Genomic DNA, 57671 nt, shown 5'->3' with positions numbered 1-57671 from the left:
TGGCGCGTCTGACCTGAAACGCGACTTGTGCCTGGTCAGGTGACACCGAGACTGTCAGCTGTCCCGGGAAGACAGCGGTTGAGCCGATATCGCGCAACTCGACCAAATCCTCCGCCCGGAACGCTTTCGTCGGCTTGGTAATGGCTTGTGAGGGCGGGGCGGGCGTGATGTCACATGGTCTTTCCGCGACGCTCGGTGAGACCGAGGCCGTGGCGAGACCAATGCTCGCGAGTGCAAATGACAGCATTACCAGCGCTTCGTGAGCTTTAGACTGACCACCCGTCCAACAACCGGATAATTTGTCGCATCATAGGGAGGCGCTGCGGCTGATGAATTTCGGATCGTCGCGGGCTTCGTGTTGAACAAATCCGTGACGGCGAGAGTCACTCCCACGCCGGAGAGAGGGCCTTGATCGTCGCCGGAATGAAGCTGTCCAATCAGGTCGAAGCTCGTGAAGGATCCGACGCGGACGAAAGGCTGAAAGCGGTCGTCGAGAGTGCCCCCTATATAATTGGCAGTTCCTGTCACGCTCAGTTGATCGTGGATCCAGGACGCGCTGATACTCCCACGCCAGTGCGGTGGGTCGAAAATTGTTCCGGCCCTTTGAAGCGCCGGTTGCCCCGCGCTCAGCTTTCGATCGCTCTCCAGATATGTGGCGTTGCCGGTCAGTTCCAGCCGGTCTTGTGGGCCGATGTTGCCACTGTAGCCGATGGCTAGGTCCACGCCCTTGATGTGCTGGCTTGCTGCATTCTGGAGCCGGTTGTCAGCGATCGCACCGACCGCGGCCGGATTGAAGGGTTGGCCTGTTTGGTTCGTCAGACCAAGCGGCAGATTTGCTATTGCCTGGTTTACCTGCGTCGCCGCCGGCGAATAAAGGATCAGAGCATTGTAGATTGGGTTTCCAAACACGCCATCGCCATCGCCCAGCGGTTCGACGACCCTGTCGCGATAATGGGTTTCGAAATAGGAGGCTTCGATCCGCAAGCCTTCAATGAAGCTCGGTTTGTACGTTATCGTCGTGTTCCAGCTGGTCGCGCGCTCCGGGGCGAGGCCTGGAATCGCACCGCCCAGAAACAGCACGGGCACGCCACCAGGCGCCTCGGGCACGAAGAAATCCGCCGGCAAGAGATCGCCGGTGGGCGTTCGGCTCGCCTGCGCCAGCGTGGGCGCCTTGAACGACCGTCCCCACGTGGCGCTTATGTCAAGGTCGCGAACCGGAGAGTAGCGGAGGCCGATCTTGGGCGTCGCTGTTCCGCCTACATGAGCGTAATCTTCGTATCGGAGGGCGGCCGTTAGCTTCAACAGCCTAATGAGCGGCAGCTGATTATTCTCGCCGACAAGCGGCAGCGAGAGCTCACCATAGCCAAAGACTACATCCTGCTGCGAGACATAGCTGGTGGGTGTGGTCGTTATGGCGCCGCGCGTGGATCGGATATTGGTGTTGAGTGTATTGCCCCGATATCCTGCGCCGACAGCGAGCTGTACTTCGCCAGCCGGCAAGGAAAATAGCGGGCCGTCGGCGCCAATTTCTGCCGTGCGCAGATCGTTGATATAGGAAATTTGATTTCGAATGGTTTCGCGGCCCTGTGAATAGCTGCTCACGAGCGCGCCTGCATCACTTGAGCCGATGACACCCGAAAGTTGAGCCTGCCAACCACCGTCCAGGCGAAGGCGAAGGTGAGGGGCTACAGAATAGGACTGCGTCTTTCGGCGACCATAGTTGCCGCTGAACTGATAGCCAGACGTCGTGAGAAAGGCGAAGGCAGAAGTTGCTTTGCGGCGACTGAATTGCCCATCGATCTCGAAGATCAGACGGTCGGTGATGTCCTGATGGCCGGCGACGACCGCTGAGATCTGATCGAGGGGGGGATAAATGATACCAGTCGGGAATAGCTTGGCCGTTGTCTCGCGTTGGCCGGCCCTGATTGCCGTCGATTTGTTGTAATCTCCGGCAATCATGAAGCCACCGCCGGTCCACCGGTCTCCTGCCACGATCGAATATTGTTGTTGCTCGGCACCGCCGTCCGTGGCGGCGCCAAAGCGGATCGACGTCTCGACGCCCTTAAAATCTCGGCGCAGTATGATATTGGCAACGCCGCCGACGGCGTCCGAACCATAGAGCGCCGATGAGCCGTCGGCGATGACGTCGATTCGTTCGACTGCGGCCAGGGGGATGGCGGAAATATCAACGCCCTGGCCGATCGCGTCGTAGGCAACTCTGTGCCCGTTCAGGAGCGTCAGCGTTGCGTCCGCTCCGATGCCGCGCAGGTTCATTGTCGATGAGGTACTGAAATTTTCGGACCCCTCCTGGAGGCTTCCGACCACTCCAGGATTTTGACCCCCGGTGAAATTTTGGGGAATGCTGCGAGCATATGAGCCAAGATCGGTTATGCCGCGCGCCGAAATCTGGTCTCGCGACCGAGAGACGAGCGGCGATGTCGTGTCGCCGCCCCTGATGTGCGAACCGGTAACGACGATATCTTCTTGGTCCGTCGGGCGATAGTTTACCTCGCCCGACGCCTCCGATCGCCCCCGGATGAGAATGACGTCCTTTCGGAATTCGGCGGTGAGGTCGCTGCCCTCCAGCAACGTCCGGACTGCGTCGTCAGCATTGTAGGTTCCGCGGAGGCGGGGAGCATGTTTGCCCTTGACCGCCTCCGCACTGAAGATAATTTCGCGACCCGAAAGACGACTGATGGTTCTTAGTGCGGCGCCAAGATCTCCAGCCTTGACGTTATATTCCTGCCGTTCGCCATTCTGTGCGCTGGCCGGCGCGGCGATCGCCGATGCACTAATCGCCACCGCCGCAAGCAGCCGAATCCGAACCCCGTTCCGCACTAACCCCATGATTTCCCCCATGCCAATCTCGCCATTTTGGCGAGGCTTTCTGGGTGCATCGCAGCAACGCTGCAAACTACGGGGTCACTATTGCAATATTTTCTTCACATTGTTGATCGGGACCGGAGGAGAATCTCATTTTGGTGGGTGCGGTCGATTTCGAGATCGAACAGGGTTGCGAGCCGGTCGGCCGTCAGTTCAGGGTTATCGACCCGGAAACGACCCGAGACCTTGAGCGCTCCTACCGCTGGATCGGCGACGCGGATCGGGATTGCAGAACCCCGATTGGCCTCGGCGATCACCTCGGACAAGGGTGCCATGTCGAACTCTTTGGCCGCCGGAATATCTGGTAGCGAAGCGACAGCGACGGCATCGCGAACCCTCGTCGCCGAGGCTAGATCAGGGAGCCTGCTGTCCCCGAAGCTTAGTTCTTCCCCAGGCGCTAGGCGCGTGATGGCCTGCTTGCCTCTGTCCGCGTCGTCCGCCTGGCTGGGGCGCACGACATCCACCTCGCCGCGCAGCAGTCGTACCGTCACGCCGCTGTCCGGGTTGATGATGACGTCGAAGATCGTTCCCCTTGCTGTCACGCTTCCTCCACCAGCAAGGACGACGAAGGGCCTGGTTTCATGGGCGACCTCGAAACGCGCCCGCCCGCGCTCAAGGCGCAGCGCGCGCCGCTGGCTGTCGAATACCGTCGAAACAACGCTTTCGGCGTCCAGGGTGACTGTCGAGCCGTCGTCCAGCCTGAAGCTGCGGCGCACACTGCCCACCGTCGAGAGCCGTTGGCCGTCGGGCGCCGCTGCCGGATCCACCGAAGCGATCTCGGGGGTTCTACCAAACGTCCTCAAGAGGGAGTCCTGTCCGACCCAAGCACCGAGCCCAACGACCATCAGGAAACCGGCCAGCAGCGCAAATCCGCGCCAGCGCGAACGTGTCGGAGAGCCATCATTGTCATCGCTGTCGGCCGCCGCATTAGGCGATTCGGCCAGAAATTTCCCGAGGGCAAAAATCTCCCCGGCGCGATTATAGGCGCCAAGATGGACGGCCCCGAGGGCGAGCCAGGCGTCAAAATCCGCGCGATACTGTTCAGCGTCCGGGCCGCGCATGCGCGCGAACCAGAAGGAGGCCTCTTCGAGCAACTGATCCTGCCGGGGCGCATCGCCCGGTATCTCATTTTCACCCATCGGTGTTGATGCTCTTGCTGATCCGGATGATTGCCTGAGCCACGTGCCATTCCACTGTGCGGATACTAATACCAAGCCTCTCGGCGATCTGCTTATATTCCAGTTCCTCCGCGCGGTGTAGCATATAGACCTCACGCGTTTTCGGCGGGAGAGTATCGACGGCAGCGCGGTAACGCTCGCGCATCTGGTTTATCTCGGCCGCCGCATCGGGTCCAAGCGACTCTGGACCGATCGCCACATCCAATATGGCATGCGATCGTGCCCTGGCCCATCGCCGTACCCTGTCCGCGAGGAGGTGCCGGACAATTCCCTGCAGGTACGCGCCGGGGTTCTGCGACGCCGCACCCGATTTGGATTCAGCAAGACGGGTGAAGGCCTCCTGGACGATATCGTTGCGGTCGTCTTCGATCCAGATTTTGCGCTTGAGAAGCCGTTTGAGGCGCGGAGCCTCGGAGCGATAGACCGCCTCGAGCTGCTTGCGATCGATACCCTCCGGCTCGGTGCTCTGACCGCCGCCATCATCCGGCTCCGGCATTGCGTCAAGCACAGGACCACGAGGGCGCAGAGCGAAGCGCGCCGGTGAGCGTGTCAGGAAATTCAGTCACGACGGATCCGTCCAGGCGGGCCGGCCTACTTAAGTCCAATGCGCGCGCCCAACCGTCATGGATCGGCGCATTTTATGCCTGGTAGGTTTATCCTGCAGACGGCTTCCAGCCTATTTCCGCGCTGCACCCAAAATGTGCATTAACTCCATATCGGATGCAAGAGGACGACGTCACGAAATTGCCTTTGAAAGGGACGGGGCCGTTGCCACCCATGATTCATGGCGGACACTCCTTCAGTTCGGGCTTCGCAAGTATGTCGAGAAGGCCATCGAAATAGGCGTCGAGCAACGCGGTTCCCTCGGGCGATAGGTCGACATTGATCCGGCGCTGATCACGCGGATCGGGTGTCCGGACGAGCAGATTACGCTCGATCATTCGGTGGATCATCCGCAACGCAGTCCGGGCCGGCGCCTTCGATGCGCCGCAAAGGCTGGTCAACGATCTGGGCCGGCGATCCTCGCGCGCATACAGATCAAACAGCATGTTGAGAGCCGGCATCGAAAACAGGTCGCTGCCAAATCGGTTGCCGAGGAGGCAGTGCGCGCGAACTGCAAGGCTGATCATCACGCACCGGTCGAGCGTTGCCATGACGCTGGGTAGGGCGCCGCTCATGGGTCACCTCCGATCCGCCAGCCGCAGCCCGGCCGGCAATGTTCCAGCATAAAATTGCTCGATCAGCGCTTCCTGTTCCGGCCTCAGTGCATCGACAGCGCCAAGGGAGCCAGCGGCCTTCTCGTCGAGCAGTGTCGAGGGACAGCGCCCTTCGAACGTGCCGAGATTGGGCCGATGGGCCCGATAGCCCGCAAGCGCGGCGAGGCGGGCAGGGAACGCGCGCGCGACCTCGGGGGGATAAGCCAGCCACGGCAATTCATAAGGCTTGAGCCAGCCCAGGCTGTAGCTCACGATCATGCCGCGTCGCGAAATCGCCGTTCGGTTCGCGCCGCCACCATGCAGCGTGGAGCCCAGAAACAGGAGGGCGGCCCCCGGATCAAGCTCGGCCGGGATCGCTTCTACAGGATCGATGAGGATCTCGTCCTGTCGCAGATGGCTCCCCGGCCAAATGCGCGTGGCGCCATTGGCTTCGGTGTACGGCGTGAACGGCCACATCACATTGACCAGATATTCGACCCCGGGCGCCCGCACCGGCCACATATCCTGGTCCCGGTGCGGGGGCTGGACACGACCGCCGGGCAGGATTTCGATCGCCTGGGTGAGGTTGAGCTGGATGCTGTCGCAGCCGGCCCCCAGGATGCTCTCGACGATCTCCAGCACGAGCGCGTGACGAACGAACGCGTCCATGTGGGGTGATCGCCGCAGCAAACCATGAAAGCGCTTGGTCCATTCGCCGTAAAATGGTCCCGACGCATGTGGCGTCCTGGCGAAATCGTCCGCAAGATCGGTGGCGAGAACGTCGACCGCGGCAGGCGAGATCGCATCGGGGATGATGCAATAGCCATCAGCGGACAGCGCTTCCACCCATGTTGCGACGGCAATGTCCCTTGGGTCAGGGATGGGCTCCATGAGCATGGTTGCCTCCCTACGCCGCAAGCGGCGTTGCGACGCCGCCGAGTTGAAGGGTAACCGAGGCATAGGTGCCGGCTTGGCGGAGCTGCTCAATTGTCCGTCCGGAGATATGGATTTGCAACGCGCCCGTCGTGGAGTCGGCAATCATCCGGGGCTCTCCGAGCGGCTCGCAGTGCCAACCCAGCGTCAGGATCTGGGTCAGCCATCCTGAATCCGCGACGCAGACGAAGCGCGTGATGCCATGCAGCAGCGCATATTGCACTGCGGCCGTCGTAAGGCGGTTCCGAACACGCAGCCGTTCCGCCGCGCGCAGGCGCGGCGAAAGGCAGCCGCGGGTGATCTCCCAGATATCGGCTCCGGACGGAGGCGGCCCATCGCACAGATGTGGAAAGATCGAGCCCAGCAGATGCGGCCGGTCGGTCGGCAGCAGGCGGATCGATCCGAAATGCTCACCGTCCTCTGCCGCGCTGATCAGATAGACGGCATCCTCGCCGTCGAACTGATCGATCTCGAATTGCCCGTCGACGACTGGAACTTCCCATTGGCGCATATCGACGAACACGCGCTTGCGGTCCCGGTGCATATTGTCGAGTATAGCCGAGGCGCCTGGGCGGGCATGGCCCGCGAAATATTGAATCATGGAGCTTCTCCCGCTGGTTAGCGGAAGAACAGCTCAACCAAAGGCGCCTCGGTTGCGACCCGCTGATCAGGGGGTTGTCAGCGTCCAAACACTTCCGAAAAGGAGATCTGACCATCGAACAACGCCCGCGCGATCAGGAGCGGGCGTTGCGCGTTGCCATAGGCGCGGCGGACATTCTCGACATGTTCATGCGCGGTCGCCGCCGAGATTCCGAGGAGAACACCGATTTCCGGATCTCCTTTTCCGCGTGCGACCAGAACGAGCGAGTCGCGCTGGCGTTCGGTCAACTGGGGCAGCGCGTCCAGACCCTGGGGAATTCCGCGGCGCGTTCGCATGATGCGGCGCGCCGCTTCGAACGCATAAGTCCCGATCATGTTGGCGATCGGCAGTGCGTTGGGGCGAAGCCGTTCCAACGAGTCCCCGCCGAAGGAACAGGTGCCGCGATACTCTCCAGGAACATGCACAGGAATTGTATAGCCTTCGCTGAGACCATAGGGGCGGGCTGCATCGAGGATGATCTTCTGCTTCTGGGTGAGCCGGATCATCGTCGGCACATCGGACCAGAGAAAGCCCATCGCGGTCCGGGTGCTCGCCAAATGGACGGGATCGTAGACGAAATAACCTTCGCCGAGCGATCGTTCGATCCATGCGGGATGATAGTTGGTGATACGAATGGCGTCCTGTGGAGGCCCTGAGAGGTCGACATGATGCCCCATGGCGAACTGTCGAAATCCAAGATCAAAGGCACATTGTTCCAAATGGAGATGTAACTGATCCTCCATCTGCACGCTCAGGAAGCCGTTGATCATCTTCTTGAAGTTAAACTGGTCCACCATCTGCTCGCTCCAAAGTTGAGAGGCTCAGCATCTTCCTTTGGTGGCGGGCTTCTTGTAACATTTTGCGCAGAAATTGCGGCTTTCCGCCATAATCGCCATTTCGGATCGAATTGCGCGCGGCGGTCTAACGGCCGTCGTGTCGCGCTGCAGGAATGTGAGCGGGACCGGAGAAGGGAAGGGGGATCGGGCTGTTGGTCAGTCTCTAGCTCAGTGGACCCAGCCCCATGTCGAATTCAGCACGTAATCTTGAACTCGAGGCCGCGGCGTCCGAGCTCGTCAAAAGGCTTGGCGGCGTCTGGCGTCCCAATGGCGGGATGTGCTGCTGCCCTGCCCATGCCGACCGGACGCCCAGTCTGTCGGTACGCATTGGCGATCGGAGCCTGTTGTTCAAATGTTTCGCCGGTTGCTCGGGCGTCGACATCATTCGAGCGGTCCGGCGAATGAAGCTGGATGTTCCCGTGGAGCATAATGTGGGACCGCTCGCGTCGTCGCATTACGACACAGATATGGCCGAGCGTGCTCGTACGATCTGGAATCAAGCCAGCCCCATCGCTGATACGCCTGCAGCCGCCTATCTTGCTGCTCGGGGTATTGTGCATCTGTCACCGGCGTTGCGTTTCCACCCGCGCACGCCGCTTGGGCGAGGACGGTCGGTTCGCTTTCGGCCAGCATTGATAGCGGCCGTCCGCGAGCAATCGCGGATCGTGGCGGTCCAGAGAAACTTTCTCGATCGCGCCAATGCCGGACTTGCAGCCGATCTTCCCAAGCCCAAGCTGACATTGGGGCGACCGCTTGCAGGCGCCGTTCAGTTATACCGGCCGGGCAATTGCCTCGGCATCGCTGAGGGGATCGAGACCGCGGAATCCGCGGCGCTTCTGCTGGGTATCCCGGTCTGGGCGGCTCTTGGCAGTGAACGACTGGCCCGTATCGCGATCCCCGATTTCGTCGAGCGCCTCATTCTCCTGCCCGACAATGATCTCGCCGGCCGCCTGGCCGAGCGACAGGCCCAGCTCGCCTATGCGCGCGCCGGTCGCGAGATCGTGACCCATTGGCCCTGGTATCGGTTGAACGATTGGAACCGCGTGCTGCTGCGGGAGGGGAAGGAGGTGGGTGATCGGGTGCGGTTAGCGGCCTGATGGTCAGGTGGCTCCGCCATTGGAGTGAACCCCATGACGAACCCGAACATCATCTACGTGCGGGCCCTGGACTGCACCAAATCGCCTCACAATGTCCGCACCCAAAGCGATGCGGATGCGGATGCCGAACTGGAAGCCAATATCGGCGAGAGCGGCATCGTCCTTCAGAACCTGATTGGCGTCGCCGTGCCGCGCAAGAAGGGCCATTACAGCATCTTCGGTGGCGGTCGCCGGCTCGACCGTATTCACAGCCTCATCGCCAAGGGCATTTTCGGCGAGGATTTCATGGTCCCGGTCCTTCCGGTGAAGAATGCCCGCGACGCCATCGAGATGAGCATGGCCGAAAACTACTTCAATCTCGCCATGAATCCGGCTGACGAATGCCGGGGCTTCCAGGCTATCATCGAGCGCGAAAAGAAGACGCCCGTCGACGTTGCCAAGCGCTTCGGCAAAACCGAGCGTTTCGTACTCGGCAGGCTGCGCCTTGCAGGCTTGGCGGAACCGGTCTTCGAGGCGCTGCGCACAAGCGAGATCACGCTGGAAGTCGCCACGGCCTATGCCAGCACCTCCGACACCGAGCGGCAGGCGAAGGTGTTCGAGCAGATGGCAACCAGCTATCACCGGCATAATGTGAACGAGATCCGGCGGCATCTCGCCAGCGGCTCGTACAATGGCGGTGATCCCAAGGCACTGCTCGTCGGCCGCGAAGCCTATGTCGCGGCGGGCGGTCACATCGACAGCGACCTCTTCTCCAACACCATCACAGAGATCTGGCGCGACGGCGACCTGGTCGACCGTCTCGCCGCCGAGGCGCTCGCGACGGCAGCGGAAGCGATCCGCGACCGTGAAGGGTTTGCCGAAGTCCGCACGATCCCGGCAACGACCATTCCCTATTCGGAGACCTTCCAGCTCGCGCGTCTCGTCGGCGAGCCTGCCCCGCTCGCACCCGAGGCCGAGGTTCGCAAGGCGGAGATCGAAACGGAGATCGCCGAAATCGAAAGGCAAGCCGAGGAAGCCGACGGTTATACCGAGGAACAGTCCGATCGGGTCGAGGCGCTCGAGGAAGAGATCGGCGCGATCATCGATACGCAGGAGGTCATTACGGAAACGCAGAAAGCCTCGGCGATCGCCTATGTCATGATCGGCAAGGACGGCCAGCCCTGCATCTACGAGCAGCTCTATGTCGCGGTTTCGGAAGACCCCGACGAGGAGGATGAAGACGAAGACATCGGTGACGACGAGGATGCGGCCGAGCATGACGGGGAGGACGCAGAGTCACCCGCGACCGAGCGCTACAGCCAGAAGCTCAAGGACGAACTGGCGATGATGAAAACCGAGCTGCTCGCGCTTCATATCGCCAATGACCCGCACTTCGCACTTGATCTCGGCACCTTCATCATGGTCGATGATGCCTGCCGCGCGGGCTATTACGGGATGCCTAGCGAACTTCGGGCAAGGTCGCCGAGCCCGCGCGTCTCCGGCTTTACCAGCGACACTCCGGCCGCACAGGCCTGGGCGAAGCTCGACGAAGCGCTCGATCGGAGCTGGATCAACTATAGGGAGATCCATGAGCGCTATGATGCCTTCTGCGCGCTCGATGACGGCGCCCGCGCGGCCTGGCTCGGTTGGGCGGTTGCCCGGACGCTCCATGCCGTTCCCGACGGCATGACCGGCGGCAGCTTCCTCAATCATCTGGGGGCCAAGCTTCGCATCGATGTCGCGGCCTGGTGGCGTCCGACCGCGCGCAACTTCTTCGATCGCATCACCAAGCCTGCGATCCTGAAGCTGTTCGAGGCCATTGGCGGCAACGAACTGAAGAGCCGCTATGCGGCATCGCGCAAGTTCGATCTTGCCGCATCGTCCGAAAAGTTGTTCGCCGGCCAGATCATCGCCGAGGCGGAGGTCAAGGAGCGGGCGATCGCCTGGCTTCCCGGACCGATGCGGTTTGCCACGGAGGATGCGGAGGCCGACGAGACCCTGTTCGGAGATGCGCCGATGATGGCGAACGATCAGGACCTGGGCGACGCCGAGCAGATGCAGGACGACAAACCGGTCATACTGCCCGAGGCGGCCTGATCGAAACGAGGAAATCGGGGTCGCGGCATAGGCTGTGGCCCCGATTTTCCCGTGTCGCCATGTCGATAGAGATCGTCATCGGCTTGCCCCATCTGAACGAGGGTCCCATCCTCACCCGGGCGCGACGCCTGCAGCAGCCCATGCTGATATCCGCCAATGCCCTATCTTCCTGGTCCAGCCGACGCGGTTGGCGCGAATGGACCGGATGGCGGCTCGGGCAACTCGCCAATGCTTATGGCCTTGCCGCGCTCGACCTCGACAGCGCCGGATTCGTGGCAATGGCCTGCTACCGCGGCTTCCCCTGGAGCGTGGACGACTATTTTCATCTCGCCAGCGCCTTTCCGTTCCGGCGCATTGCGAGTCTCGATTATTGCACCGAAACGGAAGTCGCCGCCGATCGCGAGGAGGTTCTCGACCGCATCTCGCGGACGATCCGCGCTAACCGGGACTGCCGCGAGCGTGCCGCCGATTTGGGGTTACTCGATCGCCTGATGCCTGTGATCCAAGGACGGCGCCCGAGCGATTATGAGCGCTGTATCGACGCGCTTTGGCTGTCGATTCAGCCGGGAACGGTCATCGGCGTGGGTAGCATGTGCCGCCGCGAGATCGCCGGACCTGAAGGCCTCATTGCCGTCGTCGAGCATCTCGACCGCATTCTGCCAGCCGGTGTCACCCTTCACGCTTTCGGCGTCAAAGGGTCGGCACTGCCTTATCTTGCCCCATTTTCCGGGCGGATCGCGTCGATCGACAGCCAGGCCTATGGCATCGCAGCACGACGGGATGCCTATCGGCGCCGGATGTCCAAGTCGGACGCGCTGGTCGCCGAGCATATGGAACGATGGACGCATCAGCAGCTCGCCCGCCTCACCGAACCTCCCCGTCGCCTTCGACACCAAGCTGCCAGATCCTGTTCGAGCTTTCCCGCGAACGCTTGGGAGGCGGCCATTCGGCACGCCCGAGCGGAGATTCGCGACCTGATCGAAAGCGGAGACCTCGATCATGACGAAATCACCGATGCGTGGATCGAGCAATGGGCGGCAGACATCTACCGCGCGCCGTTCGGGGATCGGGGATCGGGGAGGGAAGGGGGAAGCGGCGGGGTGAGGGCCAGGGGCTCTCGATCATTTGCTGGAGAACCGCCCATGACCTATCCGCTCTTCGCCGCGCCTGCCGCGGTGTCCGAACCGTGCGCCAAGGCAATCTCGCTCCTCGACATCGCCAGGCTCCTCACGGGCCGTCTCGCCAAGGGGACAAGCGTCTCCCGCCAGACGCTCAAAGCCATGATGCGCGAGCGCTTCGGCGGTTCGGACGCCTGGGGCGATTGGTCGATGCGTGACGCCTATGAGGCGCTCGAGGCCGCCCAGGTGCTGCTCGCCCTCGATCCCGCGATTGGCCTTATCGACTATGACAACCCTGTCGCCGCGACCGCCGCACGCGACCGCCTTTCCCGATTGCTGCCGACCCAGAGTTATCGCAGCGAGCGCCAGGTCGACCTGCAGCAATTCTCCACGCCGTTGCATCTGGCGTGGCTCGCCGCCCATGCTGCCCGGATCACCGACGCTGATACGGTGCTTGAACCGTCGGCCGGCACCGGCATGCTCGCCGTTCATGCGCGGCAGCTTGGCGCCCAACTGATCCTCAACGAGCGCGACCCGCTGCGCGCCGATCTTCTGGCACTGACCCTCGACCAGCAGGTCAGCCGCCACGATGCCGAATTCATCCATGACATGCTCGATCCCGCCGATCGCCCCAACGTCGTGCTGATCAATCCTCCCTTCTCACGCAGCGAGGGCCGAGGCCGGGATCGTCATGCCGGCGCGCGTCATCTTCGTTCCGCCTTGTTGCGCCTTGCCGACGGCGGTCGCTGCGTCGCGATCATGTCGCCTGCCTCTGCCCGCGATGGCACGGGATCGCAGGGCTATGACGCCGTCACGTCGCTTGTCCCAGCGCGGTTCGAGATCACGATCAACGGGCAGCCCTATGCCAAGCATGGCACCGCGATCTCGATCAGGCTGGTGATCTTCGACAAGGGCTGGATCGGCGAAACCGAATGTCACGTCGTCGCCGATCTGCGCGGCGCGCTGCCGATCGTCCTCAACGTGCCGCCGCGCCTGGATGCCGGCGAACCGCCACTGCCGCCCGTGGCGGTCGAGCAGTTCGGGCCGGCCAGACCGTTACTGGCAGCCCCGGCGCGCGCCGGCAGCCTGTTTGCGCGCGTTGAGCCACTCCGGCCTATAACGCCACCTCCAGCGCCGATGATCGCCGGTGAGCCGGAACTTCTTGCCTACGAAGCGCTGGCCACGCCGCCGGCCGCCGGTGAGCAGATCGGCATCTATGTCCCCTGGCGGCTCGCCCGCATGGCTTTCACCGACGCTAATCCCCATCCTGACCAACTTGTCGAATCCGTGGCAATGTCGTCGATCCTGCCGCCGCTGCCATCCTATCGGCCGATGCTGCCGCCGCGTGCTGTGTCGGCGCTGTCGGAAGCCCAACTCGAGACCGTGATCTATGCCGGGCAGGCCTTCGCCCGCGATCTGCCCGGCCGCTTCGTGCCCAACCAGGCCGGCACCCTCCTCACGCCCGACACCGACGGCCACATCTATCGGCTCGGCTTCATGGTCGGTGACGGAACCGGGGTCGGGAAAGGCCAGCAGATCGCCGCCTGCATTCTTGATCGCTGGTGCCGCGGCCAGCGCCGCGCGATCTGGATTTCCAAGAGCAGCGCGCTGCTCGAAGACGCGCGACGCGACTGGAGCGCGCTCGGCGGCATGGCGATCGACATCCAGCCGCTTGATGCCTTCGCGTTCGGTACGCCGATCACGATGGACAGCGGCATCCTGTTCCTGACCTTCGCGACGCTCCGCTCTCAGCGCGACGACGCACAATCCCGCCTGCAACAGCTTCTCGCCTGGCTTGGCGAGGATTTCGACGGGGTCATTGCTATCGACGAGGCCCATGAACTCGCCAATGCCGCCGGCACCGACACACAATATGGCACCCAGAAAGGCTCCGAACAGGGGCTGGCAGGTGTGCGGCTGCAGAACCTGCTGCCGCGCGCCTGTATCCTCTATAACAGTGCCACCGGCGCCACCGATCCCGCCAATCTTTGTTATACGAGCCGGCTAGGTTTGTGGGGGCAGGGCTCTGCCTTCGACACCCGCGAAGCGTTCATGACGGCGATCGGCAGCGGCGGGATCGCGGCCATGGAGATTGTCGCGCGCGACCTGAAGGCGCTTGGCCTCTATACGGCACGCGCACTTACCTTCTGCGGCGTCGAATATGATCCCCTCGAACACAAGCTCACGCACGATCAGATTGCCGTCTATGATGCCTATGCCGACGCTTGGGCGGTTTTATGGCGAGCTGCGCATAAGATCGCTTATCGCGAGGAAGCGGTAATGCGGAGGAGCGCGGCGTAACCGGCGAATTCCCATGATAGTGTGCGCAGTTGCTGCGCATTATATTGGTTGCGAACCTCGGCGGTCCCTGGACCAGCTGAGGAGGCAATCATGTTGAAGTTGCATGACGAGTTGATCACCGAACTCTCGAATTCGCTCACCACACAGAATTACAATCCCGTGGTCGTGGCGAACCACCGTCTCTACGCCCGCGCGTTTCTCGATTATCTGGCCGAGTGCGATATACAGGTCGAGACTGTGACGCCGCAGCAGGTCGATCAGTATTTTGGCTATGCGGTTCAGGATTTTGAGATCCAGTACGGTCGGCCTCCCAGTGCGCGTTGGCACATGTTGCCCCGCACCGCGATCGCCAAGCTCCTCCGGCTTGCTCAAGGCAATTGGCCCCCGGACGCAGAAATGATCGGTCCCGATGACGAGCATCGACATGAAATTTGCCGCGAATACGAGGCATGGCTGCGCGAGGAGCGCGGTTTGGCAAGCGCGTCCATTGCGGCGCTGATGTGGGAGGCGCGAAACTTCCTGCGATGGCAGTTCGACCGGGCCGGTGCCGCCAGCCTCGAAACGTTGAGCATCGTGGACATCGATCTCTACATGGACATGCGCGCGCCTGGTTTACGGCGCAAATCATTGGCCGATGTCGCTGAGCGTCTCCGTTCGGTGGTTCGCCATCTGCATCGGACGGGTCGCATCCCGACCGATCTGACGCCACACATCATCGGCCCCATGCTCTATGCCTACGAAGATGTGCCGTCGACGCTGGAAAGGAGCCAAATCGCCGCGGTTCTGGCGACAACGCAGGAGGACAGATCGCCACGCGGACTACGCGATTATGCGATACTTCAGCTGCTTGCCACGTATGGGCTGCGCGAAGGTGAGATATGCCGCCTTCGGCTCGATGACGTGGACTGGCGCGCAGAATCCCTCCGGATCTGCCACACCAAGACCAACGCGTACTCGTACATGCCGCTAATGGTGACTGTTGGTGAAGCGCTGCTGGATTATCTGCGCCTTGGGCGGCCCCAGGTTGAAGTGCGGGAAATCTTCGTCCGATCCTGCGCACCCTATATCGCAATGACGAACCTGTACGGCATGATCCGCGGTCGGTTGGCCGCCGCAGGCGTAGTGCCAGCAGGAAAGCGGGGGCCGCATGTCTTCCGCCACGCACGTGCGGTCGAAATGCTGCGGGCATCGGTCCCGCAAAAGATCATCGGCGACGTGCTCGGGCATCGATCCACCGAATCCACCAATACTTATCTCAAACTGGCAACAGATGATCTCCGAGCCGTGGCACTCGAGGTGCCTGGAATGGAGGTGCTGTCATGAGCGCCTGGCACGATCCCGATCGCACCGTCGTCGACGCCTTCCTGGTAAAATCGCAGTTCCGGCCGGGAAGCGTACCGACATATCGCTGGTTCCTTTGCACCTTCGAAGATGTTGCCCGCCGGCATCCGGCGGTGGACCGGCAGATGCTCGACGCCTGGCTGAAGGAGATGCAAAAACGTTGGCGATTGTCGACGCTGCTCAATCAGGTCTGCATTGTCGACCGCTTCCTCGACCACCTCGTCGAAATCGGGCTGATCGCCGACAACCCTGTTGCTGCACTTCGCCGTCGGTACAACGTCAAGCAAAGCAAGCCGATCTGGCGGGCCTTGGCTTCCCCGAATCCCGACGAATCCTTGGCCGCGTTACGACGGCCTGCGCCCTTCGGCAGCGTGCTGGGTGACTTCATGCAAGACCATGTCATGCTGATGCGCAGCCGGGGATATCAATATGAAGCGCAGGCTCACTGGCTGCTGCGGTTCGATCGGTTCCTTCAGGCCCGTCCCGACCTCGCGGAGCAACCACTTGAGGCAATGATTGCGAGCTGGGCGGCTGCCAAGCCGACCCGCAACCACGCGGCTGAATGCCAGAAGCTGGCGCGCATCCTGACCAAGGCGCGGTTCCGCCTCGATCCGACTATCCCGCCAAAGCGCTTCAATCCCCGGCCAGAGCGGGAAGTAGCGCGGGAGCATCGGCAACCGCATATCTTCAGCCCGGCTGACGTTCGGCGTATGCTCGATACCGCACGGACTTATCCGTCGCCGGACGCTCCGCTGCGGCCGTTGACCCTCTACACCATGATCATGCTGGCCTATTGTGCCGGGCTACGGCGAAGCGAGCTGGCATGGCTCGATCTTGGTGACGTGGACCTGCAATCAAGCACGATCACGATCCGGGAAACGAAGTTCTACAAGACCAGGATCTTGCCTCTATCCGACAGTGTCGCGGTCGAACTGCGCGCGTACATCGATGCGAGGCGGCGCGCTGGCGGCCCACAGAACCCGAAATCAGGGCTGTTCTGGCATGCCCACTTAAATGACCGCTACAGGCCCGAGGCGGTTACGACAATGATTACCAACGTCATGCGCCGTGCTGGGCTCAAGCCCGCTTCGGGCCGGACCGGGCCGCGGGTCCATGACCTTCGTCACTCGATGGTGGTGAACCGCATCCTCCAGTGGTACCGGTCCGGCATTAACCCTCAGGAAAAACTGCACTTCCTCTCGACCTACATGGGGCACCGGGATCTCCACTCCACGCTGGTCTACATCACCGTCACGCAGGATCTGTTGCAGGAAGCCAGTGAACGGTTCCGCGCGCTCGGCGCCCCGTGCCTTGTCACGGAGGCGCGGCCATGAGGAAAGGCAATCCATTGCCCGCGTTGTTGCGGGCGTTCTTCCAGGAGTGGCTGGCCGAGCAGCGCAGCGCGTCAATCCACACGATCCGCTCTTATCGCGACACCTGGCGGCTGCTGCTTCGGTTCGTCGCGGAGCGAAAAGGCTGCGGGGTCGCGCGGCTGACGCTCACCGACGTCTCGGCCGGCGAGGTGCGCGCGTTCCTTCATCATACCGAGCATGGCCGCAAGACCACGATCGGCACGCGGAACTGCCGACTGGCCGCCATCCGCAGCTTCTTCAGCTTCGTGGCGGACAAGAATCCGGAATACATCGCGCAGTGCTCAGAGGTCCTGGCTGTTCCGTTGAAGCGGGAGCCCACCTCCGCGCCGTGCTACCTCGAGCCCGAGGAGGTCGAGGCCATCCTCGCCCAGCCCAACCGATCGACACTCGAAGGGCTGCGCGACCATGTACTGCTCTCGTTCCTCTATAACAGTGGCGCGCGAATCCAAGAGGCGCTTGACCTCTGTCCCGAAGCAATCCGGTTCGATGCACCGAACTTCGTGCGTCTTTACGGCAAGGGGCGCAAGGAACGCATCTGCCCGCTCTGGCCAGAAACCGTGGCATTGCTCAGGAAGCTACTGGAGCGACAGCCGCGTGCGCCCGATGAGCGGATCTTCGTCAATCGATACGGTGAACCGCTAGGGGCGTCAGGGGTGCGGTTCAAGCTCAACGCCTACGTGGAACAAGCCGCGAAATCGACGCTGACCCTCCAGTCAAAACACGTTACGCCTCACAGCTTCCGGCACGCGACCGCCGTCCACCTCGTTGCCGCCGGGGTCGATATCACCGTCATCCGCAGTTGGCTCGGGCACGTCAGTCTCGATACGACCAATCACTATGCTCAGGCCAATCTGGAGACCAAACGAAAGGCGCTGGAACAGGTTGGCGCCCCGGCGGCGAGCAACGTGCCACCTTCGTGGAAGCGAGATGCCAATCTGATGGGATGGCTCGACACCCTATAGAATAATGTGAAGGACGTGGCGAAATGTTCCGCAGCTTTGCAGGACTACGCCGCGTTCCTCCGCATTACCGCTTCCTCGCGATAAGCGCTGATCCACCAGAATCTCGACACCGTCCTCGAAGCGACGAACATCGTCGACGGCATGAACGGACGGGCGCTCAATGCCCAGGCCAAGGGCTCGGCGTTGTCCCGGTTCGAAAGTGCTAAGCAGCGGTTTTTCGGCCAGTTACTGATTGCCATGAAGCTGCCGACCGTCATTGGTGCGATCGAGGCGGATGTTGCTGAAGGGCGCCATGCCATCGTCCAGTTGGTCACCACGGCCGAGGCGATGCTGGACCGTCGTCTGGCGGGCCTCTCCGCCGACGAGCGCGCGCAACTCGATATCGAACTATCCCCGCGCGAATATATGATCGACTATCTGAAATCCGCTTTCCCCACGCGGATGATGCGCGTCTTCAAGGGCTCCGATGGCGAACCCCGTTCCGAGTTGATGGTCGATGAGGATGGCTACCCTGTCCATAGTCAGGTCGCCCTCCAGGCGCGTGACGACCTGATCGAGCGCCTATGTGCCATGCCGGCCATCCCCGCCGCGCTCGACGAACTGATCCGTCACTTCGGCACCGACGCAGTCGCCGAGGTGACTGGCCGGACGCGGCGCCTGGTGATCGACGGCAGCGGGCGACAGCAGGTCGAACGCCGGACCGCGCGCAGTAATATTGTCGAATCCGACGCCTTCATGTCCGGCCGCAAGGCGATCCTTGCCTTCTCGGATGCCGGTGGGACGGGGCGCAGCTATCACGCCGATCGCAACTGTCCGACGGCCGACCGCCGCCGCGTCCATTATCTGCTCGAACCGGGTTGGCGCGCCTCCAGCGCAATCCAGGGTCTGGGGCGATCCAACCGAACCAACCAGCTCAGCGCGCCGATCTTCCGCCCGGTGACGACAGACTGCCGGGGCGAACGGCGCTTCATCAGCACGATCGCCCGACGCCTCGACAGTCTTGGCGCGCTCACCCGGGGGCAGCGGCAGACCGGGGGCCAGAACCTTTTCGATCCGGCGGACAATCTTGAGAGCGATTATGCGAGAGATGCTTTAAGCCAATGGTATCGCTTGCTCTATCTGGGGAAACTCACCAGCGTCACACTCGACGATTTTTCGCTTATGACCGGACTCAAGCTCGTCGATCAGAATGGCGGCGGCCTGCTCGAAACTTTGCCCCCGATACAACGCTGGCTCAACCGGCTGCTGGCGCTGCGGATCGGCACCCAAAATGCGATCTTCGAGGAGTATATGGCGCTGATCCAGGCCCGCATCGATGCCGCGCGCGATGCTGGGACCCTCGATGTCGGCGTCGAGACGATCAAGGCTGAGCGGATCGTGCCGCTCGAAGAGCAGATCCTTCGCCGCGATCCGGTGACCGGCGCCGAGACCAGGCTCTGCCGTATCGAGCTTCATCATCGGCGCCGCGCGACTGCCTTTGAACGTCTCATGGAGACTTGGTCCGGGGCGAAGGAAATCGCGTTCCTGAAAAATGGCCGCTCGGGCCGGATCGCGCTACGGGTGCCTTCCTGGTCGATCCTCGACAATGACGGGCAATCCATTCAGGTCTGGGAGCTGATCCGTCCCGTCGGCTCCGAGCGCATTCGTCAGTCAGCGCTCGCAGAGAGCCATTGGCGCGAGATCGACATGGCCGGCTTTCGCACTGCTTGGGAGGCGGAATGCGCGGACATCGCCACGCGGATCGACGTCGAGACCATCAACATCGCCACGGGGCTGCTCTTGCCAGTCTGGAACCGGTTGCCCGATGACGATGTCCGTGTCTGGCGGATCTCCGATGCCCAGGGCAATTCGATGTTGGGCAGGATCGTCTCGCCCGCTGGTTTCGAGAAGCTTGCACAGGCGTTCGGCGTGACCATGGCTATCGCCCTGTCGCCGACCGAAATCGTCGCAGCGGCCCGCGGCAGCGACGGCGTCGCAATCCCCGAACTTCCGGGCGCACGCCTTCAGCGTTCCTATGTCAACGATGAGGCGCGGCTGGAGATCAAAAGCTTCCCGCCCGCTAAACGCGAATGGTTGAAGTCGCTCGGCTGCTTCACCGAGATCATCGCCTACAAGACGCGCCTGTTCGTTCCGACCAATCGTGCCGAGGATATCCTCGTGGCAATTTCCGCAAACGCCACTCCCTGAATAGCGGGCTGACAGACGCCCGACACACCCAATTTGCGATGCGCGACCGAGGCCGAGCTGTCTCGGGCTGCGGCCCGGTCGCGCATATTGGCCGCATGGAGGGAAGGGAGGGGGCTGGATGTGGTCGGCGAATAGGTCGTCGGCGCACACCGGAGACCAATCATGGCCGACCCCGATCCGATCGGCGCGCTGTTCGTCGAGAGCTTCAATCTCGATCTCGCCGAACTCCATTCCGCCGCCCGTGTCGCCCTGCCGTCGAACGGCAATCACGGCGACGTGCTCGAACTGCGGGACGATGAGGGCAATTTCCTCTCCTTCGTGCCCGCCGATGCCTCTCCCGAAATGGTGGCGATCGCTTACCGTCTCTACGGGCAGGGCCTCAACCACGGCGTTCGTGTGGGCGAGGCCGCTGCATGGGCGAAGCTGCGATACCTGATCGGTGCCGCTGCTGTCGGCGACCCTGCCTGAACAACCCCGCCGCCTCGCAGGTCTGAATGCCCGAGGCGGCTTCCCTTCACCGACTTCGCAGGAGGCCCATCATGGCCGACCGTGTTTCCGTCACTATCCGCATCGGCGGTTCGCTGCCGCGCGCCCAACTTGCCGCGTTCATCGCCGTTATCGAGGATGAAGCGCTCACCGATCCGCTCGGGGAGTATTTCTCAATGGGCCATATCACTGGTTTCGGCCCGCTCGAACTTGCGGCCGACGACGTTTCCTGGGGCCGGCTTGAGTCTCTCGAGACCTTCTGTGTCGACAATCGGCTGCCCTTCCAGCGTTGGTGCGGCAGCTATCCCGGAAGTTGGGAGGCCGAGCGCATCGTGTTCGATGGCGCGACCGACCCGCGCTCCTACACCGTCACCGATAACGACATCGTCGTGGTCACCGAGCCGGAACTTCGCTCACTCGGCACCTTCGAGGCCGTCAGCGCCTATCTACAGTCGGCCAATGTCGCTTTGCCCCCGCTGACCATCGTCGATGATGAGGAGCAGGATCATGGCTGACACCTATGTCCAGGGCTGCTTTGCCTTCTCCTGCTCACCAGCGGAGATGGCGCTGCTGGAGGAAGCCTTTCAGGCGAGCTATGGCCTTGGCGAGGGCTACAATCCCGATACGGTAAGCCCGAGCCCCGAATTCCTGGCGCTGTTTCCGGCCTCCGAGGACGACCGCTGGGCTGGTTTTCGCGACATCTTCTCCGACCGCGATTTCCCATCCTTCGGCGCGGTTTTGACGGGCAGCAACCTTGCTGATCCTTTGATGGTCGCCGCCGTCGTCACGTCGGAAATCGCCCTCGACCCCGAGGCACTCGCCAAGCTGATCCAGCGCTGCTGCTCGGCAACGCTCCTCACCGGTCCGATCGGTTTCGAATGGAGCGTCACCTGTTCGCGAATGCGCGTCGGGGAGTTCGGCGGCGGATGGTGCGCGATCTTCCACGATCGGATCGAGATTGAAAGCACCGGCGAAGCCCTCGCGGCGTCGCTTTCTGGCGGCGTCCTCTAAATTCGCCGAGCCGTAGAAGCGTAGCTTCACCCGAACCGTCAAAGGCGCTGCAAATGCTCATGACCATCGCAGCGCCAAAAACCGAAGGAGGCAATGAGATGGCCCAGTTCAAGTTCGCGGTCACCGAGACCCGCAATTTCGAGATGCAGTATCAGGTCGAGGCGGAGACACTCGAAGAGGCGCGCGAGAAAGCCGAAACCGGCGATACGACGTTCGAGGTCGAACTGGGCTGCAGCGGCGTATCCGACCGCTTTGTGGTCCAACAGCTTTAGTGGCCATGACCGGATACTCGCTCAAGCGGGCTTGCCGCTGCCCAACCAACACCCCGGGAGACCTCCGATGGATGACCCCACCCCCGCAATGTGGCGCGCGTTGCTCGACTTCCGGGCGCGCCATGGGCGCTATTGGAAGCGCGCCCTTTCGCTCAAATGGATGAACGGGAGCGACGAGTTCGAGCCTTTCTCGGCATCGCTGCGAATGGTGCGCAACCAGCTTGGGCCGACCTGGCTCCACGCCCTTCGGCCCGCTTCCCTCGACGCCGCTGCGCGTCGCCTCACCGCGCTCGATTCACAACCCGACAATTGCCGGGCCGAGCCCATGCTCAGCGGCGAGCCTTGCGCGAGCGATCAATGACGCCGGACCGGCGGAGGGAAGGGGGCCTTGGGGGATGTGCGGCGGGCGGAGGCAACGACGTTTCGCGCGCGCAGCCAGTATCAGGAGGTCCCCATGAACATGATCGCAACCGTCGATCGCCCGGTATCGGGCGCCTATAAGGTCGATATCAGCCGCGGCCGGAACGTCAGCCGCGTTTCCTCGGAATGGTTTTCGCGCCCCGAGGACGAACGCTATCTCTCCCTCACCAGCCTTTATGATCGCGTACGCGCCCGCGCCGAGGCGGCGACAACCCGGGTCGTCGAGAGCCGGGCCGTCCGCGTCGAGGCGCGCAGCGACAATCCCGAGCGCCTCTCACTCCTAGTACCCGGCAGCGACGAACCGGTTGCTCCCACCAACTGGTCGTTCGGCCAGATGTGCAGCCTGGTCGGCGCACCGGCCTCTTATCTGCGCGATCTGCCCGCAGCGCTCGCTGGCATCAATCTCCAGCACGGCCTGATCGCCCATCGCGGCGAGCAGGTGAAGCTGCTCCAGACACATGATGGCCGCACCGAGCTGCGGGCGGTCACCGGCCCGGACTATGGCCGGATCTGGGATCATGAGCTGGTCGCGGCGGTGATGAAATTCGCGGGCGACGGCGTCGGGGATACACGGTGGAAGGTTCCGGGCGTGCTCGACTGGGGCACGATGCGCTATAACCCTTATGTCGATGTCAGCCGTGACACGACCACCCTCTATGCCTCCGATCGCGACGTCTTCCTCTTCCTGGTGGATGATACCCATCCGATCGAAGCGGGTCGGCTGCCCAATGGCGACCCGGACCTCTATTTCCGCGGCTTCTATTGCTGGAACTCGGAAGTCGGCTCGAAGACGCTCGGCATCGCGACCTTCTATCTCCGGGCGGTGTGCATGAACCGGAATCTCTGGGGCGTCGAGAATTTCGAGGAGATCAATATCCGCCACTCGAAATTCGCTGCCAATCGGTTCGCGCAGCAGGCCGAGCCGGCGTTGACCCACTTCGCGGATTCCTCAGCCGTACATTTCATCAATGGTATCCGCACCGCGCGGGACCGCATCGTCGCGCGGACCGACGAAGATCGCTCAAGCTTCCTGCGCAACCGCGGCTTCTCCAAATCCGACACGGCCAAGGTCGTCGCCACCGTCCTCGACGAGGAAGGGCACCCCGCCGCGTCACTCTACGACTTCGTGCAGGGCATCACCGCCGTCGCGCGACACAAGACCCATCAGGACGACCGCCTCGATCTCGAGGGCAAGGCCCGGAAGCTGATGGAACGCGCCAACTGACCGCGTCGGCGCCGGACGCGGTCCGGCGCCGACGCTTCCAGATTCTGGAGATTTGCCATGACCGAGAATTCGGTGGCGCCGACGCGCGCCTATTGCATTGCCGTCGATTTCCTGAGCGGCGACCAATGCTTCGCCAGCGGACAATATGATATCGAGGCTGAGGATGTCGCCGAGGCCGTCCGCCTTGCCCTCATCCAAGCAGAGGACAGTATCTACCACGACCCGCGTGTTCCCGATCTGGGCCTTCACGCCCATGTCGTGCCGATCACGGACGGGGATGATCCCGATCCTCAATCGCCTTGTCCCGCGGCCGCGCAGAAGCCAGTCTGTCCGTACTGCGGAAGCGATGGGGTCGCCCGCGACGCCACCGCCAGATGGGATACGGACGAACAATGCTGGTCGATTTCGGGGCTCTTCGACAATGAGACCTGCGACGATTGCGGCGCAGAAGGCGATGACTTCGCCAATTGGGTCGCCATTACCCCTAAGCCGCCCGCCGACCGCGGCTTGTCTGTTGGCGCTCGAGCTCTTCCAGATACCGGGCCGATAGAGCCGGAAACCACGTCTGATCAGGTGCCTGCCGAGATCTTGTCCGTTCAGGCGATTGACGCGGCCGCCTATCGACTGGCGATTGCCTCACTGCCGCTCGACCGCCGCGCGATCTTCGAGCTGCACCAGCTTGACGGCCTGCCCTATACCGAAATCGCCGACCGCACCGGCACCTCCGTCGCAGACATCGAGCGAGAGATCGCAGCGGCGCTGACCCACCTGACGATGTGCTTCCAGCGCGATCCCGATCGCCCGGCGTGATGCCAACCAGATCCTTGTTCCTTCGTCCGCACGGCACGATCGGCGCGCCATCACCGCCGCCGGGCTTTCTGGTGTCAGGGTCAATGCGATCGCTGTCTCAACGATCGTGGCAGCTTACGTCATAGATATTTGGAGATCGTCCGAAACTGCTCGACGGCCGAGCCTACGTTCTTGTCTGCCTCTGCGTGGGACAGGCAGTGATCGATATGATCGTTGATCAGCGCCTTTTTCGCGTTCGCCACTGCCTTTTCGACCGCATGAAGCTGCTGGGCGATATCCACGCAAGGCCGACCCGCTTCGATCATCTCGACGATGCTGCGTAAATGTCCCCCGGCCCGGTTGAGCCGTTTCACAATCGCTGTGTGGCTGGCGTGCCTGTGATCGGTCATCAAATGGTCATCCTGTAGATCAGCGAGCGGGACACTCAGGCCCTTTACATATCCTCCCCGGGAGGTTAGCTCAAGCGCGTCCTATATCCCCCATAGGGGATAGGGTCGCAATCAATCGGAACAAACGCCACGTGCTCTCCGTCTTGGCAAACCGCACCTATCGCCATCTGTTCATGGCTCAGGTCATCGCGCTCATCGGCACGGGGCTCGCGACGGTTGCGCTCGGCCTGCTTGCCTATGACATCGCGGGCGGCAGCGCAGGCGCGGTGCTCGGGACGGCGCTCGCGATCAAGATGGTGGCCTATATCGGCGTCGCGCCGGTGGTGGGCGCCTTCGCCGACCGCCTGCCGCGTCGCGCATTTCTCGTCAGTATGGATCTCGTGCGGATGGCCGTGGCGATCTGCCTGCCGTTCGTGAGCCAGGTCTGGCAGGTCTATCTCCTGATCTTCGTGCTGCAATCCGCCTCAGCCGCGTTCACGCCGACCTTCCAGGCAACCATCCCCGATATCCTGCCAGAGGAGCGCGACTATACCCGCGCGCTGTCGCTGTCGCGGCTCGCCTATGACATGGAAAGCCTGACCAGCCCGATCCTGGCTGCCGGGCTGCTGACCGTCATCAACTTCCACTGGCTATTTTCGGGAACGGCGATCGGGTTTCTGTGCTCGGCGCTGCTCGTCGTGACGACGGTCCTGCCGCGCGCGGCGAAATCAGAACCAAGAAGTGGGGGCATCTACGCCAAGACCACGCGGGGTACGCGCATCTATCTGAAGACGCCGCGCCTGCTGGGGTTGCTGGCGCTGACCCTTGCTTCAGCTGCGGCCAGTTCGATGGTCATCGTCAACACGGTGGTCATCGTGCGCGGCAATCTCGGCCTCACGCAGCGTGATGTTGCCTTCACGCTTGCCGCTTTTGGCGCAGGCTCGATCCTTGCCGCGCTGACCCTGCCACGCATCCTCGATCGGGTCGCCGATCGTACGATCATGATTGGTGCTGCGGCAGCAATGACGATCGGTCTCGCCCTTCTGGCAGTGCTCACGGCAAGCTTTGGGGCAGCGCCCGGTTATTGGCGCATGGTCCTGATCGGCTGGTTCATACTCGGTATCGCCTATTCGATGAGCGTGACGCCATCGGGCCGATTGCTTCGACGGTCGGCTAATGCCGACGACCGTCCGGCCTTGTTCGCTGCTCAATTCGCGCTCAGCCACTGCGCCTGGCTGATCTGCTATCCCCTGGTGGGTCTGTTGGGCGCCAGCATCGGGCAGACAGCGGCCTTTGCGGCAATGGCGGTGATCGCGGCCGTCGGAACCCTGGCCGCATCGTGGCTTTGGCCCAGCGCAGATCCCGTTACGGTGAACCATGATCATGCGGATCTCGCGCCCGATCATCCCCATCTGCGCGGCGATCACGGCACGGCGCGGGAGCATGCGTTCGTCATCGACGATCTCCATCAGCGCTGGCCACGCCAATGACTTTCATCTCGACTGTCATGATCCCTGCCTTGCGGCGCGCTTGTGGACCGGCCGTGTTCGCGATACCCGTAACGACATGACGGCATCGTCGGTCAGATTGCGCGCTTCGGTGCGGGCCTGTGCCCGCATGCGCCTTTTTGCGCTCTCGGCGATTCTGGCGCTGTTCGGGATGCTGGCGCTCGCCACCTGGCATGACGCTATGCCGCACGTCCATGATGCCGCGCATGTCGTTAGCGTCGATCGGGATCATCATGATCACGCCCCGCCCGAGCAGCCGGACACACCCGACCTGATGCATCTGGCGGCTCATGCGGTGCTCCAGACAATCGACGTGCCCGCGCAGGCTGTGGTTGTTGCGCTCTTGAAGCCTGTCACCGCAATCTGGGCGCGCGAACCTGCCGAAGCGGCGCGGTCTATCGCACCTTCGTCAATTCTGCGTCCCCCGCGAGGCTGAATTCACGCGCGTAGCGCGTGCCGTCATTGCAGCCTTTTTTGGGGATAAGAATATGAGAGCCTTTATAGGCCGGCTGCCGCGTCGCGTGGTGTCCGGCATGATGGTCGCGACCTGCGTCGCGGCGCTGTGCGCACCCGCACAGGCGCAAGTGGCGCCGCCATTCGCTACACTGCTACGCCAGACCGCCGAGGCGCCCCGGCGTATCGAAAGCGAAGCTGAGGTCCGCCGGTCCGAAGGTCTTGCACGCCAGGCGCGCGCCCGACCCAATCCGACGATCGGCATTCTCACCGAGAATGTCGCGGGATCGTCTCCCTATCGCGGGGTCGATCGCGCCGAGACGACGCTGCAATATAGCCAGCCGCTTGAAATCGGCGGCAAGCGTTCGGCGAGGATCGCAGCCGGAGAGGCCGGCGTCGCCGCGTCCCGCGCCCGCGATCGTGATGCGAAGATCCGCTACGCTTATGATCTTGCACGCGCTTATGCAGCGGCGGACGTCGCAGACCAGCGGATAATGCTGGCCGAAGGCGAGGTCGAGCAAGCGCAGAACATCTTGCGCGCCGCTCGCGTGCTGGTCGATGCCGGCAAGGAAGCGCGGCTGCGCGCCCTGCAAGCAGAGGCCGCGCTGAACGCCGTCAGCGCCGATCTTGAGGGGGCGAAAGCGGATCGCATTGCGGCCTATGCCCGCCTCTCCGCACTCGCCGGCGTCGAGGAGACCTTCACCGGCTTGTCGGAATCGCTCCTGACCGTGCCGGTCGCGGCACCGGCTTATGGCCCCGTCGATCCGATGACGAGTTCGTCCTTTCTTGCCGCGCAGGCAGAGCGGGAGGCTGCCGAGCGCCGCCTGACCGCCGAACAGAAGCGGGCAATCCCCGATGTGACGGCAATCGTCGGCGTGCGGCGCCTCGATTATGAAAATGCGACCGCACTGACGGCGGGCGTCTCGATCCCGCTCAACATCTTCGATCGCAATCGTGGCAATATCGCCGCTTCGCAAGCAGAGGCACAGGCCGCCGCCGCAAGATTGGCCATGGCGCGTAACGATGCGATTGCCGAAGCCCGCGCGGCCGGGGCGCAGATTGCGGCCGCGCAGTCGCGGGTTGCCGCTGCGGAGGCATCGCAACGCACCGCGGAAGAAACCTATCGTCTCGCCCGCATCGCCTATGAGGCTGGCAAATCCCCGCTCGTCGAATTGTTGAACGCCCGCCAAGGCCTTGGCGCGGCACGCGGGATCGTCCTCGACGCCAAAGTAGCCAGTTTCGAGGCGCGCGCGCAGCTCGCCCGCCTTCAGGGCCGCACCCTTTCCGGAGATGAGATCCAATGAACCCCGACCGCAACAAGCTTTATGCCGGGGCCGCGATCGGTCTCGTCCTCGCCGCCCTTGCCGGTTTCGGTGTCGCCAGAATGACGGGTCCGTCCGCACCGACAGACGAGACGGAAGCGGCCGCCTCCACCGCTCCAACCGACACGGTCGTGATCACCCAGGACGGTATCAAGACGTCGGGGATTGGCCTTGCACAAGCGGCATCCGGTGGCGTCGCCGGCATCATCCTCGCCAGCGCCACAGTGGAGGCAACGCCTGACGCCGAAGCGGTGCTCACTGCCCGGGCAGCGGGCACCGTTACCCGGATCTTCAAGCGGATCGGTGATCCGGTCAGTGAGGGCGAAACGATCGCCCTTGTCGAGAGCCGCGATGCGTCGGCGATCGCCGCCGATCGCAGTACGGCTGCCGCAAGGGTTACGCTTGCAAGCCGGCAACTCGCGCGCGAGCGAATACTGCTTAATCAAGGGGTGTCGCCCCGGGCAGACTATGAGACCGCCGAAGCCAATCTGGCGGTCGCTCAGGCCGAAGCCCGGCAAGCGAGCGCTGCCGCCAGCGCGGCAAAGGTCTCGCGCGACGGCAGGTCGGTTGCGGTGGTCAGTTCGATCTCCGGCCGTATAACATCCGCACCCGTCAATCTCGGCGCGTTTGTGCAGGCCGAGACCGAGCTGTTCCGTGTCGCCGATCCGCGCCGCCTTCAGATCGAGGCGAGCATGCCGGCAGCGGACGCATTGCGTGTGAAGGCGGGTGACAGGGTCGAGCTGACGACCAACAACGGCCAGAAAGTGGAAGGCCAGGTCCGCTCGGCGACCGGCGTGGTCGATCCGCAGACGCGGCAAGCGACGGTGGTCGTGACGCCAAGCGGAGGCGGCGGCCTGATCGCGCCCGGCCAACTCGTCCAGGCGCGTATCTTCGCCAGCGGCGGCGATGCGGCCTCAGGCGTGAATGTGCCGCAGGATGCGGTCCAGACGCTAGGGGATCGCTCGGTGGTGTTCGTGCGAACCCGCCAGGGGTTCAAGGCGCAGACCGTGCGGGTTGGAACGCGCAGCGGCGGCATAGTCGAGATTGCCTCGGGCCTCCCTGCAAACACGGTGATCGCCACCACCAATGCCTTCCTGCTCAAGGCCGAGCTAGGCAAGGAGTCGGCGGAATGATCGCGCGCATATTAGGGCTCTCGGTCAGAGCGCGATGGGCGGTCGCCTTCCTCACCTTTCTCGTCGTCCTGTTCGGCGCCTGGCAGATCACCCTGCTGCCGATCGACGCGGTCCCGGACGTCACCAACCGCCAGGTCCAGATCAACAGTTTCGTGCCGACCCTCGGACCGGTCGACATGGAGAAGCAGGTCACCTTTCCCGTCGAGACAGCGCTTGCCGGTATTCCCGGCCTGCAGATGACCCGCTCGCTCACGCGTAACGGGTTCAGCCAGGTCACCGCGGTCTTCAAGGACAGCACCGACATCTATTTTGCCCGGCAGCAGGTGACCGAACGGGTCGCTCAGGCCAAGGACAGCCTGCCTGCTGGCGTTCAACCCCAACTCGCGCCGCTCACGACGGGTCTGGGCGAGATCTTCATGTTCAGCGTCGCATTCGAACATCCCGACGGCAAGGGCGTGAAGGTCGTTGACGGTCAGCCGGGCTGGCAGTCCGACGGCGCCTATCTGACGCCCGAAGGCGAGAAACTGACCACGGTGGTTGCCAAGGCCGCTTATCTGCGAACGGTCCAGGATTGGATCATCAGGCCGCAGATGCGCACCGTGCAGGGTGTTGCCGGTGTCGATTCCAACGGCGGCTATGTGAAACAATATGTCGTCGAGCCCAATCTGACCGCGCTTGCATCCTATGGCGTCTCGGTCACTGACCTCGCCGACGCGCTCGAACGGTCGAACCTGTCGGCAGGCTCCAATTATGTCCGCCGTGCCGGTGAATCCTTCCTCGTCCGCGCCGACGCGCGGCTGCGCTCGGTCGCCGACATCGAGGAAGCGGTGATCGCCACGCGTGCCGGCGTCCCGGTGCGCGTGAAGGACGTCGGCCAGGTCGTCATCGGGGGCGCGGTGCGGACCGGATCTGGCAGCGTCGGCGGGTCGGAAGCAGTCATCTCGACGATTTTGATGCTCACTGGCGAGAACAGTCGCATCGTTGCCAATCGCGTCGCCGACAAGCTGGTCGAAATCAACAAGACGTTGCCGCCGGACGTTGTCGCAAGCCAAGCCTATAACCGCTCGAAATTGGTCAATGCGACCATCGCTACGGTCGAGAAGAATCTGGTCGAAGGCGCACTGCTGGTCATCGTCGTGCTGTTCCTGCTGCTCGGCAACATCCGCGCCGCGCTCATCACGGCGGCGGTGATTCCGATCACCATGTTGATGACCGCGGCGGGCATGAATGAGCTGGGTGTCTCGGGCAATCTGATGAGTCTCGGCGCGCTGGATTTCGGCCTGATTGTCGATGGCGCGGTCATCATCGTCGAAAACGCGCTCCGGCGCCTCGCCGAACGGCAGCACAAGGAAGGAAGACTCCTAACCCGACTCGAACGCCTCACCGAAACCACTCACGCCGCGCAGGAGATGGTCCGGCCAACCGTCTATGGCCAGGCCATCATCTTCCTCGTGTTCATACCTTTGCTCACCTTCCAGGGCGTGGAGGGCAAGACGTTCGCACCGATGGCGATCACGCTGATGCTGGCGCTGGCCAGCGCGTTCATCCTGTCGATCACGTTCGTGCCAGCGATGGTCGCGTTGCTGGTCACCGGCAAGGTCAGCGAGACCGAGGTCAGATCGATCCGCTGGTTCAAGGAGAAATATCAACCAGCGCTCACCCGCGCCGTGGCGCGGCCAATGCCGTTCATCCTCGGCGGCGCAGGCGTGTTTGCGGCAGCGGTGCTGCTGTTCGGCACTCTTGGACAGGAGTTCATGCCGCAGCTCGACGAGAAGGACATCACGGTCACCAATTTCCGTATTCCGTCCGCCTCAATCGACCAGTCGACCGCGATGCAGCTCCAGATCGAAAATGCACTCAAGACGTTGCCCGAGGTGGCATTGGTCTTTTCCAAGAACGGCAATGCCGATCTGGGCACCGATCCGATGCCGCCTAATGCGTCCGATACCTATGTCATCCCAAAGCCTGAAGAGGAGTGGCCCGCCGAGGTCAAATCCAAGGAGGATATCCTTCGGCGGATCGAGGAACGGATGAAGCCGCTGATCGGCAACCGCACCGAGATCCAGCAACCGATCCAGATGCGGTTCAACGAGCTGATCGCGGGCGTTCGCTCGGACGTGGCGGTCAAGCTCTATGGCGACGATCTCGATGCCATGAGCGAAGCGGGAGGCCGAATCGCGGCAGCGCTGCGGACCATTCCAGGCGCGGCGGACGTGCAGGCGGAGCAGACATCGGGCGCACCGACCTTCGACATCAAGGTCGATCGCCAGGCGGCGGGCCGTTACGGCCTGTCGGTCGAGGAGGTCGCCAGTACGGTCGCGGCCGCCCTGGGTGGACGCGAAGCGGGCTTGTTGTTCGAAGGCGATCGGCGCTTCGCTGTCGTGGTGCGTCTGCCCGACGCACAGCGCGACGATATCGACACCCTGGGCTCGATCCCGGTCATGCTACCATCCAACGGTGCCGGGAACGCGCGTTCCATCCCGCTCAGCGAAGTCGCGCGTTTCACCTACACCGAGGGGCTCAACCAGATCAGCCGGGAGAACGGTAAGCGGATGGTCGTCATCCAAGCCAATGTGCGAGGCCGCGATCTTGGCGGATTCGTCGCCGAAGCCCAGGCGAAGATCGCCGATGTGAAGCTGCCCGCCGGCACCTTCACCGAATGGGGCGGCCAGTTCGAGAGCCTTCAGTCCGCTTCCGAGCGGTTGGCGATCGTCGTGCCGCTTTGCTTCGTCCTGATTTTCGCGCTGCTCTACATGGCACTGGGCGGTGCCTGGCCGGCGCTGGTCGTGTTTACGGCCGTTCCCATGGCGCTGGCCGGAGGTGTGTTTGCTCTGGCCCTGCGCGGGATACCCTTCTCCATCACCGCGTCGGTCGGGTTCATCGCGCTTTCGGGCGTGGCGGTTCTCAACGGCCTTGTCATGATGAGCGCGATCCGCAAGCGGCTTGATGACGGCGAAGGGATCGACGGCGCGATCATTGGTGGCGCGATGGAACGAGTACGGCCGGTTCTGATGACGGCCTTGGTCGCGAGCCTGGGCTTCATCCCGATGGCGCTTGCCACCGGAACCGGAGCCGAGGTGCAAAGGCCGCTTGCGACCGTTGTGATCGGGGGACTCATCACCTCGACGGCGCTGACGCTGCTGGTTCTTCCGGCGATATCGGCGCTGATGTTCCGAATTTTGGCTAAACGGAAGACTGCCAAAGAACCGCCGGCGGAGGTCGTGCGGGCGTGACAGTAAGCCGCCCTGGCGAAGATCGTCAGGGCGGCCTGTCGCGCTCTGTACTGCTGCCCGACCCGTCATGTCGCGGTGAGGTACTCCACTCTTTAACCTTAGATCGGCACCGCTCTCACTTTGGGGGTGCCGACAGCGATCCCGTGCTCGGGGGCGGCGAGGCAGCGAAATTGGCTGCTTCCCGCCGGAGCATCCGGACCGCGCAGCAGCTCGGCGATCAAAGCCTCATGCTGCTCGAAACACTTCGTACTGCATGGGATATCGAGGTGGTTGTGGTGCCACCTTCAGGCGCGAGTATCAGCGGCAACGCATAGCCTGCTGCTTGCGCATCAACGCCTTTAGGATCGCGGATACTTTCGACCATTGCTAATGTGGGCCCGTCAACGCTAATCTAGGAGCAACCGGTCGGGTGACTTGCCGATCGGCCAGGGCCAGCCGGCGTCTTGAGAAGCGTCGGCGCGCCCGCTTTGGGTAGCTTTTCGTTCCTTCGCAGCCATCATTCCGATATCGTCGCCTCGTCATGGCACCTATCAGGTATGCATCAGAGGCATCTGCCGTCACTCGGCCTTCGGTATCACCTCATGATAAGCAGTGCTAAGCCAGCCATCCCGCTCGTCGCAATGTTGGCGCCAGTATGCCCGAAGCTCCTTCATGCGGCCCTCGGGCACGAACGCGCTTTCCAAATGGGCGAACTGGTCATGTTGGGGGACCGGGACGGCGCTACCTCGCCACTCGCCATAAAGAAGGCAGGCTGAAACTGCCTGCAGTACGCCGAGCAGGAGGTAGTGCGCGCGCGCAAACTCTTCCAGATTGAGGCCCTGTCTCAGACCAGCCGCTTGCGCCCGCGAGAACGTGTCTGCGGCATGCGCTATGGTTTTGTTCCTCAGAGCCAGTAAGTCCGTGAAGACCTGGTCTCCGAGCACGCTATCCAGCCCATCAAGCACAGCGTCGCCCAGATCATCCGTGCGCGTTCGCACCTGCGAACCTGTTCCCGACAATATGTCGAACAGTTCGTGTTGCTGCTTCGCTGTCATCCACGCATCAGGCCCTTGGGTCGGTAGCCACTGCATTTGCGCGCCTTCGTTCGGGTCGTGCTTGGTCATCCACGTTGCGACGTCTCTTTCGCGCGCACTCTCCCAGTCATAGGGCAAGCCATCCTGGCAAACGAAGATCTCCCGAGTGAAAAGATCTCTGTCCGCGCGGATCTCGTCTACAATCCGACGTAGCGACACAACGCCGCGCTGCGGCTGTCGCGGATTTGACTTCTCAAGCAGCCGACCAATCGCAATCACTTGTCCTGCAACATATCCACGGTCGAGCATGGCGCCGAGAATGGGCGCCACGGACGCATTGGGACCATCTTCCTGGGCGTAACGCCGCGCTTCATTGGCCATACGCCAGGCAGCGTCCTGCCAGAGCATGTCATTGAACTGGGATGATATCGAGTGCGCGGGATCGCCTCGTAAAAGCTCCGACCAGCTCTCCGAACGAGCCCGGAACCGCACCAGCGCGTCACGATCTTCTACGTCGCATTCGTCGATCTTGTAGGACCAGATCCTGGACTGCGCGGGTGGTTCGGTGGCCATGGGCTGCTTGTTCTTGCTCTTGTGTTACGGGCATATTGCGGGTCGGCTGACTATTCGGCCAGCAGGACTCAAGGATAATCGACGTGGATGTCACCCAAGACTGGTTCTGGGAAGGAAATGTTGCCGATGCAGTGGCCAGGTTCCTGCTCGCCAGCGGTTGGTCCATCCGGTCGAAGGCCGACACACGCTCCAAGGAGCGAGGTGTCGACGTCCACGCGAGCAGAGGAGCGGTGGAATTATATGTGGAAGCCAAAGGCTGGCCCTCAAAGACATATCGGGATCCACGAAGAGCTGGCCAGACAAAGCCGACCAATCCCACGAACCAGGCTGCTCATTGGTATGCGCAGGCAATGCTCAAAGCCCTGCGGCTTCAAACGGCTCATCCGGCCGCCGTTATCGCAATAGCGCTCCCGGATTTTCCTCGATATCGACGCCTCTTCGAGGAAACCCGCGGTGGACTGGCAAAGCTGGCCGTCGTCCTTCTGTTCGTAAGCGAGAACGGGCGGGTGGATTCGATCGGGCTCTAGTCGCGCGGCTTGCGGTATCTGAAACCCTGATTTGTCCGCACTTCGATGCGGTAACCCGCCCATTTGAGATCGCTCTCAATGTGCTGATCTTCGGCGAGAACGTAGCGCACCGACAGGGCTTGGAGAAGTTGCACCAGATAGTGGCGGTTGAGTCCCTGGGCGCTGTCGTCCGGGATCGCTGCGTTCGAATGGCCCGTGAACGACGCCCCAAGGGTCATCACCACGCCGCAGTGAGGCGTCAGCGGCAGCCACCATGCTCGGGCAGCGTCACCATTAGCCCGTTTGCGTCCTGCTTCTTCGCCCGGCAAGCCAATGGCAATGACGGGGTTGGTCGATGTTCGAAGCCGCAGCCCGGTCCGATAGACCAGCATGCCAAGCTCGGCAGCGTCATCCAGATAGGGTGCTTCCTGCAAAATTCCTTCGTGAAAGAAGGCACGGACGGCATCGGGATGCGCGGCAAGTGCAGCGTGCATCGCGCGCTCTTCCTCAGTGTCGTCAGCCGAGAAACCGTGGCGTCGAATGCGCGCCTGTTCCATCTCGATGAAACGCAGTGCCTCGAGATTGCGGCGTTGAAGATGATGGATGAGCCCATAGAGCGGCTCAATGTCGGTTTCGTCTAGCTCCGCCGTGCGGCCAGACGTGACTTTGCGCCATGTGCTTCCCTGCGTGAACGGGGTTTCGATCTGATCGTTGATCGTTCCTTCGATCGACCGCTTTTCCCCTTTGAACTCATAATCGTGCAACTTCTCTTCATATCCGATCCGGGAAATTGACTTCCGTTCGGCGACGATGTCACCGCCGTTATAGGCTGCCAGCGTGGTAACTTTGTTCTCATCATCATGGCATGCGAATTGGCTGAGATAGAATTGCGGTACATAATGATGACGGTGGGGGTCGTTTGAAGTCATGCCGCAAGGTGCCTCTCCACCGACCGGAACACAATGTTCTGGTATCGATCTTGCCGCGGCGCCTCGATGGGGCCTTCACGATAACAGTTGGCCTCCCGATCCCTGCGGATTGAAAGCAAGGGTGATCCTACGAGTGCGCCGTCGACCACGCTGCGGACATCACGCTGTGAATCTGTGAGCGACATAAGCTATGCCGTCGAAACGAGATAATGAACCGAGACCACGATTGCCCATGATGACTGACGACTATTTCACAGATCGCGAATTCGGCGCTGTGCCGCGTGGCTCGGAATCGATCGATGAACGTCTTTGGGGCGGCCTTCATAGCCTGATCGAAACCCGTCTGGACGACGCCTCCTTCGGTTATCGGTTCCCGTTGGCATGTCCGGACGCGGGGAAGCGCCCTTGTGGCTGCGACCGATCGGCCTTCGCCTTCATGCTCGAAGCCGAGGTTCCGCAGATCGAGTGGCCCCTGCGTCCCAACAAATTGCCGGAGACGCCGGTCATCCTCGATCTTCTCGAATTCTGCGCGAGGGCGGTTGGACAACCTGTTGAAGGCAGCTGGCATGGTTTTTTCGATCATTATCACCTTGCCTGGGATCGCGATCCCGGTCTCGCCGCCTTTATCGCTGATGTGAATCGCCTCTTCGCGCGCAACGGGCTCGCTTTCGAGATGACGCCAGAGGGTAGGATTCAGCGGCTTTTGCCGGCGGCGCTTCGCGTCGCCCTGATGCAGGCGCGGTTCGCGACCGGCGACGCGGAAACGGATCGTCTTCTCGAGACGGCGCGCCTGCGTATTTTCGCGCCCAAACATGAGGACCGTAGCGATGGCCTGGAGAAACTCTGGGATGCCTTTGAGCGCATCAAGACGCTTGAGCCTGGCAATGACAAACGCCTCACAGCCGACGCCATGTTGAACTATGCCGCACGGCCAGAATCCAAGCTGCGTGCGACCCTGAGCGTCGAGGCGGACGCGCTCACCAAGATCGGCAACACCCATCGAATCCGGCACTCGGAAATCTGGCAGGAGCCGCTCGAGACGGCCCTTCAGATCGACTATCTCTTCACTCGCCTGTTCGCCTTCATCTATCTCCAACTCAAAGCCAGCAACCGTGCCGCCTAGCAGCGGCACAAAATCTGCCGGAGGAACGCTACGTCCTGAGTCCGGGGGCACTGCTGGCAATCCGAGCTATGCGGCCTACGACTATCAGATCGATGTCACCATCTGGATTGCGCTCGAGATCATGCTCGCCAAGGGGCTGAGTAACGAAGTTGAGATTGAACCGCCGTCCCATGAGGACGCTGAGGCGACGCTGAAGGATCCCAACCTGGTTTCGCTCGGCGTTTCTACCGCCACGCGCGACACCCGCCTTATCATGCAGATCAAGTCGCGTACCACCTCGCCATGGACCTCCAAGGCCTTCGCAGACGTCCTGCTGGGAAAAGAGGCTGCGACCAAATCGAAAGGGAAGGCCAGGGGGCCGGCGCCTCGCGTTCGCCCGCTCGATATGTTGGTCGCCGACCCGACCGCCAAATATCTCTTCATCACCAATGAGGGGCTGGAATCAGGCCTGCGCCTGCATCAGAATATCGCTTTGCTGTCGTTCCCCGACCCCGGCGACCTGCCACCTTATTGCCGCAACGCGCGGACAGCCGCCGAAAAGGCCGCCTTGGGAAAGCGTATCGGCATTTGCGACACGATCACCATGGAGATGCTGGAATCCCGCATCTTCAAGCTTCTCGACAGGCACGGGAATGTTCCGCCCCAGAAGCTGCTAAAATGCCTAGAGGACATGCGTGACGCGGTGCGTAAACGCCTAGGGGGCGAACATGGCGGCCGCTGGACGATGGCGAATCTCCTTGCCAACATCATCGACAATGGTGGCTCACGCCTCGCGCATCGGCGTCACGATCAGTTCGTGCCGCCTCGATCCTTCCTTTCCATTGAACAAGCGCTTCGCGACACGCATGCCGTGATCATCGTTGGCCCGTCCGGCACCGGTAAATCGCTTGCGGCGGATGTCCTTGCGGCAAAGCTGGCGCGCCAGAGCCCAGCATTCCTTGAGCGCCCCGTCCTGGATGCGGGCGAAGCGAACAGCGCTCTCACCGATCCGGGCCCATTGCTGATCTACCTTAGGGATCCTTGGGGAGATTCGGCGCCATCGATCGAAGCCGCTCGGTGGACGTCGAAACTCCCGGGTCTTTTCCGGATGGCCGATAATGCCCATAAGTTCCTGATCACGACGCGGTACGACATCTTCAAACGAAGCGAGCCGGGTGAGGCTCTCGAATCCTACACGATCGCGATAGAGCCCGAGGACTATACCGCCGACCAACGCGCGCTGATCTACGACAATCATGTTGGCGATCTGAGTGGACATGCCCACGCCTTGGCGCTCGCCCATCGCGATGTCGTTCTGGGCCGGGTTCGTCGGCCCTATGAGATCGAGCGCTTTCTGGCGGCACTGGACTTGTAACGGTTTTGTGCCGGTCACCTATCTCATTATGCCACCTTGGCTTCGAACGCGAGCGGGCTGATGCCGCCCAGATATGAATGTCGGCGACGGGTGTTGTAGAAGCCATTGATATACTGAAAGATGGCGGCTTCTGCCTGACGCCGTGTCGGCCAGCTCTGCCGCCAGATGAGTTCCGCCTTCAGGGATTTGAAGAATGTCTCGACGGAGGCATTGTCGTAGCAATTACCCTTGCCGCTCATCGATGGACGCAGGCCGTAGGCCTGCAGCTTTTTCTGGTAGTCATAAGAACAATATTGGCTGCCGCGATCCGAATGGAAAAGGCAGCCCTCGGTAGGCTGGCGCAGGCGCACCGCCATATCCAGCGCCCTGATCGCCAAGTCTTTCTTCATCCTGTCACTGACAGCCCAACCAACGACACGTCGGCTATGCAGGTCGAGAATGACGGCAAGGTAGAGCCAGCCTTCTGAGGTCCAGATATAGGTGATGTCGCCCGCCCACTTACGGTTGGGCGCATCGGCGGCGAAGTCGCCGTCCAGCCAGTTCGCTGCGACCCCCAGGCGATGGTGGCTATCGGTCGTGACCTTGTGCTTGCGCGTGCGGACCGGCTTGATCCCGTTGATCTTCATCAGCCGCCCGACCCGGCGCTCACCAACGTCGAGCCCAACCTCTTTGAGTTCCATGGTCATCCTCGGACGACCATAGCTACCGAGGCTGAGGCTGTACTGTTCCCTGATATGTGCCAGCACTTTCATATCCGTCCGCTCCCGCCGACTGATCGGTCGCGAGCGCCAGGAACGATAGCCGCGCTCACTGACAAGCATGACACGGCAGAGCAGTTCAACGGGCCAACGGTGACGCCAGCTATGCACAAACGCAAACTTCACGGCCTTTGGCTCGCGAAGAACTGCGTGGCCTTTTTTAGCACTTCCCTCTCCTCCCGCAGCACACGGTTCTCAAGGCGAAGGCGTTCATTCTCACGCGCCAAATCTGCCTGCGGCGCTGCCACCAGGTCAGATGGCCGATACTGTGACACCCACTTGCCCAGCGTCGACTTCCCTATCCCCAAATCCGATGCAACCCGGTCGCGGGGTAACCCGCTGGTCAGCGCAATCCGCACCGCCTCCTGCTTGAACTCTTCTGTGTGTTTGATCATCTCGTCGGTCTCCTGTTGCGAACTCTAATCGCTCAGGTGACCGGCGCAAATCCGTTACAAGTCCAGCACTGCCTCGCGAGAAGGAGGAGAGCCCGCGGTCGGTCTATGAAATCCTCGATGCTTCCTCGATTGAGGCAATCTCCTCCGTCATTCGCGACCAGGTGCTGGGTTGGGGCGAGGACGGTGTTGCTTGCGCAGCGGTCCTCTGGGGTCTGATGAGGTCGTCCGGCTCCTTTGACCTGGCCGACCTTCGTCGCGTGCTCCGGATTTTGCGGAACACCCACGGTCAGAAACCCCATGTCGAAGGGTTTATCGACTTCCTCGGTGCTGGCCGCAATCTTCGGATCGGCGACGATTCCATCAGGCTCCAGCACCCGCGGGTCGAGGAAGGTTTGCGTTTGGCGCTCGCCACGAACCGTGCCGAGACTGAGGCTGTGTTGACCGCGCTCGCCGAGACGCTTCTGACGATCGCTGGCGGCGCCGATGGCTGGGCATCGCGTGGCGCGGTAGAGATCGTTCGCGCGGCATCCAATTTGGAGGCGGTCGAGATCGAGCTTGCCGCTTCGGCTCAGGCAGGCCTCGACGCGGCTCTCGCCGCCCGAGTGACGGCTCCCGCCGGCAGCGGGTCGTTCGAACGTGCCTTCGCGGACCTATCGCAATTGGCGTCCCCCGATTTCACGCCGCGTCAATTTAGCGAATATCTCATGCGTCTTCCTCCGCGCGCAAAGGGTGCTTGGCCGGGCCAAACCTGGATGCCCCCGGAACTGTCAGCCGAAGAGATCGAGCGCTTCCGGAAGGATCCAAGAACCGGCAGCCTGCTGCAAACCTTCATTCGCGGTGTGTTGCCCTTTATCGACGGCGACTATGAGGAGGACTTTCTCTCGTTCGCGGGCTTGTTCAGCCATGACCTTGGCGGCGCTTTCGGCGCTGCCGTAGAAACGCTCGCCAGTTTGCAGTCGCCGGGTGATAACATCGGCACAATTGTTGCCGGCGCCGTCGCGCCGGGAGGGCCTGGTTATGATTTCGTCATCGACACCTTCATCAAGGCCGAAAATGAGGTGGACCGCTGGTTCGAGAGCTACGCCAACAACGAACAACGACGCGCTCGCGAACACGAGGTTGACGCGATTGGCGCTGATCGCATTCTCGAGGAGCCCGGCGAGCGTTACTATACCGCTGACGCGGGCCTCAAAGCGGTAGCCCTTTCACGCCTGGCGGCGGAGGGGTGGGACTGGCTGGAGGGGCACAAACACGGCGCAGCGATGGTCTATGCACTTGCCTCTGCTCAGAGCAATGCGCGCGGGAATTTCTCGGCACCCTATCTTCAGATCCTGCTCAAGCACGCGGATGATCGGGCCTTGCCGCCTGTCTGGTCATTGATCGAGAAGAACTGGCATGACGAGCTGCGGCCTGAACTCGAAGCGGCTTTGTCGAGAACGGACGTCGGCAACAAGGGCCTGCGCACCACGCTCGCCAAGCTTTCGTTCATTGCCTCGCCGCCTAATGGCACCGATCTTCTCGTGGGCCTGCTCGACAAAATGACACCGGCTCGCAGATTGGAGCTGGTGCTCGATCTAGACCGCGCTTCCTCTAAGGATATCGATCCGGAGTTCGCGCCCGCACGCATCTTTGCCGATCGGCTGGATCCAACCGAGCGGGCCATTGCGCACATTCTCGTCGAGATCGATAGCGAAACCGGAATCGGTCAGCTCATGCAGGGGTGCAGTCCGGAAGTCCGCCAGCGCATCGCGGAACTGTGCCCGGAAAGCCCCCTCGGTTTGGCGGGAATCCTTGTCTGCCTTGCTGCAACCGGCGAAGGCGACATCCTGGAGACCGCCCGCCGGCTACTCGCAACCGGCGATGAAGATGACGGGATGCCAGCAATCATCGCCCTGCGCATCCGAGGCGGGGACGAGGAGCGCGTTCTTATTCGGAATGGGCTTGGCCATCCGCGCTACCACGTCAGACGTGCAGCCATGACCTATCTGGTCGAAAGGAATGAAGCCGAAGATCGGGCGGCGCTGCTGAATATGGTCCGCGATCCAGGAGCAGATGTGCGCCTGGCCTGGGCTGAACTTATGGGCCGTCATAAGTGGAGTGAGGCAGAGCCATTGCTGGTATCGCTCCTTTCCGACGATCGCGATTTCAGTCTTGATCGGTACCATGGCCCCAGCCGGGGTTGGCCGCGCTATTCTGTCGCGCGGGCGGCGGCCCGAGCGCTGGCCGCATTTGGGACGCTGACAGAAGCCTCGATCCATGCCTTGATTGGGTCGCGATGCTCGGAAGATCCCTTCGTCTTTTGCGCTGCCATCGGCGCAATTGCCAAACGTGGCGATCCCCGAGTTCCGACCGTTCTCCGCGAAGCGCTGGATGACCCGGGACTTCATGACGATGCCGACTATCGGGTGGTCGCGCAGGCCGCCGTCTGGGGATTTTTCGACCGCGCTGTGGATGGCCTCGCCATTGAACCAGCCGCAATTGAGAAACTTCGTCTGGTCGCCCTGACGGAACCAGGCTGGCTCGCTGGACCAACTCTCGTCGCGCTCGGAATAAGCGGCGGCGCCGTGAGGGAGCCGCTCTATGACGATCTCATGGCGGCAGCCCAAACGGAGCGCGCGGAATTACTCCAGATAGCAGCGGCCTTGGTCCCGTTGCCCTTCGGCAATCATCCCCTGACGGACGCAATCGTCGCTCGCCTTGGAGCGTTGCAAGAAGATGAGGTGGCGCCGGAACCAGATCCGGTCCTCGTCGCCTGGTACGAGACGCTTGATGGCACCGACGTCGCTTGGCTGACCGGTTGGGTCGTCGCCGTTTGTCTCAAGCTTGATGGATCCAAGCAAGTCGAGGATCCGCGCGCCTATCGCGTGCCTAAGGTGGTTCCGGTGATGACGATGTATTCAATGAGCCCGGATCGGGAAGAGGAGCGCGGGCCAGACGAAGGCGATTGATTGCCGCAGATCCTCTTGGCTCGCGTTTGTTGCGCACCGAGGTAGCGAGTTGATGGCGATTGCCCGCTGGCGCGAGCACCGGCGCTCTATCTCCGCTTCGCTCCGACCGAGCTTCGGCTGCGCCGAATCTCGGCCCTGCGGGTGACGATCACCTATCGCAAGAAGGAGAAGGCGCGGGGCGGTAGAGCGGCCGGGATCAGGCGCGCGGCTTGGCGGTGCGCTTGGTCGTGGTGCGGTCGAATTCTGCGGCCGTCACCTCAAGATCCGTCGCGAGCTGGTGCAGGGCGCGTGATGCGCCCAGGCGAGACATGCCGTCGCCCTGCGCGGCCGAGCCGCCACCGCGCTCCGCCCGAGACCGGGCAATCTTCGCCACCGCGCGTATCGTCTCCGCATCCATCTCTGCAGTCTAGCCGATTCGGGGCCGTGGGAACAGGGGCACGGGCGGCACGGTCGTGCTTCATCTCCGACGGATCGCCCGCCAGCCCGCCCACCGCGGGAGAGAAGAGGAGGCTCTTTGAGAGTGTCGCATGAGCGACATTTTAGAGGAGTGAAGATCATGTCCAAGACTGTTGGAGAGTTCCGGAACGTCAATGGCCAGCTGCTGGGTTTCATCGCCAGCGGCGAAATCGACCTGCAGCGGGCGCGGCTGAAGCCGATCGCCAGCAACAACCCGCGGGCGCCCAAGTTCGAGGTCGAAGCGATCAACCGCAATGGGCGCTGGGTGCCCTATGGCGCACTGTTCGAAGCGACCGCGATCCACACCACCGGAGAGATTTTCTACTCCGGCGAGCTGGACGACCAGTCCTGGCGCTTCCCGATGCAGATCGCACTGTTCGGGACCGCCGAGGAGGGGTTCCGGGCATCGTGGCGCCGTGACGACATGGGCCGCGCGGCCGGTGGCAAGGCGCCGCGTACGCGCAATGGCGACGACGATGAGGGCGACGATCGCGGCTTTGGCGGCGGTGAGCGCGGCCAGTTCGCCGGCGGGTTCGGTGGAAGCACCGCGCCGCTTGAGGGTGCGGGCGCGCGCGGCGGGTTCAGCGGCGATCTCGACGAAGAGGTCCCATTCTGAAGCCAGCCTGAGGGAGCCGGGGGGCGCTGCGCGCCTCCCGGCTTCTTTTTGTCCATTCCCATCTTTCAAGAAGGATCTGTCCGATGACCAGGCACGAACCCGTGCGCAGCGTCGATCGCTTTGGCGACCTCAAGCAGCTCTATGCCGAAATGACCGCTACCCCCGAATTCCAGGCCGCCTTTGGTGACCCCATGCCGCTTTCGATCGTCGAGCAAGGTGAAGAACCCGGCGAACATGGCATGCCCGAAGAACTGGCGGCCCAGGCCGACAGCGCGGGCGTGATCGCCACCATCTTCGATCTGTTCACCGACACGCGGCTGGAGCCGCTGGCGGCCGAGATCGCCTGGGGGTTCGTCAATTCGTTTCACTTCGTCGCCGGCAAGCTGGAGCGGCGGGAGGACAGCCTTGCCGTGGAAATCGGCGAGCTGGCCCGCTCCCCTGACATGAGCGAGGTCTATAATCGCGAGCTGGAAGACAAGCAGCTTCTCTGCCAGTCGACGGCCGAGCAGCGCGTCGCGATCGAGACGATGCGCGACTATGCCGCCGAAATGTACCGGGCGATGTCGGGATGGCCCTGGTCGCCCGCGCGCGGGAGCCGCGCTTCGCGCATCTCGACCGCCAGTCAGATCGCCGCGATCGACTTTCTGCGCGCGCGCCAGCTCGATGTCCGCGACCGGCATAATCCGCAGGGACCGATCGTGGTCTTCTCGGGGCCGGCAATCTGGCATGATGTCGACCTGCTCTGGGAACGGCTCGATCTGGTGAAAGAGCATGTCCCGCATATGGTGCTGATGACGACCGCGCAGCGCAGCGGCGCCGACCTGATCGCCGAGAAATGGGCCGCCAGCCGCAAGGTGCAGACGGTCAGGTTCAACCTGCTCGGGTCGGGCATGAAGGCCGCCTTTGCGCGCAATCGCAAGCTGCGCGATCTGAGGCCCGTGATGGCTGTCCTGTGCGAGGGATCGGGCGTCCAGGCCAATCTCTATGAGGAGTTGGATGGTGCAGGCGTGCCGATCCATGCCTTCCGGAAGTCGGATCAAGCCCCCGACAAAGGGATGCCGGTGCGCAGGATCACGGACGGACGCCGTTCGGCGCGGGCGGAAAGACGCCGTGCTGCCGCGGCAGTGGCTTGAGGGGAAGGGGCATGGCTATTCCAGACGCCTTTCGGCGCAACTTCTCGACGCTGCTTCGGGCGGCGGAATCGGGAGACCTCGCGCTTGTGGAATGCACCGATGCAGAGACCGGCGAGCCTCGCTATGTCATCTGCGCGGTCGGCCGGGAGGGCGGTGATTATGTCGTCACCCCTTTCGGCCATCTCCATGACGGGAATCCGTTCGATGCCTACCGGCCGCCGATGGACTCGGTCCTTCACTGACAGCGAGCATCTATGCTGTCGCTCAGGCCGCGCCTTGCGGTGGGGCGACCAGCATGAAGATTTCAATCTCGGGCCCCGGCTGCTGCGCAGGCCGTCGCCCGGGGCTTTTGGAAACTGGAAAAGGAGCAATCCCCATGACCGTTGTCCGATTTGAACTCAACGTCTTCGACCCCGCTGCCCTTTACGAGGCCGCGCTGGCTTCCTTCGGGAAACCGGAGGAGGCGGGGGACCGCTTCGGCACCCCTGAAGCCCCAGACGTGGTCACCTGCATCGTTGAACTGTTCTGCGAGCACGTGCCGGTCGATGCGGGCTTTGAGGTGATGAACTGGTCCGGGACATGAAAAGAGGAGCAAGAGCCATGATCGAACGCATGCTGGTCCTGTCGACTGCCAACGTCACCGCTGAGACGTGCAATGTCTATCTGCACACCGCGCCCTTCGCTGCCTTCGAGAAGGGCGATTATGGATGGTTCGTCTATGTGCCCATCGACTTGCCTGATGATCTGCCCGCTGATCTTGCCGGCTGCTTTGACGTCGCAAGCCGGGCCGGGGTGGACTGGATCATGCTTGACCGCGATGCGCAGGAGCATCCCGGCCTGCCCGCCTATGACTGGTGAGATGATGGCGTCTCCCATCCTGTCCTCCCGCTAACTTTGGCTGTGCGGAAAGCTGCCCCATGGGCATCGAGCCCAAGGGTCATCTTTGGCGCCCAGCGGCACCGTTCCGTGTAAAATATCTCTCTCAACAAGTCTTATGATGGCACGGGGACAGCACCGGCCTCAAGGACGGCGGGGCCCCACCATTTTCTTTGGCGAACAGAGGGCAGCGCTCTTCCGCACCCTCGCGCGGCGCCAAAGAAAATCGTGACCCCCACCGCCGCTAAAGCGGTCGCTTCGCGATCCTTGACCCCGGCGCTCGGAGCCCGTGCAGGGGAAATGACCTCTTTCAAGAAAAAGGAGGTCAACATGACGAACTTCAAGCGCACCATCCGGGACTTCACAGAAATCGCCGATCTCATCGCCGCGGAAACAGCCGCGCCCAATAGCGACTTCACCACCGCCTTCAGCTCCGACCTCGACGGGGTCCGCTTCGCGCGGGGCGAAGACGAACTGCTCGCCGACATGCCCGATCCGATGCAGGTGCAACTGGCGACCGAACTCCTGATCGGCACCGTCTTCGATGTGCTGCGCGACACCCGGCTGGAACGGGTCGCCGAGCGCGTCACCTGGGGCATCGTCAACAGCCTGCACAGCACCGCGCGAGGCCTGGCAGGGCAGGCCGACGATGCCGCGCGGGAGGTGAAGGATCTCATCCGATGCGCCGATGGCAGCGAGGTGATGATGAACGAGCTGGAGGCGGCACAGGCGAAATGCCGGGAGTTGGACGAAGCGAATGATGCCATCGCCTGCATGCGGGACCACGCCGCCGCAGCATTCAGCGCCGAGACCGGCAAGCCTTGGGGCAGCGCGCGGGGGTCACTGGTGTCGAGCAAACGCACCGCCTCGGTCATAGACGCGACCGACTTCCTCGCCGCCCGCCGCAACCGCAGGATCGACCAGCACCATCCGCAGGGGCCGATCGTCGCCTTCTCGGGCGGGGCGGCATGGGACGATTATCGACCGATCCACGCCGCACTGGACAGGGTGAAGGCGTTCATCCCGAACATGGTCCTGCTCACAACGGCACAGGACACCGGAGCGGACGCCATCGCAGAAAGCTGGGCGGCAGCGAACGATGTCAAGCTGGTCAGGCTTGGCCTTCCCAAGGGTCTGGGCAAGCGCGCCGGGTTCGTCCGCAACGACCGCATCGTCGCGCTGCGTCCGGCCGATGCGATCATCTGCGAAGGGTCGGGCATCCAGGCGCATCTCGCCCGCATATTGGGGGAAGCCGGGGTCCGACCGCGTCTGATCAGCCGCAATGGCGAAGCGCCGGTTTGGGCACGAGCGCGGTGATCTCCGCGCCATGGGGACGGTTCGGGTCACGCCCGGGCCGTCCCCTTTTTTTGTCGGGCGAACAGGATCGCCGGGCTCAGGAACCCGGCAGGAAGTGCCGGATCCGTCGCCCGCCGATGCGGTGCCCGAAAGGGCACCGGCCTCCTGCGCGTGGCTCCGCCATGCTCGTCGCTGGGCCGCCCTACGGGCGACATTGTTGATCAGCGTGGAAGCGCGGGCAGCGCCTTGAGTGCGGCCAGGGCGGGAGCGCCACCGGTACGGATCGCATGGCCAAGCAGGTCGCGGAACTCGCGTTCCGTGAGCGTCTCCACCGCAACTTCGGAGACCAGAGCAGCATATTTGCCGCGCAAGGCGCGGCGGGCAATCTCGACTTCGTCATCGAGCTTGCGGCGGCGGGATTCCAGATCGACAAGGCGTTCGCGTTCACTTTGTTTCGGCATGACCATGGTCCTTCTCATGGGTCTGCCCGCCAAGGGTCATCATCCAAAAGTGCGCGCTCGGGCGCAAGGCCAAAATTGCCTTGAGGCCCCTTCGGGGGAGCCGCGCCCCTTCCGGTGCGAGGCTACGCAGCGACGCTGTCGCAGCGAAAGGGAGGACGCACGCCGAGGGCGTTTGTAATGCACCCCACGCACGGGTGCTGCTCGGCAGTTTCTTTAGCGTTTATAATAGCTTGGATGTGGCGCAGATCGGCAGCCATTCTGGCGCTATTTGGCCGCCAGTGGCAGCCGCGCGATGGCTGTGCCCGACCCAAGTCTTTGATCTTTCTTGGCACTATCCGGCTGCCAGTGGCCGCCAGCATAAATCCTTGAGATCATGCGCTAATTCGAGTATAAGGAGCGCGCTTCATCATGATCGTCAGGGTGCCAGACCGGAGTCTCACCCTTGGCTCGCATTACGATCCGCGTCGATGACGCCCTCTTCAGGCGCCTAGATGCCCGCGCCCGCGATGCGGGAACGCCCACAGCAACCTATTGCCGCGACATCCTCGGGCGCTTCGAGGGCACCGATCCGTCAGGATACCATGCTCGATTCGATGAGCTCCACGCGACCGGCATCCAGACCCTTGCGATCCTCGCCGCCTCAGTCGGCAAACGCACGCCGGAAATCCTCGAACAGGGGCTTGCCGATGCCCGGCGCCTCCTCCGGGAAAGGGGGCTGCTCGATCCCGAGCAGGACCAGGCGTGAGCATCTTTCGGCACGACACGCTGGGGAGTTGGACCCGCGGCGGCCAGGCCATTGTCCACAATGTTCGGATGACCACACAGGTCTTCAATCAGACCCTCGTGGCGGGGCTGGTGATCTGGATCGGCGGCATCATCTGGTACGGGTTCGAGAAGTCGACCGAATATGAGCGCTATGTCCTGCTGAAGCTGGGCCAAGCGAGCTTCATGGGGGACGCGGTTCCGGGCAATGCGGCACCCATCCTGTTCAAGACGCCTGCTGGTAGGGAATATTGGACGACCCCCAAAGGGCTGCTCGACTCAGGTCTAGCGCACACGACGCTGGAGGCCTTCGAACGCTACCTCATCCACGGCGCCGCGCTTTCGGGGGTGTTCGCGCTCGCCATGCTGTTCTGGGCCTGGTTCTACTTTACGCGCACGGGGAGGGGGCTCGGCTCCAATCAGTTCCTACGCGGGGCCCGGTTCGGGACCGTGCGACAGGTGCGCCGCGCGCTCTGGCGCCATGCGCGCGGCAGCTTCGAGATTGGCGGGGTCAATGTCCCCGACATCTTCGAGCCCGAGCATATCCTGATCTGCGGGGCGCCCGGCACCGGCAAGACCAACATCATCATCAAAATGCTCGCCGGCATCCGCCAGCGCGGCAAGCGGGCCATAGTCTATGACACCGCCGGAACCTTCGTCGAGAAATTCTATCGCCCCGGGATCGACGTATTGCTCAACCCGTTGGACGTCCGATCCGACTGTTGGTCCCCCTGGGTCGATGTCCCCAAGGACTATCATTACGACCAGATCGCGGAGTCCACGATTCCCGACAAGGCCGGCGATCCCTTCTGGGCCAAGTCCGCCCGCGGCACCCTAGTGGCAGTGCTTCGCAAACTTGCCCGGCAGCAGCGCACGCTGGTCTCGATCCTGCTCGATACCCTGCTGCGCTCCAAGCTGAAGGACCTCGCGGCTTTTGCGCAGGGGACCGACGCGGCGGCATTCATCTCCATGGAAGGGGAGCGGACCTCGGCTGGCATCCAGGCGGAACTCGCCTCGGTGATGCGGTCCTTCGCCTATCTGGATGATACCGAGGATGGCCTGTCGATCCGCGATTGGGTGGCGAACGAGCGGGATGACAGCTGGCTGTTCATCACCGTGAAGGCGGACCAACTCCCGTCGCTCCGTCCGCTGATAACGGTCTGGTTGGACATCGCGATCAGCGCGATCATGAGCCTCTCGGCCGATCGCAACCGGCGCCTCTATTGCGTGATCGACGAGCTTCCCTCGCTCCAGAAACTGCCCAGCCTCTCCGATTTCCTGGCCCGTGCCCGGAAATATGGCGGGTGCGGCATCCTGGGCTTCCAGAGCTACCCGCAGCTTGAAGCGACCTACGGCATCCAGGATGCCGCGGCGATCACCGGCTACTGCTCGACTTGGGTGGCGCTACGCGCGAACGACACCCCAACCGCGAAACATGTCAGCGAAAATCTAGGCCAAGTTGAGCAGGTCGAAGCGAACGAGGGCATGTCCTATGGCGTCAACGACATGCGCGATGGCGTGAACCTCTCGCGGATGCAGGTGACCCGCCCGCTGGTGATGCATACCGAGGTCACCAACCTTCCCAATCTGTGCGGCTATCTTCGGTTCGGCCGCAATCTGCCCGTGGTGCGCTTCGAGGATAGCTATAATCGCATGCCCTCTATCGCCGTGGCATTTGAGGAACGCACGATCCCTCCTGTCCGGATGTCCATGGGGCCGGTCGCACCGCCCGAGACGCCCGCTGAGCCAATGCCAACGGCACCGCGTTCGACCACCCGACGGCGCCGCGCGGTCCCTGCGGACACGGGGCAGGAGCTGCCACTGAGCCAACCCGCTACCTTGCCGACGACCGAGGCGGCAGAAAATGCTGATGCGCCGGCTGCGGAGCCTATCGACACGGGCGGCGGCGGAGTGGACGCGCCGCCATCGCCCCCACCGCTCACGCTTTACGGGAAACCGACCGCGTTCCGACTGCGGCAGCATGGCCGCCATGATGGCGACCGGAATTCGGCGACGCCGGCATGATCAATCCCATCCGCCTCAAGGGCAAGCCCGCCAATATCAGCCGCTACTATACGGTCGGCGACTACTACACCAAGGGCACCGACGAGCATTCGGAGTGGGGCGGCCAGATCGCCGCCGAACTCGGGCTCGAGGGGAAGGTCGAACCGGACATCTTGCAGGACCTGCTCGCCGGGAAGGTTGGCGATCTTCAACTCGGCCGTCACCGTGCCGGGGGGAAGATCCAGCATCATCCCGGATGGGACTTCGCGGTCAACGCGCCGAAGTCCGTCTCGATCATGGCCCTGGTCATGGGCGACGAACGTATCCTCGCTGCTCATGAGAAGGCCGTCGGCGCGGCGCTCGACTATCTCGAGGAACATGCTTCCTTGCGGCACCGGGTCGATGGCGAGATCGTCCACGAGACCACCGGGCGGCTGATCTTCGCGCGCTTCACCGAACATGCATCGCGCGAACTCGACCCGCATTTGCATACGCATGTTGTCGTCATGAACATGACCAATCGTCAGGATGGCGATCAAATGGTCAGCCTTGAAACCAGGGCGATGTTCGTCGAGCAGATCGTCGCCGGCCAGGTCTATCGCAACGAGCTGGCGCACGACCTTCGCGAGCTTGGCTATCAGATCGACTTCGACCCCCGCAAAGGCCTTTTTGAAATCCTGGGCGTCCCGTCACAGCTGGCCAGGGCCATGTCGCAGCGGGCTGAACAGATCAACGCGCATGCAAGGGAGCATGGCCTGACCGGACAGGCCGGCCGGCAGAGATCCTTCTATGCGACGCGTGGCCCCAAGGAGAAGATCTCGCTGGAGGATCTGCACGACCAGTGGGCCTCCAGGTCGGCACCTTATCGCGAGGCGCTCGACACCGCGCGGGAAAATGCAGATCGCAGCGAGAACGATGTGCGCCCGCCGGATGCCCGCACGTCGGCCCGCGCGATGCTGTTCGGTATCCGCCAGGCGGAAACGCGAGAGGCCGTCAACAATCTTGGCCGGATGTTCCGGCTCGCCCTTGCCTCCCATGTCGGGGAGGTCCGGCTCTCGGATATTCGTCCCTTGGTCGAGGAGCATGAAAGCCGCTTCAAGCTGCTCGCAACGCGGCATCAAACCGGCGATGAGATCCATACTCGGGGCCGCACCACCCGGCGCACCGCGCGCCTTGAACTGGCTCTGTCCGAGCATCTCTCGCTTTCGCTCAATGACGGCACGCCCATTGCCACCGTCGAGCGCATTCGCGAGGTCATGGCTGAAGCTGGCCTCAACCCTGCCCAGGAGGCAGCGCTTCTCCATATCGGGACGACCAGCGACCGGCTTGTCGGTGTCCATGGCGTCGCCGGCGCAGGCAAGTCGACGTTGGTGAAGTCGCTGAACGATGCTGCCCCACAAGGCATGACGCTCGTTGCGCTCGCGCCGACATCGTCAGCGGCGGCCAAGCTAGGCGCTGACGCACGGATCGACGCCCGGACCGTCGCCAGCCTTGTCGCCGGGGGCGGGCGCAACATCGACGACAGCTATACGCTCGTGCTCGACGAGGCCGGCCAGCTGGGCAACCGGCAGGCGCTTCGTGTCCTCGAGATCAGCCGTATGACTGGCGCTCGGCTGATCGTCCTCGGCGACAACAAGCAGACCGGCGCCATCGAACAGGGGAAGGCCTTCTGGCTGCTGCAGAAGCTGGGCCTTCCGACGGCCGAGCTTACCGAGTCCGTGCGCCAGGAAACCCGTATGATGAAGGCGGCGGTGACCCAGGCTCGCCTGGGCAACTATGCCGCCTCACTGGAGAACCTCGACAAGGTGACCAGCGGCGGGGATGCAGAGGCCCTCGCCAGGGGACTGGTCGGCGAATGGACCAGGCTGAAACCCGAGAACCGCGCGAACACCAACATCCTCGTGCTGGAGAATGCCACCCGATTGATCGTCAACACCAAGATCCGGGAAGCGTTGAAGACCGAGGGCGCCGTCGCAGCGGAGGAGGCGCGGCTCTCTGTGCTCACTCCGTCCGGCATGACCGATCAGGAGAAGCACTTCGCCCGCTTCTATTCGGGCGGGCAAGTGCTGATTTTCTCGCGGGACAATGCAGGCCTGGGAGTTGCCCGCGACACCGAATATCGGGTCATCGGGATCGGCCGTGACGCAAACGGTCGGCAGGTGGTCCGGATGGTCGACGAACATGGTCGGACCATCCGGTGGGACCCTCGTATCGGACGCGCGTCGCAGGTCAATGTGTTCCGCAGCGAAGAGCGCGATTTGGCCACGGGTGACCGCATCCAGTGGCGTTTGGTGAGCCATGACCTTGGTTTGAAGAACGCCGAGCGCGGCACCGTCGAGCGTCTGGATGGAGCGGTCGCGACGATCCGCTGGGACCGGGAAGGGCGAGTCCAGGACATCGACCTTTCCCAGCACAAGAGCTGGGATCATGGCTACGCGGAGACGGTCTATTCTGCTCAGTCGAAGACCTATGACCGCGCTTATGTGCTCGCGCCGGTGAACTCCGGGCTGGTGACGGGTCAGAACTATTACACCGCGATCACGCGCGCGCGTTACGGCGTAAAGCTGTGGACCGAGGATCGCGAGCGCCTCGTCGACAAGCTTGAACGCCACTCCGGGGAGAAGACCTCCGCTCTGGAAGGCCTCGGCCGCCTCGATCGCGACAGTCACAGGGCTCGCGAGGAGCGCCACGGAGAGCGGTGGGATCGGCTGCGCGATCAGCAGCGCAGCGAGCGCCAGGAACGCAAGGAGCGGATGCGTGCGGAGCAGGAGGCTCGCAACCGGCCCGAACAGGGCGGCCTAGCCCATCTGCTTGCCGGTCGTGCGCAGTCTGCGGTGGAGGCCGTGGACCGGTGGCTTACGAACATCCTGACGCGGAGTGTTGAGGAGGGGCAACACACCCAGACGACACCTCCACGCGTTGATCCGGCCCCCGCGCAACAGCACGACCATGCGGCTGGCCATGATCATTAGGGCCGCCTTCCACCTCAGGTTCGCGCCGACCCTTTCCAGGGCGGTTCTGGCTGCCTTGGTGTTCGCTATCCCCGTCCATTCAGTGGAAGCGCGAACGACCCGTCAAAATACGATCGATGAGCAGATCGTCGCGAGGTGCATTGCTCGGTCAGCTGCCGGTCGCGGTTGGCTTGCCAAGACGCTCTGGGGATTGCGAGATCAGGAGGGCGGCTGGGTAGGCGCGGAAGTCGCAAACAGCGACGGCAGCCACGACCTCGGGCCGCTGCAGGTCAATAGCTGGTGGGTGTCGCGGCTGGCGGCTGTAACCGGTCGGCCGGAGCGACATGTTCGCCATTGGCTGAAACAGGATGCCTGTTTCAACGTCGAAGCCGCGCGCTGGATATTCCTCTCCGGGTTGGCCACCACGCGCGACTATTGGAAGGCGATCGGTGTCTATCACAGTCCCACGGGGTGGCGGCAACAACGCTACACCTCGAGCGTCGTTGTTCATCTGCGGCGGCGGTTCGGGTCCAGCCTCTTCACTCGTCCGTCGAAAGGGCCACCCCCAGTTTTCGAGGCCGTGCCATGAGACGGCGTCGTCGGCGCAAGCTTCCTGGAGCCAGTTCACCGCCTCCTCCGCCCGTAGTGGCAGAAGTTGTCGCCCCACCTCCATTCGATTCCGAGCTCGATCCGAAGCCCGTCGAACCGCCACCACTACCCTTGGTGACTGTGTCCTCCGGGATGCATGACATATCGCCTAGCTTTGGAAGGCGACGGGTTTCGAGGCGCGGGATGTTCTCGGCCGCCCTAGTCGCTGACGCCAGAGCGTATTTCGAACAGCACCTCGATCGTCCTGTCAGCGACGATGAAGCGAGAAACTTTCTGGGGGATTTCGTGGATTTTTTCACCGCTTTCGACAGTCGCCAATAGGATCGTGGAGGAACCGCCAACTGCAAGGAAAACCAAACAACCCCAAGTAATTCACATATCGAACTTCGCCGGATGACTTTCAAAAACGGGAGGATGGATGGTATATTGGGGTAATGAGGAGTAATTGAGATGACGAGACCCCGCGCAAAGATCGTACAACCGAAGGCCAAGCGTATCATTCAAGAACGCAATAAGGCGGTCATGTACGCACGAGTATCGACCAGCGAGCAGGAGAAGGAAGGATTTTCTATCCCGGCACAGCAGAAGTTGATGCGAGAGTATGCGGCTCAGAACGGCATAACGATTGCCTCTGAACATGTTGACGTGGAGACCGCGAAGCGCGCCGGTCGTACCGGATTCGAGGAAATGCTTCGCTACATCAGATCCCATCCGAGCGTCAGAACGATTCTGGTCGAGAAGACCGACAGGCTCTACCGCAACCTCAAGGATTGGGTGACGGTCGACGGATTGGAAATCGAGATCCATTTCGTGAAGGAGAATGTCGTTCTCTCTCGGGATTCGAGATCGTCGGAGAAGTTCATGCATGGCATCAAGGTTTTGATGGCCAAGAACTACATCGACAATCTCTCTGAGGAGACCCGCAAGGGAATGCTCGAAAAGGCAGAGCAGGGGATTTGGCCGACCTTCGCTCCCCTCGGTTATGTGAATGTGATGGGCCCGCTCGGCAAGAAGGTCATCACAATCGATCCGGATATCGGTCCGTTGGTGACCCGCGTGTTCGAATGGTTCGAGAGTGGCCAATATTCGCTCAAGGAAGTGACCCAATTGGCCGTCAGGGCTGGCCTCCGGTACCGCAAGAGCGGAAAACCGGTGGGCGTGAGCACGATCAATACAATGCTACGCAGCCGGATTTACACGGGCTCGTTCGAATGGCTGGGCAAACTCTACAAGGGCTCGCACACGCCGCTGACGACCTTTGCCACCTGGTCCAACGTGCAGGAGATCCTGGATGGCCGGAGCATCTCCAACGTCCACGGCAATCGGCTTCAATTCGCTTACACCGGACTGATCACCTGCGGTCACTGCGGTTGCGCGGTCACGGCCGAGATCAAGAAGGGCCGATACATCTACTATCACTGCTCTCGGTTCAAGGGGCGCTGCCCTGAGCGGTATATACGCGAGGAGGCCCTCGACGAGCAGTTCGCAGCTGTCCTCAGGCGGCTTCGGCTGGATGATGCGTCATTCCGGCTCATTGAGCGAGCCATCCGTGAGAGCCATGCAGATGAGCGGCGCGACCGCGACGAATCGGTTGAGCGCTTGCGGGCTGAGGCCGATCGCCTTCAACACCGATTGGATACTCTTTACCTCGACAAGATCGATGGGCGGGTCACGGTCGAATTCCACGACCGGGTTTCAGCGACCTGGCGTGAAGAGCGGGATCGGACGCTGCGGGATATGGAGAGCTTGCATGCCGCCGAGGACGACCTGATTGATGATGGTCTGGCACTGCTGGATTTCGCGAGGACCGCCCACAACCAGTTTGCGGATCAGCCCTTGGCGACCAAGCGACGGGCTCTGAATTTGATATTATCGAACTCGTCATTCGCGGGTGGAGCGCTGACCGTCACGTTCCGCGAACCGTTTGGAATTCTTGAAAAAATCGGCGAAACTGGCGGTTCCGGCCCAGCACAAAAAGGGGGCAAAAAACCCCCATTTTTAGAATTGGCTCCCCGAGTAGGATTCGAACCTACGGCCATTCGATTAACAGTCGAATGCTCTACCGCTGAGCTATCGGGGAGCGGCCCGGCTTCCGTCGGGCAGGTCGCGCATATGCAGTGGCTTTCGGGAAATGGCAAGGGCCTGAAAAGCCGCCCGCCTCAAAAAAATGGGCAGACGGCCTGAACGGTACGAAAGTCCTGTCGAAATCCGCCCGAACGCTCCGATATCGCGTGATTATGAAAAGCTTTTCCCAGCTTGCGCCATCGAATGGAAATTGGCTTTCCTTGCGAATAGGCTACGAAGTTTCCACCTCATGCAGCAAGGCCGCCATAACGCCGTGAACCCGATGATCGATCGCCGCCGGATAGTTTCGATGCTGTCGTCGCTGCCAGTCATCGCGCTGGGCAGGAGCGAAAGGGTGGGGGCGGCATCGACCGCGCGTGGAAAGGATATGGCGACACCCGCCATCGCCCGGCCCACCCTGTTTTCGTCCCAGTCGATGTGGAATGCGACGCCGGTCGATCCGCTGTTGGGCGATATCGCCATTTCTCCCCATCAGACGCCGTGGATAGAGGAGGGGGCCTACGCCTCTCGGATATTCTTCGCGGCGCAGGACGATCCGCCCATGACGATCATGGGCAGGACGGGCGGCGAAGACATTCAGGTCGCGAACGAAGGCGTGTGGCGCTCTATCGTCATCCCCCGCTTTCCCGCCGACACGATGCCTGCCACCGGAACGGACGGGCATTGCACCATCATCGATCCCGTGACGGGCCTGATGCACGGCTTCTGGCAGTTGAAGAAGGTCGGCGGGCAATGGCGGGCGACCAAATATGTGGCTTCCCCCCTGGCGGGCACAGGCTTCGGCACGGCCAGCAATCCCGACAATGTGCGCGCCTCCGGCACTTCGGCCGCCGCCGGCATGATGCTGGCGTCGGAGCGCGGCCTGGCCGTCCTGCCGCACGCGCTGGCGCTCTGCCTCGACCTGTCCAGTTTCTCGTCCGGCCCGGTCTTTCCCGCGACGATGGAGGATTATAAGGGCGTTCACGGCGACTATACGGGCACGCCGGGCCATTCCTTCAAGATGGGCACGCTGTTCCTGCTGCCCCCCCAATTCGATGCGGAGGCGTTGCATTGGGAGGAGGCGCGGGTGATCGCACGCACGTTGAAGCGGCATGGTGCCTATCTGGTCGATGCGACCAGGGGGACGGCGTCCCTGTCGGCGGAGATCGGGTCCGGCTGGAGCAGATCGTCGGTGAACGGCGTCTGGCAGAATAGCTGGGCGCGGGATGTGAAGCAGATATTCGACGCGCTGCGCGCCGTCACATCAGTCGCCGGCTGGCTCGACGCGGATGGCGCGCCGTTCACTCCCACGCCCTGGGGGTGGCAGAACATCCTGTCGATGCGGGGGCCGTGGTCCGCCGCGAAAGGGATGCGGGCAGGAGGACTGCAGGGCCGCTATGATGGCGCCGCGGACATGTATCTGGTCCCGGCGACGTCCACGCCCTGCGGCATGACCAAGCATCTGGTACGGCGCGATCCGGCGCAGACGGCGTCCTGGCGGCAATGGATGACGGGGCAGGCGTTTTTTTCCAATCCGGTGCCGGGGGCGGAATATCGCCTGGCCGCCGTGGGGACGGGCATGATCGATGGCAGGCTGCTGTTCAGGAACGGCAAATATCAGCAGATCGGCGCCACCGATAATCTGTCGCCCGGGGAAGAGCGGACCTTCCCATGGCCTGCCGATGCGACGGTGGTCGAGATGCAGATCAACAAACCGGCAGGACCGGAGGCCAGCATAAGGCTGGAGTTGACGACGCGCGATCCGCGAGCCGCGGGCTGATCATCCCCCATATGCATGGCCAAGGGGATTGGCATATTTTCTGTGCCGCAATGACACCCAGCCGCGGCTTCATGGTTTTTGAACGGTTTACCATATGGCGGTGACCCGTTAACTGCGATCTTCAGGGTTCTGCTGAAGGGGGGCATGTGGCAATTTCAGCTAGCGCGAAACGAACCCTGCCGTTTGGCGCCTTGGTCGTCCCCCTCATGATCGCCCGCCCATCGTTGGACAATCTGTTCGGGATGGTTCGGTTGCCGGTCGGCGGCGCTTCGCTCAGTCCCGGCTTCCTGTTCAATATCTTCATGGTGCTGGTGGCCGCGGCGTTGGCCGGCCATGCATTGCTGGTGAATCGCGCGCAGCAGCGATCGGTGCTGGCGGTGGCCTGCGTCTGGGGGCCGTTCCTGCTGGCAAGCGCGATGGCCGCCTCCTACTCGCCGGTGCCGGTCGACGCCCTCCAGACCCTGTTCAATTTCCTGACCTACAGCGCGGTGGCGTTCCTGGGACTGATCTATGGTCCGGGTCTTGGCCGGTCCGGATTGACGATCGTCGTCGCGCTGTCCGGCGTGGTGCCGGTCTTTTTCGGGCTGGGGCAGGTCGCTTTCGGAACGGCGGGGGACAGGCTCGCCTCGACCTTCGACCATCCCAATATTCTCGCTTTTTTTTGCCTGCTCTACATATCTTTCCTGTTTCACGCGCAATTGA

At 62.6% G+C, this 57671-nt stretch carries 50 protein-coding genes, 1 tRNA gene and 1 pseudogene (2 of these 52 cut by a window edge); 36 read left to right on the top strand and 16 right to left on the bottom strand.

The features are described from left to right. The 8 genes from NUH86_RS07880 to NUH86_RS07845 form a co-directional block, all read right to left on the bottom strand. Positions 1-247 carry the 5' portion of an Atxe2 family lasso peptide isopeptidase gene (locus NUH86_RS07880; RefSeq protein WP_267251909.1) on the bottom strand. It extends 1979 nt beyond the left edge of the window, so the window shows 247 of its 2226 coding nt (coding positions 1-247); its start codon is at positions 245-247; the stop codon falls past the left edge of the window. Continuing rightward, complete coding sequence (locus NUH86_RS07875; RefSeq protein ID WP_267251908.1) at positions 247-2859, bottom strand: TonB-dependent receptor domain-containing protein; 2613 nt, start codon at positions 2857-2859, stop codon at positions 247-249. Before NUH86_RS07875 ends, NUH86_RS07880 begins: the two co-directional genes overlap by 1 nt. A gap of 83 nt (positions 2860-2942) precedes the next feature. Further along, the gene (locus NUH86_RS07870) at positions 2943-4022 is read right to left on the bottom strand and encodes a FecR family protein (RefSeq protein WP_267251907.1); all 1080 of its coding nucleotides are present in this window, start codon (positions 4020-4022) and stop codon (positions 2943-2945) included. Beyond that, positions 4015-4557 carry an RNA polymerase sigma factor gene (locus tag NUH86_RS07865; RefSeq protein ID WP_267251906.1) on the bottom strand — a complete coding sequence of 181 codons (543 nt, stop codon included), beginning with the start codon at positions 4555-4557 and terminating at the stop codon, positions 4015-4017. Before NUH86_RS07865 ends, NUH86_RS07870 begins: the two co-directional genes overlap by 8 nt. A 286-nt stretch (positions 4558-4843) precedes the next feature. Then, the gene (locus tag NUH86_RS07860) at positions 4844-5239 is read right to left on the bottom strand and encodes a MarR family winged helix-turn-helix transcriptional regulator (protein WP_188064323.1); all 396 of its coding nucleotides are present in this window, start codon (positions 5237-5239) and stop codon (positions 4844-4846) included. Positions 5240-5242: 3 nt separating this feature from the next. Continuing rightward, a complete protein-coding gene (locus tag NUH86_RS07855; protein ID WP_267251905.1) occupies positions 5243-6154 on the bottom strand; it encodes a phytanoyl-CoA dioxygenase family protein in 912 nt (303 codons plus the stop codon). A gap of 10 nt (positions 6155-6164) precedes the next feature. Continuing rightward, positions 6165-6791, bottom strand: coding sequence for an acyl-homoserine-lactone synthase (locus NUH86_RS07850; RefSeq protein WP_267251904.1), 627 nt, complete (start codon positions 6789-6791; stop codon positions 6165-6167). Positions 6792-6868: 77 nt separating this feature from the next. Beyond that, a complete protein-coding gene (locus tag NUH86_RS07845; protein ID WP_267251903.1) occupies positions 6869-7627 on the bottom strand; it encodes a helix-turn-helix transcriptional regulator in 759 nt (252 codons plus the stop codon). Between the two features lie 224 nt (positions 7628-7851). Between NUH86_RS07845 and NUH86_RS07840 the strand changes: the two genes are divergently transcribed. The 14 genes from NUH86_RS07840 to NUH86_RS07775 all read left to right on the top strand — a co-directional run bounded on the left by NUH86_RS07840 (position 7852) and on the right by NUH86_RS07775 (position 24345). Beyond that, positions 7852-8763 carry a toprim domain-containing protein gene (locus NUH86_RS07840; RefSeq protein ID WP_267251902.1) on the top strand — a complete coding sequence of 304 codons (912 nt, stop codon included), beginning with the start codon at positions 7852-7854 and terminating at the stop codon, positions 8761-8763. 33 nt (positions 8764-8796) lie between these two features. Beyond that, entirely contained in the window at positions 8797-10839 is a 2043-nt protein-coding gene (locus tag NUH86_RS07835) for a ParB/RepB/Spo0J family partition protein (RefSeq protein WP_267251901.1), read from the top strand. A 140-nt stretch (positions 10840-10979) separates the two neighbouring features. Further along, complete coding sequence (locus NUH86_RS07830) at positions 10980-14258, top strand: strawberry notch-like NTP hydrolase domain-containing protein (protein WP_267251900.1); 3279 nt, start codon at positions 10980-10982, stop codon at positions 14256-14258. A gap of 90 nt (positions 14259-14348) precedes the next feature. Further along, entirely contained in the window at positions 14349-15581 is a 1233-nt protein-coding gene (locus tag NUH86_RS07825) for a site-specific integrase (RefSeq protein ID WP_007015824.1), read from the top strand. Next, positions 15578-16933, top strand: a complete 1356-nt coding sequence (locus NUH86_RS07820; RefSeq protein ID WP_009823940.1) for a tyrosine-type recombinase/integrase — start codon at positions 15578-15580, stop codon at positions 16931-16933. Before NUH86_RS07825 ends, NUH86_RS07820 begins: the two co-directional genes overlap by 4 nt. Continuing rightward, complete coding sequence (locus NUH86_RS07815; RefSeq protein ID WP_009823939.1) at positions 16930-17934, top strand: site-specific integrase; 1005 nt, start codon at positions 16930-16932, stop codon at positions 17932-17934. The genes NUH86_RS07820 and NUH86_RS07815 overlap by 4 nt, the downstream gene beginning before the upstream one ends. A 141-nt stretch (positions 17935-18075) precedes the next feature. Then, positions 18076-20121 carry a strawberry notch C-terminal domain-containing protein gene (locus NUH86_RS07810; protein ID WP_323749009.1) on the top strand — a complete coding sequence of 682 codons (2046 nt, stop codon included), beginning with the start codon at positions 18076-18078 and terminating at the stop codon, positions 20119-20121. 162 nt (positions 20122-20283) lie between these two features. After that, positions 20284-20589, top strand: coding sequence for a hypothetical protein (locus NUH86_RS07805; protein WP_267251899.1), 306 nt, complete (start codon positions 20284-20286; stop codon positions 20587-20589). A 71-nt stretch (positions 20590-20660) separates the two neighbouring features. Beyond that, positions 20661-21122: a hypothetical protein gene (locus tag NUH86_RS07800; RefSeq protein WP_267251898.1), complete on the top strand. Its 462-nt coding sequence runs from the start codon at positions 20661-20663 to the stop codon at positions 21120-21122. Then, on the top strand, positions 21115-21618 hold the full coding sequence (locus NUH86_RS07795) for a hypothetical protein (protein ID WP_267251897.1): 504 nt from the start codon (positions 21115-21117) through the stop codon (positions 21616-21618). Before NUH86_RS07800 ends, NUH86_RS07795 begins: the two co-directional genes overlap by 8 nt. A gap of 98 nt (positions 21619-21716) precedes the next feature. Further along, positions 21717-21890: a hypothetical protein gene (locus tag NUH86_RS07790; protein WP_267251896.1), complete on the top strand. Its 174-nt coding sequence runs from the start codon at positions 21717-21719 to the stop codon at positions 21888-21890. 67 nt (positions 21891-21957) lie between these two features. Beyond that, the gene (locus NUH86_RS07785; protein WP_267251895.1) at positions 21958-22251 is read left to right on the top strand and encodes a hypothetical protein; all 294 of its coding nucleotides are present in this window, start codon (positions 21958-21960) and stop codon (positions 22249-22251) included. A 93-nt stretch (positions 22252-22344) separates the two neighbouring features. Then, on the top strand, positions 22345-23535 hold the full coding sequence (locus NUH86_RS07780) for a DUF932 domain-containing protein (RefSeq protein WP_267251894.1): 1191 nt from the start codon (positions 22345-22347) through the stop codon (positions 23533-23535). A 57-nt stretch (positions 23536-23592) separates the two neighbouring features. After that, positions 23593-24345: a sigma factor-like helix-turn-helix DNA-binding protein gene (locus NUH86_RS07775; RefSeq protein ID WP_267251893.1), complete on the top strand. Its 753-nt coding sequence runs from the start codon at positions 23593-23595 to the stop codon at positions 24343-24345. Positions 24346-24464: 119 nt separating this feature from the next. Here NUH86_RS07775 and NUH86_RS07770 read toward each other — a convergent pair whose 3' ends face one another. Continuing rightward, entirely contained in the window at positions 24465-24734 is a 270-nt protein-coding gene (locus NUH86_RS07770) for a metal-sensing transcriptional repressor (RefSeq protein WP_267251892.1), read from the bottom strand. Positions 24735-24865: 131 nt separating this feature from the next. On the opposite strand from NUH86_RS07770, the gene NUH86_RS07765 reads away from it, so the two are divergent. Genes NUH86_RS07765 through NUH86_RS07745 form a run of 5 tightly spaced genes read left to right on the top strand, consistent with a single transcriptional unit; the run spans position 24866 to position 32362 of the window. Beyond that, complete coding sequence (locus NUH86_RS07765) at positions 24866-26203, top strand: MFS transporter (RefSeq protein WP_267251891.1); 1338 nt, start codon at positions 24866-24868, stop codon at positions 26201-26203. Next, positions 26157-26657, top strand: a complete 501-nt coding sequence (locus tag NUH86_RS07760) for a hypothetical protein (protein ID WP_267251890.1) — start codon at positions 26157-26159, stop codon at positions 26655-26657. Before NUH86_RS07765 ends, NUH86_RS07760 begins: the two co-directional genes overlap by 47 nt. A gap of 52 nt (positions 26658-26709) precedes the next feature. Then, positions 26710-27978: a TolC family protein gene (locus tag NUH86_RS07755; protein ID WP_267251889.1), complete on the top strand. Its 1269-nt coding sequence runs from the start codon at positions 26710-26712 to the stop codon at positions 27976-27978. Beyond that, positions 27975-29129 carry an efflux RND transporter periplasmic adaptor subunit gene (locus NUH86_RS07750; protein ID WP_267251888.1) on the top strand — a complete coding sequence of 385 codons (1155 nt, stop codon included), beginning with the start codon at positions 27975-27977 and terminating at the stop codon, positions 29127-29129. Before NUH86_RS07755 ends, NUH86_RS07750 begins: the two co-directional genes overlap by 4 nt. Then, complete coding sequence (locus NUH86_RS07745) at positions 29126-32362, top strand: efflux RND transporter permease subunit (RefSeq protein ID WP_267251887.1); 3237 nt, start codon at positions 29126-29128, stop codon at positions 32360-32362. Before NUH86_RS07750 ends, NUH86_RS07745 begins: the two co-directional genes overlap by 4 nt. Before the next feature lie 557 nt (positions 32363-32919). On the opposite strand, the gene NUH86_RS07740 is transcribed toward NUH86_RS07745, so the two are convergent. After that, positions 32920-33948 (bottom strand): hypothetical protein, encoded by a 1029-nt coding sequence (locus NUH86_RS07740; RefSeq protein ID WP_267251886.1) that lies wholly within the window; start codon positions 33946-33948, stop codon positions 32920-32922. A gap of 83 nt (positions 33949-34031) precedes the next feature. On the opposite strand from NUH86_RS07740, the gene NUH86_RS07735 reads away from it, so the two are divergent. Then, on the top strand, positions 34032-34475 hold the full coding sequence (locus tag NUH86_RS07735; protein ID WP_267251885.1) for a hypothetical protein: 444 nt from the start codon (positions 34032-34034) through the stop codon (positions 34473-34475). Here NUH86_RS07735 and NUH86_RS07730 read toward each other — a convergent pair. Next, the gene (locus tag NUH86_RS07730) at positions 34472-35383 is read right to left on the bottom strand and encodes a DUF4238 domain-containing protein (protein ID WP_267251884.1); all 912 of its coding nucleotides are present in this window, start codon (positions 35381-35383) and stop codon (positions 34472-34474) included. The two genes, NUH86_RS07735 and NUH86_RS07730, sit on opposite strands and share 4 nt — an antisense overlap. A gap of 232 nt (positions 35384-35615) precedes the next feature. Between NUH86_RS07730 and NUH86_RS07725 the strand changes: the two genes are divergently transcribed. Together NUH86_RS07725 and NUH86_RS07720 are read left to right on the top strand one after the other, a co-directional pair. Next, the gene (locus NUH86_RS07725) at positions 35616-36506 is read left to right on the top strand and encodes a hypothetical protein (RefSeq protein WP_267251883.1); all 891 of its coding nucleotides are present in this window, start codon (positions 35616-35618) and stop codon (positions 36504-36506) included. After that, entirely contained in the window at positions 36496-37860 is a 1365-nt protein-coding gene (locus tag NUH86_RS07720) for a hypothetical protein (protein ID WP_267251882.1), read from the top strand. The genes NUH86_RS07725 and NUH86_RS07720 overlap by 11 nt, the downstream gene beginning before the upstream one ends. A 26-nt stretch (positions 37861-37886) precedes the next feature. Here the strand turns inward: NUH86_RS07720 and NUH86_RS07715 are convergent. Further along, positions 37887-39013, bottom strand: a protein-coding gene (locus NUH86_RS07715; RefSeq protein WP_267251881.1) for an IS3 family transposase whose coding sequence is annotated in 2 segments (ribosomal slippage) — positions 37887-38782 and positions 38782-39013 — 1128 coding nt in all. Because the reading frame shifts where the segments join, the coding sequence is not laid out codon by codon here. Between the two features lie 215 nt (positions 39014-39228). Between NUH86_RS07715 and NUH86_RS07710 the strand changes: the two genes are divergently transcribed. Further along, positions 39229-41961 carry a HEAT repeat domain-containing protein gene (locus tag NUH86_RS07710; RefSeq protein ID WP_267251880.1) on the top strand — a complete coding sequence of 911 codons (2733 nt, stop codon included), beginning with the start codon at positions 39229-39231 and terminating at the stop codon, positions 41959-41961. Between the two features lie 196 nt (positions 41962-42157). On the opposite strand, the gene NUH86_RS07705 is transcribed toward NUH86_RS07710, so the two are convergent. After that, positions 42158-42358: a hypothetical protein gene (locus NUH86_RS07705; protein WP_267251879.1), complete on the bottom strand. Its 201-nt coding sequence runs from the start codon at positions 42356-42358 to the stop codon at positions 42158-42160. Between the two features lie 159 nt (positions 42359-42517). On the opposite strand from NUH86_RS07705, the gene NUH86_RS07700 reads away from it, so the two are divergent. From NUH86_RS07700 to NUH86_RS07675, 6 genes are all read left to right on the top strand, one after another. Continuing rightward, positions 42518-43033, top strand: a complete 516-nt coding sequence (locus NUH86_RS07700) for a DUF736 family protein (protein ID WP_267251878.1) — start codon at positions 42518-42520, stop codon at positions 43031-43033. Between the two features lie 83 nt (positions 43034-43116). Further along, positions 43117-44166 carry a DUF2493 domain-containing protein gene (locus NUH86_RS07695; protein ID WP_267251877.1) on the top strand — a complete coding sequence of 350 codons (1050 nt, stop codon included), beginning with the start codon at positions 43117-43119 and terminating at the stop codon, positions 44164-44166. An 11-nt stretch (positions 44167-44177) separates the two neighbouring features. Continuing rightward, positions 44178-44408 (top strand): DUF6117 family protein, encoded by a 231-nt coding sequence (locus NUH86_RS07690; RefSeq protein WP_267251876.1) that lies wholly within the window; start codon positions 44178-44180, stop codon positions 44406-44408. 134 nt (positions 44409-44542) lie between these two features. Next, entirely contained in the window at positions 44543-44749 is a 207-nt protein-coding gene (locus tag NUH86_RS07685; protein ID WP_267251875.1) for a hypothetical protein, read from the top strand. 17 nt (positions 44750-44766) lie between these two features. Further along, positions 44767-45024, top strand: a complete 258-nt coding sequence (locus tag NUH86_RS07680) for a hypothetical protein (protein WP_267251874.1) — start codon at positions 44767-44769, stop codon at positions 45022-45024. Positions 45025-45372: 348 nt separating this feature from the next. Beyond that, positions 45373-46359: a DUF2493 domain-containing protein gene (locus NUH86_RS07675; protein WP_267251873.1), complete on the top strand. Its 987-nt coding sequence runs from the start codon at positions 45373-45375 to the stop codon at positions 46357-46359. A gap of 200 nt (positions 46360-46559) precedes the next feature. Here the strand turns inward: NUH86_RS07675 and NUH86_RS07670 are convergent, their stop codons facing one another. Further along, positions 46560-46799: a hypothetical protein gene (locus NUH86_RS07670; RefSeq protein ID WP_267251872.1), complete on the bottom strand. Its 240-nt coding sequence runs from the start codon at positions 46797-46799 to the stop codon at positions 46560-46562. A gap of 442 nt (positions 46800-47241) precedes the next feature. On the opposite strand from NUH86_RS07670, the gene NUH86_RS07665 reads away from it, so the two are divergent. From NUH86_RS07665 to NUH86_RS07645, 5 genes and pseudogenes are all read left to right on the top strand, one after another. Next, complete coding sequence (locus NUH86_RS07665) at positions 47242-47544, top strand: hypothetical protein (RefSeq protein ID WP_188064293.1); 303 nt, start codon at positions 47242-47244, stop codon at positions 47542-47544. Next, a complete protein-coding gene (locus tag NUH86_RS07660; RefSeq protein WP_267251871.1) occupies positions 47541-49586 on the top strand; it encodes a type IV secretion system DNA-binding domain-containing protein in 2046 nt (681 codons plus the stop codon). The genes NUH86_RS07665 and NUH86_RS07660 overlap by 4 nt, the downstream gene beginning before the upstream one ends. Next, positions 49583-52537, top strand: a complete 2955-nt coding sequence (gene mobF, locus NUH86_RS07655) for a MobF family relaxase (RefSeq protein WP_267251870.1) — start codon at positions 49583-49585, stop codon at positions 52535-52537. The genes NUH86_RS07660 and mobF overlap by 4 nt, the downstream gene beginning before the upstream one ends. Next, the gene (locus tag NUH86_RS07650) at positions 52515-53105 is read left to right on the top strand and encodes a lytic transglycosylase domain-containing protein (RefSeq protein WP_323749008.1); all 591 of its coding nucleotides are present in this window, start codon (positions 52515-52517) and stop codon (positions 53103-53105) included. Before mobF ends, NUH86_RS07650 begins: the two co-directional genes overlap by 23 nt. A 470-nt stretch (positions 53106-53575) precedes the next feature. Beyond that, positions 53576-54613, top strand: a pseudogene (locus NUH86_RS07645) (recombinase family protein); the annotation flags it as partial. A 33-nt stretch (positions 54614-54646) separates the two neighbouring features. On the opposite strand, the gene NUH86_RS07640 reads toward NUH86_RS07645, so the two are convergent. Beyond that, positions 54647-54811: a hypothetical protein gene (locus NUH86_RS07640; protein ID WP_267251869.1), complete on the bottom strand. Its 165-nt coding sequence runs from the start codon at positions 54809-54811 to the stop codon at positions 54647-54649. Positions 54812-55130: 319 nt separating this feature from the next. Then, positions 55131-55205, bottom strand: a tRNA-Asn gene (locus NUH86_RS07635). 234 nt (positions 55206-55439) lie between these two features. Between NUH86_RS07635 and NUH86_RS07630 the strand changes: the two genes are divergently transcribed. Together NUH86_RS07630 and NUH86_RS07625 are read left to right on the top strand one after the other, a co-directional pair. Then, on the top strand, positions 55440-56969 hold the full coding sequence (locus NUH86_RS07630) for a hypothetical protein (RefSeq protein WP_267251868.1): 1530 nt from the start codon (positions 55440-55442) through the stop codon (positions 56967-56969). A gap of 146 nt (positions 56970-57115) precedes the next feature. Further along, positions 57116-57671, top strand: partial view of an O-antigen ligase family protein gene (locus NUH86_RS07625; RefSeq protein ID WP_267251867.1) — the start only. The gene runs 716 nt beyond the window's last position; 556 of the gene's 1272 nt are visible here — the first part of the coding sequence; it begins with the start codon at positions 57116-57118; the stop codon falls past the right edge of the window.

Source organism: Sphingobium sp. JS3065 (assembly GCF_026427355.1).
Classification (GTDB): domain Bacteria; phylum Pseudomonadota; class Alphaproteobacteria; order Sphingomonadales; family Sphingomonadaceae; genus Sphingobium.
The sequence above is the reverse complement of the archived record's forward strand: the minus strand, read 5'-3'. Positions and strand labels throughout refer to the sequence as shown.

Coding starts and splice junctions, on each gene's coding strand:
- NUH86_RS07875 (WP_267251908.1), bottom strand. CDS start 2,859: ATGGGGGAAATCATGGGGTTAGTGCGGAACGGGGTTCGGATTCGGCTG.
- NUH86_RS07870 (WP_267251907.1), bottom strand. CDS start 4,022: ATGGGTGAAAATGAGATACCGGGCGATGCGCCCCGGCAGGATCAGTTG.
- NUH86_RS07865 (WP_267251906.1), bottom strand. CDS start 4,557: ATGCCGGAGCCGGATGATGGCGGCGGTCAGAGCACCGAGCCGGAGGGT.
- NUH86_RS07860 (WP_188064323.1), bottom strand. CDS start 5,239: ATGAGCGGCGCCCTACCCAGCGTCATGGCAACGCTCGACCGGTGCGTG.
- NUH86_RS07855 (WP_267251905.1), bottom strand. CDS start 6,154: ATGCTCATGGAGCCCATCCCTGACCCAAGGGACATTGCCGTCGCAACA.
- NUH86_RS07850 (WP_267251904.1), bottom strand. CDS start 6,791: ATGATTCAATATTTCGCGGGCCATGCCCGCCCAGGCGCCTCGGCTATA.
- NUH86_RS07845 (WP_267251903.1), bottom strand. CDS start 7,627: ATGGTGGACCAGTTTAACTTCAAGAAGATGATCAACGGCTTCCTGAGC.
- NUH86_RS07840 (WP_267251902.1), top strand. CDS start 7,852: ATGTCGAATTCAGCACGTAATCTTGAACTCGAGGCCGCGGCGTCCGAG.
- NUH86_RS07835 (WP_267251901.1), top strand. CDS start 8,797: ATGACGAACCCGAACATCATCTACGTGCGGGCCCTGGACTGCACCAAA.
- NUH86_RS07830 (WP_267251900.1), top strand. CDS start 10,980: ATGCTGATATCCGCCAATGCCCTATCTTCCTGGTCCAGCCGACGCGGT.
- NUH86_RS07825 (WP_007015824.1), top strand. CDS start 14,349: ATGTTGAAGTTGCATGACGAGTTGATCACCGAACTCTCGAATTCGCTC.
- NUH86_RS07820 (WP_009823940.1), top strand. CDS start 15,578: ATGAGCGCCTGGCACGATCCCGATCGCACCGTCGTCGACGCCTTCCTG.
- NUH86_RS07815 (WP_009823939.1), top strand. CDS start 16,930: ATGAGGAAAGGCAATCCATTGCCCGCGTTGTTGCGGGCGTTCTTCCAG.
- NUH86_RS07810 (WP_323749009.1), top strand. CDS start 18,076: ATGAACGGACGGGCGCTCAATGCCCAGGCCAAGGGCTCGGCGTTGTCC.
- NUH86_RS07805 (WP_267251899.1), top strand. CDS start 20,284: ATGGCCGACCCCGATCCGATCGGCGCGCTGTTCGTCGAGAGCTTCAAT.
- NUH86_RS07800 (WP_267251898.1), top strand. CDS start 20,661: ATGGCCGACCGTGTTTCCGTCACTATCCGCATCGGCGGTTCGCTGCCG.
- NUH86_RS07795 (WP_267251897.1), top strand. CDS start 21,115: ATGGCTGACACCTATGTCCAGGGCTGCTTTGCCTTCTCCTGCTCACCA.
- NUH86_RS07790 (WP_267251896.1), top strand. CDS start 21,717: ATGGCCCAGTTCAAGTTCGCGGTCACCGAGACCCGCAATTTCGAGATG.
- NUH86_RS07785 (WP_267251895.1), top strand. CDS start 21,958: ATGGATGACCCCACCCCCGCAATGTGGCGCGCGTTGCTCGACTTCCGG.
- NUH86_RS07780 (WP_267251894.1), top strand. CDS start 22,345: ATGAACATGATCGCAACCGTCGATCGCCCGGTATCGGGCGCCTATAAG.
- NUH86_RS07775 (WP_267251893.1), top strand. CDS start 23,593: ATGACCGAGAATTCGGTGGCGCCGACGCGCGCCTATTGCATTGCCGTC.
- NUH86_RS07770 (WP_267251892.1), bottom strand. CDS start 24,734: ATGACCGATCACAGGCACGCCAGCCACACAGCGATTGTGAAACGGCTC.
- NUH86_RS07760 (WP_267251890.1), top strand. CDS start 26,157: ATGCGTTCGTCATCGACGATCTCCATCAGCGCTGGCCACGCCAATGAC.
- NUH86_RS07755 (WP_267251889.1), top strand. CDS start 26,710: ATGAGAGCCTTTATAGGCCGGCTGCCGCGTCGCGTGGTGTCCGGCATG.
- NUH86_RS07750 (WP_267251888.1), top strand. CDS start 27,975: ATGAACCCCGACCGCAACAAGCTTTATGCCGGGGCCGCGATCGGTCTC.
- NUH86_RS07745 (WP_267251887.1), top strand. CDS start 29,126: ATGATCGCGCGCATATTAGGGCTCTCGGTCAGAGCGCGATGGGCGGTC.
- NUH86_RS07740 (WP_267251886.1), bottom strand. CDS start 33,948: ATGGCCACCGAACCACCCGCGCAGTCCAGGATCTGGTCCTACAAGATC.
- NUH86_RS07730 (WP_267251884.1), bottom strand. CDS start 35,383: ATGACTTCAAACGACCCCCACCGTCATCATTATGTACCGCAATTCTAT.
- NUH86_RS07725 (WP_267251883.1), top strand. CDS start 35,616: ATGATGACTGACGACTATTTCACAGATCGCGAATTCGGCGCTGTGCCG.
- NUH86_RS07710 (WP_267251880.1), top strand. CDS start 39,229: ATGAGGTCGTCCGGCTCCTTTGACCTGGCCGACCTTCGTCGCGTGCTC.
- NUH86_RS07705 (WP_267251879.1), bottom strand. CDS start 42,358: ATGGATGCGGAGACGATACGCGCGGTGGCGAAGATTGCCCGGTCTCGG.
- NUH86_RS07700 (WP_267251878.1), top strand. CDS start 42,518: ATGTCCAAGACTGTTGGAGAGTTCCGGAACGTCAATGGCCAGCTGCTG.
- NUH86_RS07695 (WP_267251877.1), top strand. CDS start 43,117: ATGACCAGGCACGAACCCGTGCGCAGCGTCGATCGCTTTGGCGACCTC.
- NUH86_RS07690 (WP_267251876.1), top strand. CDS start 44,178: ATGGCTATTCCAGACGCCTTTCGGCGCAACTTCTCGACGCTGCTTCGG.
- NUH86_RS07685 (WP_267251875.1), top strand. CDS start 44,543: ATGACCGTTGTCCGATTTGAACTCAACGTCTTCGACCCCGCTGCCCTT.
- NUH86_RS07680 (WP_267251874.1), top strand. CDS start 44,767: ATGATCGAACGCATGCTGGTCCTGTCGACTGCCAACGTCACCGCTGAG.
- NUH86_RS07675 (WP_267251873.1), top strand. CDS start 45,373: ATGACGAACTTCAAGCGCACCATCCGGGACTTCACAGAAATCGCCGAT.
- NUH86_RS07670 (WP_267251872.1), bottom strand. CDS start 46,799: ATGCCGAAACAAAGTGAACGCGAACGCCTTGTCGATCTGGAATCCCGC.
- mobF (WP_267251870.1), top strand. CDS start 49,583: ATGATCAATCCCATCCGCCTCAAGGGCAAGCCCGCCAATATCAGCCGC.
- NUH86_RS07650 (WP_323749008.1), top strand. CDS start 52,515: ATGCGGCTGGCCATGATCATTAGGGCCGCCTTCCACCTCAGGTTCGCG.
- NUH86_RS07630 (WP_267251868.1), top strand. CDS start 55,440: ATGCAGCAAGGCCGCCATAACGCCGTGAACCCGATGATCGATCGCCGC.